The 56602-nt window shown below is 63.7% G+C and carries 54 protein-coding genes and 1 tRNA gene (2 of these 55 only partly in view); 30 read left to right on the top strand and 25 right to left on the bottom strand.

Annotated elements, in window-relative coordinates; all coding sequences use genetic code 11:
• The 3 genes from ligA to F8R15_RS21920 all read left to right on the top strand — a co-directional run.
• Positions 1-1978, top strand: the 3' portion of a protein-coding gene (ligA, locus tag F8R15_RS08650; protein WP_152844305.1) for an NAD-dependent DNA ligase LigA. 146 nt of this gene lie to the left of the window's left edge; 1978 of the gene's 2124 nt are visible here — the last part of the coding sequence; its start codon lies beyond the left edge, outside the window; its stop codon occupies positions 1976-1978.
• Complete coding sequence (gene recG, locus F8R15_RS08645; protein WP_152844304.1) at positions 1975-4065, top strand: ATP-dependent DNA helicase RecG; 2091 nt, start codon at positions 1975-1977, stop codon at positions 4063-4065. Before ligA ends, recG begins: the two co-directional genes overlap by 4 nt.
• A gap of 112 nt (positions 4066-4177) precedes the next feature.
• Positions 4178-4300: a hypothetical protein gene (locus F8R15_RS21920; RefSeq protein WP_255266459.1), complete on the top strand. Its 123-nt coding sequence runs from the start codon at positions 4178-4180 to the stop codon at positions 4298-4300.
• 165 nt (positions 4301-4465) lie between these two features.
• Here the strand turns inward: F8R15_RS21920 and F8R15_RS08640 are convergent, their stop codons facing one another.
• Complete coding sequence (locus tag F8R15_RS08640) at positions 4466-4894, bottom strand: iron-sulfur cluster assembly scaffold protein (protein WP_078571040.1); 429 nt, start codon at positions 4892-4894, stop codon at positions 4466-4468.
• A gap of 61 nt (positions 4895-4955) precedes the next feature.
• On the opposite strand from F8R15_RS08640, the gene hisI reads away from it, so the two are divergent.
• Positions 4956-5318, top strand: a complete 363-nt coding sequence (gene hisI / locus F8R15_RS08635) for a phosphoribosyl-AMP cyclohydrolase (protein ID WP_152844303.1) — start codon at positions 4956-4958, stop codon at positions 5316-5318.
• Positions 5319-5346: 28 nt separating this feature from the next.
• Here hisI and gluQRS read toward each other — a convergent pair whose 3' ends face one another.
• From gluQRS to F8R15_RS08585, 10 genes are all read right to left on the bottom strand, one after another.
• On the bottom strand, positions 5347-6195 hold the full coding sequence (gene gluQRS, locus F8R15_RS08630; protein ID WP_152844302.1) for a tRNA glutamyl-Q(34) synthetase GluQRS: 849 nt from the start codon (positions 6193-6195) through the stop codon (positions 5347-5349).
• A 21-nt stretch (positions 6196-6216) separates the two neighbouring features.
• A complete protein-coding gene (locus F8R15_RS08625) occupies positions 6217-6411 on the bottom strand; it encodes a hypothetical protein (protein WP_078540846.1) in 195 nt (64 codons plus the stop codon).
• Entirely contained in the window at positions 6408-7757 is a 1350-nt protein-coding gene (trmFO, locus tag F8R15_RS08620; protein WP_152844301.1) for a methylenetetrahydrofolate--tRNA-(uracil(54)-C(5))-methyltransferase (FADH(2)-oxidizing) TrmFO, read from the bottom strand. The genes F8R15_RS08625 and trmFO overlap by 4 nt, the downstream gene beginning before the upstream one ends.
• A gap of 52 nt (positions 7758-7809) precedes the next feature.
• Positions 7810-8586, bottom strand: a complete 777-nt coding sequence (locus F8R15_RS08615; RefSeq protein WP_152844300.1) for a hypothetical protein — start codon at positions 8584-8586, stop codon at positions 7810-7812.
• A 197-nt stretch (positions 8587-8783) separates the two neighbouring features.
• The gene (locus F8R15_RS08610) at positions 8784-10394 is read right to left on the bottom strand and encodes a BCCT family transporter (RefSeq protein ID WP_152844299.1); all 1611 of its coding nucleotides are present in this window, start codon (positions 10392-10394) and stop codon (positions 8784-8786) included.
• A gap of 323 nt (positions 10395-10717) precedes the next feature.
• Positions 10718-13534, bottom strand: a complete 2817-nt coding sequence (gyrA, locus tag F8R15_RS08605) for a DNA gyrase subunit A (RefSeq protein ID WP_368731022.1) — start codon at positions 13532-13534, stop codon at positions 10718-10720.
• Positions 13535-13682: 148 nt separating this feature from the next.
• A complete protein-coding gene (gene typA / locus F8R15_RS08600; RefSeq protein WP_078540857.1) occupies positions 13683-15500 on the bottom strand; it encodes a translational GTPase TypA in 1818 nt (605 codons plus the stop codon).
• A gap of 98 nt (positions 15501-15598) precedes the next feature.
• Complete coding sequence (locus F8R15_RS08595) at positions 15599-15934, bottom strand: multidrug efflux SMR transporter (protein WP_152844298.1); 336 nt, start codon at positions 15932-15934, stop codon at positions 15599-15601.
• Positions 15935-15952: 18 nt separating this feature from the next.
• A complete protein-coding gene (locus F8R15_RS08590; RefSeq protein WP_253732495.1) occupies positions 15953-16618 on the bottom strand; it encodes a YitT family protein in 666 nt (221 codons plus the stop codon).
• Between the two features lie 101 nt (positions 16619-16719).
• Positions 16720-17337: a YitT family protein gene (locus F8R15_RS08585; RefSeq protein ID WP_152844297.1), complete on the bottom strand. Its 618-nt coding sequence runs from the start codon at positions 17335-17337 to the stop codon at positions 16720-16722.
• A gap of 425 nt (positions 17338-17762) precedes the next feature.
• Between F8R15_RS08585 and F8R15_RS08580 the strand changes: the two genes are divergently transcribed.
• Positions 17763-17984, top strand: coding sequence for a hypothetical protein (locus F8R15_RS08580; protein WP_152844296.1), 222 nt, complete (start codon positions 17763-17765; stop codon positions 17982-17984).
• 173 nt (positions 17985-18157) lie between these two features.
• Here the strand turns inward: F8R15_RS08580 and F8R15_RS08575 are convergent, their stop codons facing one another.
• From F8R15_RS08575 to F8R15_RS08550, 6 genes are all read right to left on the bottom strand, one after another.
• Positions 18158-19372 (bottom strand): NADP-dependent isocitrate dehydrogenase, encoded by a 1215-nt coding sequence (locus F8R15_RS08575; protein WP_152844295.1) that lies wholly within the window; start codon positions 19370-19372, stop codon positions 18158-18160.
• A gap of 91 nt (positions 19373-19463) precedes the next feature.
• Positions 19464-21668, bottom strand: coding sequence for an NADP-dependent isocitrate dehydrogenase (locus F8R15_RS08570; protein WP_078605439.1), 2205 nt, complete (start codon positions 21666-21668; stop codon positions 19464-19466).
• 146 nt (positions 21669-21814) lie between these two features.
• Positions 21815-22405: an HD family hydrolase gene (locus F8R15_RS08565; RefSeq protein ID WP_078550295.1), complete on the bottom strand. Its 591-nt coding sequence runs from the start codon at positions 22403-22405 to the stop codon at positions 21815-21817.
• Positions 22402-22839, bottom strand: a complete 438-nt coding sequence (locus F8R15_RS08560; protein WP_078571051.1) for a hypothetical protein — start codon at positions 22837-22839, stop codon at positions 22402-22404. Before F8R15_RS08560 ends, F8R15_RS08565 begins: the two co-directional genes overlap by 4 nt.
• Positions 22836-23099, bottom strand: a complete 264-nt coding sequence (locus F8R15_RS08555; protein ID WP_198453180.1) for a hypothetical protein — start codon at positions 23097-23099, stop codon at positions 22836-22838. Before F8R15_RS08555 ends, F8R15_RS08560 begins: the two co-directional genes overlap by 4 nt.
• On the bottom strand, positions 23099-23776 hold the full coding sequence (locus tag F8R15_RS08550) for an alpha/beta hydrolase (RefSeq protein ID WP_078550297.1): 678 nt from the start codon (positions 23774-23776) through the stop codon (positions 23099-23101). Before F8R15_RS08550 ends, F8R15_RS08555 begins: the two co-directional genes overlap by 1 nt.
• A 255-nt stretch (positions 23777-24031) precedes the next feature.
• On the opposite strand from F8R15_RS08550, the gene F8R15_RS08545 reads away from it, so the two are divergent.
• The 11 genes from F8R15_RS08545 (at position 24032) to F8R15_RS08495 (ending at position 33723) form a co-directional block, all read left to right on the top strand.
• Entirely contained in the window at positions 24032-24490 is a 459-nt protein-coding gene (locus tag F8R15_RS08545; RefSeq protein WP_078520720.1) for an Rrf2 family transcriptional regulator, read from the top strand.
• A 143-nt stretch (positions 24491-24633) separates the two neighbouring features.
• A complete protein-coding gene (locus tag F8R15_RS08540; protein WP_152844294.1) occupies positions 24634-25677 on the top strand; it encodes a cysteine desulfurase family protein in 1044 nt (347 codons plus the stop codon).
• 18 nt (positions 25678-25695) lie between these two features.
• Positions 25696-27216, top strand: coding sequence for a Fe-S cluster assembly protein SufB (gene sufB, locus F8R15_RS08535; RefSeq protein WP_078605433.1), 1521 nt, complete (start codon positions 25696-25698; stop codon positions 27214-27216).
• 99 nt (positions 27217-27315) lie between these two features.
• On the top strand, positions 27316-27849 hold the full coding sequence (locus tag F8R15_RS08530; protein WP_152844293.1) for a hypothetical protein: 534 nt from the start codon (positions 27316-27318) through the stop codon (positions 27847-27849).
• Between the two features lie 52 nt (positions 27850-27901).
• Positions 27902-28216, top strand: a complete 315-nt coding sequence (locus F8R15_RS08525; RefSeq protein ID WP_075774851.1) for a heavy metal-binding domain-containing protein — start codon at positions 27902-27904, stop codon at positions 28214-28216.
• Between the two features lie 9 nt (positions 28217-28225).
• Positions 28226-28999 carry a Fe-S cluster assembly ATPase SufC gene (gene sufC / locus F8R15_RS08520; RefSeq protein WP_075774850.1) on the top strand — a complete coding sequence of 258 codons (774 nt, stop codon included), beginning with the start codon at positions 28226-28228 and terminating at the stop codon, positions 28997-28999.
• Complete coding sequence (gene sufD, locus F8R15_RS08515) at positions 28999-30276, top strand: Fe-S cluster assembly protein SufD (RefSeq protein WP_152844292.1); 1278 nt, start codon at positions 28999-29001, stop codon at positions 30274-30276. Before sufC ends, sufD begins: the two co-directional genes overlap by 1 nt.
• A 9-nt stretch (positions 30277-30285) precedes the next feature.
• Entirely contained in the window at positions 30286-30777 is a 492-nt protein-coding gene (locus tag F8R15_RS08510) for a Yip1 family protein (RefSeq protein ID WP_078520714.1), read from the top strand.
• On the top strand, positions 30777-31370 hold the full coding sequence (locus tag F8R15_RS08505; RefSeq protein WP_172976191.1) for a YIP1 family protein: 594 nt from the start codon (positions 30777-30779) through the stop codon (positions 31368-31370). The genes F8R15_RS08510 and F8R15_RS08505 overlap by 1 nt, the downstream gene beginning before the upstream one ends.
• An 8-nt stretch (positions 31371-31378) precedes the next feature.
• The gene (locus F8R15_RS08500) at positions 31379-32599 is read left to right on the top strand and encodes a cysteine desulfurase (protein WP_078550311.1); all 1221 of its coding nucleotides are present in this window, start codon (positions 31379-31381) and stop codon (positions 32597-32599) included.
• An 86-nt stretch (positions 32600-32685) separates the two neighbouring features.
• Positions 32686-33723, top strand: a complete 1038-nt coding sequence (locus F8R15_RS08495; protein ID WP_152844290.1) for a patatin-like phospholipase family protein — start codon at positions 32686-32688, stop codon at positions 33721-33723.
• Here the strand turns inward: F8R15_RS08495 and F8R15_RS08490 are convergent.
• The 5 genes from F8R15_RS08490 to F8R15_RS08470 form a co-directional block, all read right to left on the bottom strand.
• Positions 33705-34406, bottom strand: coding sequence for a DUF502 domain-containing protein (locus F8R15_RS08490; RefSeq protein ID WP_078540889.1), 702 nt, complete (start codon positions 34404-34406; stop codon positions 33705-33707). The genes F8R15_RS08495 and F8R15_RS08490 overlap by 19 nt on opposite strands.
• A gap of 78 nt (positions 34407-34484) precedes the next feature.
• On the bottom strand, positions 34485-35405 hold the full coding sequence (locus tag F8R15_RS08485; protein ID WP_152844289.1) for a pseudouridine-5'-phosphate glycosidase: 921 nt from the start codon (positions 35403-35405) through the stop codon (positions 34485-34487).
• A complete protein-coding gene (locus tag F8R15_RS08480) occupies positions 35402-36304 on the bottom strand; it encodes a PfkB family carbohydrate kinase (RefSeq protein ID WP_152844288.1) in 903 nt (300 codons plus the stop codon). Before F8R15_RS08480 ends, F8R15_RS08485 begins: the two co-directional genes overlap by 4 nt.
• Before the next feature lie 51 nt (positions 36305-36355).
• Entirely contained in the window at positions 36356-36850 is a 495-nt protein-coding gene (locus tag F8R15_RS08475; protein WP_253732493.1) for a disulfide bond formation protein B, read from the bottom strand.
• A gap of 8 nt (positions 36851-36858) precedes the next feature.
• On the bottom strand, positions 36859-37437 hold the full coding sequence (locus tag F8R15_RS08470; protein WP_078520707.1) for a YqaA family protein: 579 nt from the start codon (positions 37435-37437) through the stop codon (positions 36859-36861).
• A 135-nt stretch (positions 37438-37572) separates the two neighbouring features.
• Between F8R15_RS08470 and F8R15_RS08465 the strand changes: the two genes are divergently transcribed.
• The 4 genes from F8R15_RS08465 (at position 37573) to F8R15_RS08450 (ending at position 42663) form a co-directional block, all read left to right on the top strand.
• Positions 37573-38439: a neutral zinc metallopeptidase gene (locus tag F8R15_RS08465; protein ID WP_152844287.1), complete on the top strand. Its 867-nt coding sequence runs from the start codon at positions 37573-37575 to the stop codon at positions 38437-38439.
• 46 nt (positions 38440-38485) lie between these two features.
• Positions 38486-38569, top strand: a tRNA-Leu gene (locus F8R15_RS08460).
• 870 nt (positions 38570-39439) lie between these two features.
• Positions 39440-41716 (top strand): Hint domain-containing protein, encoded by a 2277-nt coding sequence (locus F8R15_RS22020; protein WP_172976190.1) that lies wholly within the window; start codon positions 39440-39442, stop codon positions 41714-41716.
• Between the two features lie 209 nt (positions 41717-41925).
• Positions 41926-42663 carry a Hint domain-containing protein gene (locus F8R15_RS08450; RefSeq protein WP_152844286.1) on the top strand — a complete coding sequence of 246 codons (738 nt, stop codon included), beginning with the start codon at positions 41926-41928 and terminating at the stop codon, positions 42661-42663.
• 87 nt (positions 42664-42750) lie between these two features.
• On the opposite strand, the gene F8R15_RS08445 is transcribed toward F8R15_RS08450, so the two are convergent.
• The gene (locus F8R15_RS08445) at positions 42751-42996 is read right to left on the bottom strand and encodes a DUF1127 domain-containing protein (RefSeq protein ID WP_253732491.1); all 246 of its coding nucleotides are present in this window, start codon (positions 42994-42996) and stop codon (positions 42751-42753) included.
• A 30-nt stretch (positions 42997-43026) separates the two neighbouring features.
• Here F8R15_RS08445 and F8R15_RS08440 point away from each other — a divergent pair, with 30 nt between their 5' ends.
• The 10 genes from F8R15_RS08440 to tsf all read left to right on the top strand — a co-directional run bounded on the left by F8R15_RS08440 (position 43027) and on the right by tsf (position 54306).
• Entirely contained in the window at positions 43027-44445 is a 1419-nt protein-coding gene (locus F8R15_RS08440; protein WP_078571067.1) for a PLP-dependent aminotransferase family protein, read from the top strand.
• Positions 44446-44608: 163 nt separating this feature from the next.
• The gene (locus F8R15_RS08435) at positions 44609-45505 is read left to right on the top strand and encodes an ABC transporter permease (RefSeq protein ID WP_078520701.1); all 897 of its coding nucleotides are present in this window, start codon (positions 44609-44611) and stop codon (positions 45503-45505) included.
• A 7-nt stretch (positions 45506-45512) separates the two neighbouring features.
• Complete coding sequence (locus tag F8R15_RS08430; RefSeq protein ID WP_078540909.1) at positions 45513-46322, top strand: ABC transporter permease; 810 nt, start codon at positions 45513-45515, stop codon at positions 46320-46322.
• 11 nt (positions 46323-46333) lie between these two features.
• Positions 46334-47410 carry an ABC transporter ATP-binding protein gene (locus tag F8R15_RS08425; protein ID WP_152844467.1) on the top strand — a complete coding sequence of 359 codons (1077 nt, stop codon included), beginning with the start codon at positions 46334-46336 and terminating at the stop codon, positions 47408-47410.
• A 218-nt stretch (positions 47411-47628) separates the two neighbouring features.
• Positions 47629-49005 carry a Trk system potassium transporter TrkA gene (gene trkA / locus F8R15_RS08420; RefSeq protein ID WP_078520699.1) on the top strand — a complete coding sequence of 459 codons (1377 nt, stop codon included), beginning with the start codon at positions 47629-47631 and terminating at the stop codon, positions 49003-49005.
• 12 nt (positions 49006-49017) lie between these two features.
• On the top strand, positions 49018-50541 hold the full coding sequence (locus F8R15_RS08415) for a TrkH family potassium uptake protein (RefSeq protein WP_078520698.1): 1524 nt from the start codon (positions 49018-49020) through the stop codon (positions 50539-50541).
• A gap of 149 nt (positions 50542-50690) precedes the next feature.
• Positions 50691-50924: an RNA chaperone Hfq gene (hfq, locus tag F8R15_RS08410; RefSeq protein WP_078521029.1), complete on the top strand. Its 234-nt coding sequence runs from the start codon at positions 50691-50693 to the stop codon at positions 50922-50924.
• 33 nt (positions 50925-50957) lie between these two features.
• Positions 50958-52244: a GTPase HflX gene (gene hflX, locus F8R15_RS08405; RefSeq protein ID WP_152844285.1), complete on the top strand. Its 1287-nt coding sequence runs from the start codon at positions 50958-50960 to the stop codon at positions 52242-52244.
• 339 nt (positions 52245-52583) lie between these two features.
• Positions 52584-53351 (top strand): 30S ribosomal protein S2, encoded by a 768-nt coding sequence (rpsB, locus tag F8R15_RS08400; protein WP_078540912.1) that lies wholly within the window; start codon positions 52584-52586, stop codon positions 53349-53351.
• Positions 53352-53424: 73 nt separating this feature from the next.
• Positions 53425-54306 (top strand): translation elongation factor Ts, encoded by an 882-nt coding sequence (tsf, locus tag F8R15_RS08395; RefSeq protein WP_078520695.1) that lies wholly within the window; start codon positions 53425-53427, stop codon positions 54304-54306.
• An 86-nt stretch (positions 54307-54392) separates the two neighbouring features.
• Here the strand turns inward: tsf and F8R15_RS08390 are convergent, their stop codons facing one another.
• On the bottom strand, positions 54393-55160 hold the full coding sequence (locus tag F8R15_RS08390) for a LuxR family transcriptional regulator (protein ID WP_152844284.1): 768 nt from the start codon (positions 55158-55160) through the stop codon (positions 54393-54395).
• A 149-nt stretch (positions 55161-55309) separates the two neighbouring features.
• Positions 55310-56602 carry the 3' portion of a SulP family inorganic anion transporter gene (locus F8R15_RS08385; protein WP_078550334.1) on the bottom strand. Its footprint extends 459 nt past the window's final position, so only the last 1293 of its 1752 coding nucleotides appear in the window; the start codon falls outside the window, past its right edge — the gene reads right to left on this strand; the stop codon is at positions 55310-55312.

Raw genomic sequence — 56602 nt, 5'->3', positions numbered from 1 at the left:
CGCGCTCAAGCAGCGGCTCGCGGCGATTGAGGCGAAATTCCCCGCGCTGAAATCGGAGCAGTCGCCCAGCGAACAGGTTGGCGGGCAGCTGGCTGAAGGCTTCGGCAAGATCACCCATGCGATCCGCATGATGAGCCTCGCCAACGCGTTCTCCGACGAGGACGTGACCGAATTCGACGAAAGCATCCGCAGCTTCCTCGGCCTGAAATCCGACGCGCCGCTCAACTACACGGCCGAACCGAAGATCGACGGTCTCTCGCTGTCGATCCGCTACGAGAAGGGGAAACTGATCCATGCCGCAACGCGCGGCGATGGTCAGGTCGGTGAAAACGTCACCGAGAATGCCCGCACCATCGACGATATTCCAACGTCCATCGCGGACGCGCCCGACGTGCTGGAAGTCCGCGGCGAGGTCTATATGAGCCACGCCGATTTCGAGGCGCTCAATACCCGAAACGAGGCCGCGGGCGAAAAGCGTTTCGCCAATCCGCGCAACGCCGCCGCCGGATCGCTCCGCCAGCTCGACCCGAAAGTCACCGCGTCGCGCCCGCTGAAATTCTTCGCCTATGCCTGGGGCGAGCTGTCCGCGCCGCTGGCCGAGACGCAGATCGACGCCATCGCGCGGCTGCAATCGCTCGGCTTCCAGACCAACCCGATGACCGAGCTGTGCGACGGCCCCGCCGATATGCTTAGCCATTACCGCGAAATCGAGGCCAAGCGCGCCACGCTCGGCTACGATATCGACGGCGTCGTCTACAAGGTGAACGACCTCGCGCTGCAGCGCCGCCTCGGCTTCCGCTCGACCACGCCGCGTTGGGCGATCGCGCATAAATTCCCCGCCGAGCTTGCCTGGACGCAGCTCGAAGGGATCGACATTCAGGTCGGTCGCACCGGGGCGCTCTCGCCGGTCGCGCGGCTGACGCCGGTAACCGTGGGCGGCGTCGTCGTCTCGAACGCGACGCTGCATAACGAGGATTACATCGCCGGGCACGATTCCAAGGGCGCCGAGATCCGCGGCGGCAAGGATATCCGCATCGGCGACTGGGTTCAGGTCTATCGCGCGGGCGACGTGATCCCGAAGATCGCCGATGTCGACCTCACGCGCCGTCCCGACGATGCGGTGCCCTACGACTTCCCGACCCATTGCCCTCGCTGCGGATCCGAGGCGATCCGCGAAGAGGGCGATGCGGTGCGCCGCTGCACGGGCGGTCTGATCTGCCCCGCGCAAGCCGTGGAAAAGCTAAAACATTTCGTCTCCCGCGCGGCTTTCGATATCGAAGGGCTCGGCGCGAAACAGGTCGAGCAATTCTATGAGGATGGCTGGATCAAGGAGCCCGCCGACATCTTCACGCTGGAAGAGCGCTACGGTCAGGGCCTCCAGCAGCTCAAGAACCGCGAGGGCTGGGGCGAGAAATCCGCGCGCAATCTCTTCGCCGCCATCGCAGAAAAACGCACGATCCCGCTGCAACGCCTGATCTTCGCGCTCGGCATTCGCCATGTCGGCGAGACTAGCGCCGGGATGCTCGCCACGCATTACGGCACATGGGAGGCGTTCGAGACCGCGATGACGCAGGCAGACTGCGGGCAGGGCCCGGAATGGGACGATCTGATCTCGATCGACGGGGTCGGCGAGACGCTCGCGACCTCGGTCGTGACGACCTTCCAGCAAGAGGCCGAGCGCGCTTCGATCGACCGCCTCACCGCGCATCTGAGTGTCGAGGAGGCCGAGAAGCCGAAATCCGACAGCCCTGTTTCGGGCCTCACCGTCGTCTTCACCGGCACGCTGGAGAAGATGACCCGGGCCGAGGCGAAGGCGCGCGCCGAGGCGCTTGGCGCCAAGGTCTCGGGCTCGGTCAGCGCCAAGACCGACCTGCTCGTGGCTGGCCCCGGCGCGGGTTCGAAAGCTAAGAAAGCGGCCGAGTTGAACATCCGTGTCATCGACGAGGATGAATGGATCGCGCTCGCGGGGGGCGCATGAGCACGCGGCCCGCAGAGCTTTTCGAGCTTTTTGCCGAGCTCGACAGTCTTGCGGGCGTCGGCCCGAAAACGGCCAAGCATTTCGAAGGGTTGGGGATCACCCGCCCGCGCGATGTGCTGTTCACCTTGCCCTATTCCGTGATCGATCGCCGCCCCGTCGCGACCGTGCAGGGTGTGCCTGCAGGCACCACCGTCACCGTCGAAGTGACCATCGGCGCTCATAGCCCCGCGCGCAAACAAGGCGCGCCCGATCGGGTTCTGTGCCATGACGCGCAGGGCGATATCACGCTGGTCTTCTTCCGCGCGCGCGGCGACTGGCTCGCGAAACAGATGCCCAACGGGGCGCGGCGGATCATTTCGGGCAAGCTCGAGATATATGACGGGCAGGCGCAGATCGTGCATCCCGATTACATTCTGCCGCCCGAGAATGCGGGTGAGATGCCGCGGTTCGAGCCGGTCTATCCGCTCACCGCGGGCGTCACGCAAAAGCTGATGGCGAAGGCGGCGGAGGGGGCCTTGGCGCGCGCGCCCGACCTGCCGGAATGGATCGACGATGCGCTCAAGCGCCGCGAGGGCTGGCCCGACTGGCAGGATGCGGTGAAAACGGCGCATCACCCTGAAAAGATTGACGATCTTTCGGCCACTGCGCCGGCACGCGCGCGTCTCGCCTATGACGAGCTTTTCGCCCACCAGATGACGCTCGCGCTCGCGCGGCGTCAGTCGCGGCGCAAGAAGGGCCGGGTGACGCGTGGCACGGGCAAGCTCTCGGCGCAGGTGCTGGCGAGCCTGCCTTACAAGCCGACCGGCGCTCAGACCCGCGCGATTGCCGAGATCGCGGGCGATCTGGGCTCCGAGCGGCGGATGAACCGGCTGCTGCAGGGCGATGTCGGCGCGGGCAAGACGCTGGTCGCCTTCATGGCGCTGCTGACGGCGGTCGAGGCTGGCGGGCAGGGCGTGATGATGGCGCCCACGGAAATCCTCGCGCGCCAGCATCTCGAAGGTCTGGCGCCGCTTGCCGAGGCGGCGGGCGTCCGGCTGGATATCCTGACCGGGCGCGACAAGGGGGCGGAGCGGGCGCGCAAGCTCGCCGATCTGGCCTCGGGCGCGATCGGCATCCTCGTGGGCACCCATGCGGTTTTTCAGAAAGACGTGGAATTTCAGGATTTGCGGCTTTCCGTGATCGACGAACAGCATCGCTTCGGCGTGGCGCAGCGGATGGAGCTGGGCGCCAAGGGGCAGGCGGTCGACGTGCTGGTGATGACCGCGACGCCGATCCCGCGCTCGCTCGCTCTGGCGCAATATGGCGACATGGATGTCAGCCTTCTCGACGAGAAGCCGCCGGGCCGGACGCCGGTGAAGACCGCGCTCGTCGCGATGGAGCGGATGGGCGAAGTGGTTGAGCATCTGCGAAAGGCGGTGGCCGAGGGGCGGCAGGCCTATTGGGTCTGCCCGCTGGTCGAGGAAAGCGAGCGTGTCGATCTGAGCTCTGCGACCGACCGTTTTCTGGCGCTGCGCGCGGCGCTTGGCGACGATGTCGTGGGGCTGGTTCACGGCCAGATGCCGTCGGCCGAGAAAGATGCCGCCATGGCGGCCTTCGTGAAGGGGCAGACCCGTGTGCTGGTCGCGACGACGGTGATCGAGGTGGGCGTGAACGTGCCCAACGCCTCGATCATGGTGATCGAGCGGGCCGAGAGTTTCGGTCTTGCGCAGCTTCATCAGTTGCGCGGGCGGGTCGGGCGCGGCGCTGCGGCCTCGACCTGCCTGATGATCTACCAGACTCCCCTGAGCGAGACGGCCGAACGGCGCCTGTCGATCCTGCGCGAAAGCGAGGACGGGTTCCGCATCGCCGAGGAAGACCTCGCCATGCGCGGTGCGGGCGATGTGATCGGCACGGCGCAATCGGGCCTGCCGCGCTTTCGCGTGGCTGACCTCGAACGCCAGGCCGGTCTGATGGCGGTCGCGCAGTCGGATGCGCGCAAGCTCCTGTCCGACGATCCCGAGTTGAGCGGCCCGCGCGGACAGGCGGCGCGGGTGCTGCTGTGGCTGATGGAACAGGACCGCGCGATCCGTCTGATCGGCATCGGCTGAGCCCCGTTCGACCCACGTTCTCCCCCAGTGTTCTCAAATGTTCCTAAAAAGTTCTTTACACGCGACGTCAATTGTGAGAACAAAGAGGCAACAGAGGGAATGGAGGTGCCAGATGGCCAAGGAAATCAAGGAACTTCTCGACCGCAATCACAGCACGTTGCTGGCCGACGCCGTGGGGGGCATCGCGCTTTGCGCAAGCTTCATCATGGCGCTTTGGCTGCCGGGGCTCCTCTAAGCCCGACCTGTCTCATCGTTACTGCCTCGCGCTTTTTGGCTGCCGCACCTGTCCCAAACCTGCGGCTTCGCCTGTCCCCCAGGCCCGCCTGTCCGTAAAGCGCAACTTCAGCCGCCGCTCTTTCGAGTGGCGGCTTTTTTATCGCGAGGGAGAGAGGTTAGCGGCTCAGCACTGCTCGAGCGCTTCGAGCGTCGCCTCGGGGGCGAGCAGGATTGAGCCATGCCGATTGGGGTAGTCGCGCGCGGCTTGCAGCACCTCGTATTCGCCGAAAGGCGCATCGGGGACGGGGCCGCCCTTGAGCATCTCGGCCAGCTGATCGCGCAGCTTCGCGACCTCGTCGCGCGTGCGGCCCACCACCTGCGCCCCGAAGATCGCAGCCGAGGCCTGACCCAGCGCGCATGCATGCACGGTCTGGCTATAGCCCGTGACGCGGCCATCCGTGCAGGTCAGCGAGACCTCGACCGTGGAGCCGCACAGCGGCGCGCGCTTGCGTACGGTCACATCAGGCGCGGGGAGCGGATCGGTGCCCGGCATATCGGCGGCGAGCGCCAGAATACGCTGCGAATAGAGCTTGATCAGATCGGTGTCGCTCATCTCTTTCCCCTTCGGCCCGTCCGGCGTAGATAGGACCTGAGCCACAGGAAGGAAAGAGCCGATGCCATTCGATCCCGCCAGCTTGACCTATGACGCCAACGGTTTGATCCCCGCGATCGCACAGGATGCGCTCTCGGGCGATATCCTGATGATGGCATGGATGAACGCGGAAAGCGTAGCGAAGACACTTGAAACAGGGCGCGTAACCTATTGGTCGCGCTCGCGGAAATCGTTCTGGGTGAAGGGCGAGACCTCGGGCCATGTGCAGCGCCTGCGCGAGATGCGGGTGGATTGCGACCGCGACGCACTTTTGGTGCTGGTCGAGCAGGAAGGCCCGGCTTGCCACACCAATCGCAGGTCGTGCTTCTATACCGCGATCCGCGATGGCGAGGAGATTGAAATCCTCACGCCGATGGAAGACTGAGAGCGACCCTTCGGGGAGGATATTTCCGTCAAGAGGAAGCGGGCAGCCCGACCATGCGGCGAATGTCGTCCGGGGTGGCCCCGTCCTCGCGGTATTTCGCGATGGCGCGGGCGTCGTCGCGCTTGGCGAGGCGCTTGCCATTCTCGTCACGGATTAGGTCGTGATGACAATAGGTTGGCGTGGGAAGTTCAAGCAGATATTGAAGCAGCACATGGATCTGCGTGGCGTCGAACAGGTCGGCGCCGCGGGTGACATGGGTGATGCCTTGCGCGGTATCGTCGAGCACGACGGCGAGGTGGTAGGACGTGCCCATCTCGCGCCGCGCGAGTACGACATCGCCCACCTTGTCGATCAGATCGGCGCGGGAGACGTTATGTGTGCCTTTGTGCAGCGCGCAGATTTCCTCGAAACGGATATCGCGGGCGGCACGGATCATGTTCAGGCGTAGTGCGCTGTCCGGTAGTGGCGTCCCGGGTTTTCGCGCGCCGCGCTCGCGGCAGGTGCCCGGGTAGATCAGACCGTCGGGCCCGTATTGCACGCCTTCCTGCGGTGCGGAGGCTGCCGCCTCGATATCGCGCCGCGTGCAGGTGCAGGCAAAGAGAAGGTCGCTTTCCCAAAGCCTTTCAAGGGCTTCGCGATAGACGTTCAAGCGGTCCGACTGGCGCAGAACCGGCCCGTCCCAGCTCAGCCCAAGCCAGCGCAGATCGTCGTAGATTTGCTCTTCCCAATGCGGTCGCGCGCGGCTTTGGTCGATATCTTCAATCCGCAGCAAGAACTGGCCGCCCGCCTTGCGCGCCATGTCATGCGCGAAGATCGCACTATAGGCGTGGCCCAGATGCAGCGGGCCCGTTGGCGAGGGGGCGAAGCGTGTGATCATCGACGCGCGCACCCCGCCAAATCAACCGCCCGCGCGGCGATCCGCATGCGCCTGATAGATCAGGATCCAGGCGAGGGCGATGAACATCGGATGCGTCAGCCCGCCCGAGAAGATGATCGCCGGAATCCAGATCACGAAGACGAGGATCGCAAGGAAGATGCGCCCGATGAGCACGATAGAAAGCGGTGGCAAAAACAGGGCCAGAACGTAATTCATACAGTCTCTCCTTGCCGCGCCAGCCAGTCGCCGAAGACCGTCTTGGCGCGATCGGTATAGGCCTTGTAGCGGTCTTTGCGGCCACGCCGCCCGCCCTTGGCGTCGATCGGCGGGAAGAGCCCGAAATTGACGTTCATCGGTTGGAATGTCTTCGCCTCGGCCCCGCCGGTGATGTGGGTGATCAACGCCCCCATCGCGGTTTCGGGTCCCGGCGGCGGCAGTTCTCGGCCTTGAAGCTCGGCGGCGGCCATACGACCCGCCAGCAGCCCCATCGCGGCGCTCTCGACATAGCCCTCGACTCCGGTGATTTGGCCCGCGAAGCGCAGGTTCGGGTGCGATTTCAGCCGCATCTGCGCATCGAGCAGCGTCGGCGAGTTGATGAAGGTGTTGCGGTGGATGCCGCCGAGACGCGCGAACTTGGCATCCTGAAGTCCCGGAATCATCCGGAAAACATCGGCTTGCGCGCCGTACTTCATCTTGGTCTGGAAGCCCACGATATTGTAGAGCGTGCCAAGCGCGTTGTCGCGGCGCAGTTGCACCACGGCCCAGGCCTTGGTTTGCGGATCGTGTTCATTGGTCAGCCCGACCGGTTTCATCGGCCCGTGACGCAGGGTTTCACGGCCGCGTTCGGCCATCACCTCGATCGGCAGGCAGCCGTCGAAATAGCCCGCGGTTTCGCCCTCGTGGAACTCGGTCTTGTCGGCCGCGAGAAGCGCGTCGATGAAGGCTTCGTATTCGTCCTTCGTCATCGGGCAGTTGATATAGGCCGTGCGCTCTTCCTCGGTCTCGCCCTTGTCGTAACGCGACTGACGCCACGCGACGGACATGTCGATCGTGTCGGCATAGACGATGGGGGCAATGGCGTCGAAGAAGGCCAGACGCTCTTCGCCGGTCGCTTGCAGGATCGCTTTGCCCAAGGATTCCGAGGTTAGCGGGCCGGTCGCGAAGATCCATTTGCCGCTTGAAGGAAGCTCGGTAACTTCTTCCTCCGTAAAGGAAATATTCTCATGGGCGCGCAGTGCCTCGGTCACGGATTGCGAAAACGCCTCGCGGTCCACGGCCAGCGCACCGCCTGCGGGCAGACGATGCTTGCGCGCCGTGTCCATGATCAGCCCGTTCGCAGCGCCCATCTCCCAATGGAGCTGACCCACGGCGTTGCGCTCGTGATCGTCCGAGCGGAACGAGTTCGAGCAGACCATCTCGGCATAGTTGCCGGTCTGGTGCGCAAAGGTTTCGACCTTGGGCCGCATTTCGTGCAGCACCACGCGGATGCCGGCATTCGCCGCTTGCCAGGCCGCTTCCGAGCCCGCCATGCCACCGCCGACGATATGGAGTTCTTCTGTCATGGCCGCTCATGTAGTGGTCAAAGCGGAAAAAGGGAAGGCCGATCGCAGATGCTCAGTCCAGGGCGAAGGTGCCGCGCGCAAAGAGGCCGTCGAGCGGGCGGATCGGCGCGAAGCTCTGGTTGCGCACGCCGTGGCCGCGCGGGCCAAAGCGCAAAGTGAGGCCGAAGGCGAGACGGGTCTCGTCGCGGCTGTCGGGGCGACCGGTGAAATGGGTGCGCTCGATGCGGGTGAAAAGCGTCGCGGGGCCGTCGCCCAGCCGGTGACGCAACCCGAGCGCGGCGGTGGTCTCGCGGGCGCTGAAGGCGAGTTCGGAGATGTCCACGACGGAAAGGTCTGCGGTCAGCGTCGTGCGCGGGCTGATGTCCCACCGTCCGCCGAGGCCCGCGAAGACGTAATCGTTGCTGCCGGGTTTGACGGTGCCGAGCCCAGCGCGTGCCGAGACGCTGCCGCGCGCGCCGACAGCCCAGATCCCTTCGGCGCCCGCCGCATAGGCCGTCTGGCTGGCGTGGCTGGTGTCGGAGACGGCGGCGAAGAGCCCGTATTTCGCACGCTCCGTGGGCGCCATGTAGAGATGCGCCGCCAGATCGCCGCGCCAGCGCGGCCCGGCATCATTTGCGCCGAGGTCGAGTTGCAGCCCATGCGCTGAGGTCAGGGCGAAATCGGCGCTCAGATCGGCGCGGGCGGCTCCGAAGTCGCCGGTGCTGTTCTCGATCGTCAGCTCGGCCCCGGTGAAGCCGAGCGCGCTTTGGGCGAGCGCGGGGGCAGCGCTGACGGCTGCGGCGAGACAGAAAACGACGCCCCGCAGGGCAGAGACAGGAGCGTGGCGCATGATCGGACCTCGTGACGCGGTAACTGAACAAGGCCGATCTTCGCCGGCTGCGCCTCGGACCCATGCTCCGCTGCGGCTTCGATCTCTTGTGGCAGGCGGGCAGGTCTTAAGGAAGGGTTAAACTTTCTAATGGGTTAACGGCCCGGAGCGTTTCCACTCCGGGCCGTTCGATTGGGTCTGACCTCGGAATCGCGCGATCAGAAATCGTCCAGCTTGGGCCGCTTGCCGATCGAGACGTGGTCGATATCTTCCAGCGCGAAGCCCTTTATGATCGAGGGGATCATCATCGAAACCAGTATGAAGATCGGCAGCCCCACGACCGTGATGACCTGCTGCAGCGCGGTCAGTCCCGCATCGCCCGCCAGCACGATCAGCATCGCCGCGACCAGCCCCTCGGCCGCGCCCCAGAAGACGCGCTGATGGACCGGGCCGGGGGTCGACGAGCCGGTGCAGAGCATATCGACCACGAGGGACGCCGAGTCCGACGAGGTTGCAAAGAAGATCGCGACCACGATCACCGCGATGCCTTGGACGATATGGACGAAGGGGAAATGTTCGAAGAAGGCGAACATCGCGAGCGGCACGCTGTCCGAGACCGCCTGAGACAATTGCCCCGCCTGATCGCCCATCGCATCGCGGGCGGCTTGGCCGATGCCGTCGAACTCCATCGCCTGCCAGCCGAAGATCGCGAACCAGATCAGGGTGAAAAGCGACGGTGCCAGAAGCACGCCGAAGACGAATTCGCGCACCGTGCGCCCGCGCGAGATACGGGCCACGAACAACCCGATGAAGGGCGACCAAGTCACCGTCCACGCCCAGTAGAACACGGTCCACGAGCCCTGCCAGCCCCAGCCGGGCGTGTCGGGGTTCTCGTTGGCCAGCATGTCGTTCCAGAAGGCCAGATGCGGCAGGTTGGTGAGATAGAGACCGACGGTCTGGACGATCCCACGCAGCAGGAACAGGGTCGAGCCGAAGATCAGCACGAAGACCATCAGGCCCACGGCCATGCCGATATTGATGTTCGACAGCAGCTTCACGCCCTTGTCGAGCCCCGCCACGATGGAGGTGATCGCAACGGCGGTCAGCACTGTCAGGATCGCGATCTTGACGAAGGTCCCGTCGCCCGTGCCCAGAAGCGCATCCAGACCGGCGGCGATCTGGCTGGAGCCGAGGCCGAGCGAGACGGCCACGCCGAACAGCGTGCCAAGGATCGAGGCGATGTCGATCGCTTTGCCGATTGGCCCGTTGATACCCTCTTTCAGCAGCGGATAGAACACCGATGACACCCGCACCGGCAGGTCATAGCGGTTGATGAAATAGGCGAAGCCAAGCCCCGGCAGCGTGAAGATCGTCCAAGTATGCAGGCCGAGGTGATAGACCGCGATGGAGATCGCGTCTTTCGCGGCCTCGTCGGAATAGGGCGCGACGCCCGGCAGCGGCGGCTTGGAGAAATGGCTGATCGGCTCGGCCACGCCCCAAAACATCAGCACCGTACCGATGCCGCCCGCGAAGAGCATCGTGAACCATGACAGGTTGCCATATTCCGGGCGGCTGTCCTTAGGCCCGAGCCGGATATGGCCGTGGCGCGAGAGTGCGGCCCAGATCAGAAACCCGAGCCAGATGTTGACGCCGAGAATGAAGAACCAGCCGAGATTGGCGACGATCCAAGAACGGCCCGTGGCGAACGCATCGCCAATCGGGCCGGGAAAGATGACAAGTGCGAGCACGAAGAGGATCGTGAAGCCTGCCGATACGAAGAAAATGGTCGGGTCGGTTCTCAGACCGAGCCTGTCTGCAAAGGCTTTCATGAAACTCTCCCTGTTTCTAATAGTGCAACCGCAACGGGTGGCTTCAGGGGTGGTTCCGCGCAGATGGGACATTGGAGTAAAGAAAAAATGGAAACGGCCCGGCGCGTGGCCGGGCCGCAACATCGGAATGCATCTGCAATCAGAAGCTGGGGCGGGAGCGGAACAGCTTCTTGTTCCAGCCTTTGCAGAGCGCCACGCGCCCGCCGAAGTTCCAGACGTCGACCCCGTGCTGTAACAAGAAAAAGCCCCCGACCTTGCGGAGCGGGGGCTTGATTTTATTGCTTTGTGCGAAGCCGTTCCGAATTGGGAACAGCCTCGGCGGTTCAGCTTTCGCTATCCGGCGTGCTGCCGCCCTCCGAGGTGTCCGGCGCGTCCGGCGCATCGGTCGACCCTTCGGCGTCGGGGTCCAGATCGTCGTCATCGCCCTGATCGGCGATCCGCGCGACCGAGACCACGACCTCGCCCTTGGCGGTGTTGAACACACGCACGCCACCGGCGGAACGCGAGCGGAAGGAGATGTCTTCCACCGGGCAACGGATCGACTGACCCGTCGAGGTGGCGAGCATGATCTGATCGCTCATCTCGACCGGGAAGGAGGCCACCAGCGGGCCGCCCCGCATCGCCTTGTCGATCGCCGTCACGCCCTGACCGCCACGACCGCGGGTCGGGTAGTCATGGCTCGACGAGATCTTGCCCGAGCCTTTCGAGGTGATCGTCAGGATCAGATCCTCGGCGGCGGACATCTCGGCGTAGCGTTCGGTCGAAAGCTGACCTTCGGCCACGGCTTCCTCGTCCTCGTCAGGCTCGATCTCTTCCTCGGTGACGCCCGCCATCAGGCGACGCTGCTTGAGATAGGCCACGCGTTCTTCCGAAGTGGCCTCGAAGTGGCGGATGACCGACATCGAGACGACCTCGTCATCGCCCTTCAGCTTGATGCCGCGGACACCGACCGAGTTGCGCGAGTTGAACACGCGCACTTCCGGCACGGGGAAGCGGATCGCGCGACCGCTGGCCGTGACCAGCATCACGTCGTCGTCCTCGGAACAGATGCGCGCATTGATCAGGCGCATGCCTTCGTTCTCGTCCTCGAATTTCATCGCGATCTTGCCGTTGCGCATGACGTTGGTGAAATCCGACAGGCGGTTGCGGCGCACGGTGCCCTTGGAGGTCGCGAAGACCATCTGCAGGTCGTCCCATTCCGCTTCGTCGCGATCGACTGGCGTGATCGCCGCGATTGAGACGCCGGTGGGGATCGGCAGGATGTTGACGATCGCCTTGCCCTTGGACTGGCGCGAGCCGAGCGGCAGCTGCCAGCACTTCATCTTGTAGACCATGCCGCCGGTCGTGAAGAACAGAAGCTGCGTGTGGGTGTTGGCGACGAACAGCGTGGTGACCGTGTCGTCATCCTTCAGCGCGCCACCCGACAGCCCCTTGCCGCCGCGCTTCTGCGAACGGAAATCGGCCAGCGGCGTGCGCTTGATGTAGCCGCCCTGCGTGACGGTCACGACCATGTCTTCGCGCTCGATCAGGTCTTCGTCGGCCATGTCGCCGGCCCAGTCGATGATCTCGGTGCGGCGCGGCACGGCAAACAGCTCGCGCACTTCGCGCAGCTCGTCGGCGATGATCGCCATGATCCGCTCGCGCGAGGCGAGGATGGCGAGGTATTCGCGGATCTTCTCGGCCAGTTGGGCGAGCTCATCCGTGACTTCCTTCACGCCGATCTGGGTCAGACGCTGCAGGCGCAGATCGAGGATCGCGCGGGCCTGCGTTTCCGACAGGTTGTAGGTGCCGTCATCGTTGACCGGATGCAGCGGATCGTCGATCAGCTTGAGATATTCGACGATGTCATGCGCGGGCCAGCGGCGCTCCATCAAGCGGGCGCGGGCCTCTGCCGCATCGGCCGAGGAGCGGATGGTGGCCACAACCTCGTCCACGTTCGACACAGCGACGGCCAGACCGCACAGCACATGGCTGCGCTCGCGCGCTTTGCGCAGCTCGAACGCGGTGCGGCGGGCCACAACTTCCTCGCGGAAGCTGATGAAATAGCTGAGGAATTGGCGCAGCGTCAGCTGCTCGGGGCGGCCGCCGTTCAGCGCCAGCATGTTGCAGCCGAAGGAGGTCTGCATCTGCGTGAAGCGGAAAAGCTGGTTGAGCACCACATCCGGAGTCGCGTCGCGCTTCAGCTCGATCACGACGCGGACGCCGACGCGGTCGGATTCGTCGGCGATGTTCGAGATGCCTTCGAGCTTCTTCTCGCGCACCAGATCGGCGATCTTTTCGATCATCGCCGCCTTGTTCACCTGATAGGGAATCTCGTCCAACACGATCGCGAAGCGGTCCTTGCGGATCTCTTCTACGCGGGTCTTCGCCCGGATGATGACCGAGCCACGACCCTCGAGGTAAGCCTTGCGCGCGCCACCACGGCCCATGATCAGGCCGCCGGTGGGGAAGTCGGGAGCGGGGACGATCTCCATGATCGCCTCGTCCGACATGTCGGGGTTGTCGATCAGCGCCAGCGTCGCGTCGCAGACCTCGCCGAGGTTATGCGGCGGAATGTTGGTCGCCATGCCGACCGCGATACCGCCCGCGCCATTGACCAGCATGTTCGGGAAGCGTGCGGGCAGAACCGTCGGTTCTTCCTGCTTGCCGTCGTAGTTGTCCTGGAAGTCGACCGTGTCTTTCTCGATATCGGCGAGAATGTAATTGGCCGGTTTCGCCATGCGCACTTCGGTGTAGCGCATCGCAGCCGCGTTATCGCCATCCATCGAGCCGAAGTTGCCCTGACCGTCCAGAAGCGGCAGCGACATCGAGAAGGGCTGCGCCATCCGCACCAACGCGTCGTAGATCGCGGCGTCGCCATGCGGGTGATACTGACCCATGACGTCGCCGACCGGACGTGCCGATTTGCGATAGGGCTTGTCGAAGGTGTTCCCGGTCTCGTGCATCGCGAAGAGAATGCGCCGGTGAACGGGCTTCAGACCATCGCGCAGATCGGGGATCGCGCGGCTCACGATCACGCTCATCGCGTAATCGAGATAGGCGGTTTTCATCTCGTCCGCGATGGACACAGTGGGGCCGAGATAAGCGGGCCGCCCGGGGCCTTCTTCTTCGGTTTCCGGCGGTTCAGGAGTGTCGGTCACGCGCGCCTCGATATTCTAGATATTGTTGTGGAACCTTATAAAGGCCGCAAGCGGCGGGTGCAATCATGGAGAAGGCCCCGGCGGGTGCGCGGGGCCTTCTTCGTGACGTCAGCTTGCGGTGTTCCGGTGCGGCGCGGGCCGCAACCGATCACGCTTCGCGCGCGGCGCGCTTACGCTCGTGCGGATCGAGGTGCAGTTTGCGCAGGCGGATCGACTTCGGCGTGACCTCGACGAGTTCGTCATCGTTGATATAGGCGATGGCTTCTTCGAGCGACATCCGCGTCGGCGGGGTCAGGCGAACCGCTTCATCCGTGCCCGAGGCGCGGACGTTGGTCAGCTTCTTGCCCTTGAGCGGGTTCACTTCGAGATCGTTCTCGCGCGAATGCTCGCCGATGATCATGCCCGTGTAGACCTGCTCCTGCGCGCCGATGAACAGCTTGCCGCGTTCTTCGAGGTTCCACAGCGCGTAGGCGACCGATACGCCATTCTCCATCGAGATCAGCACGCCCTGACGGCGGCCGTCGATCGGGCCCTTGTAAGGGGTCCAGCCGTGGAACAGGCGGTTGAGCACGCCCGAGCCGCGCGTGTCGGTCAGGAACTCGCCCTGATAGCCGATCATGCCGCGCGAGGGGACATGGGCCACGATGCGGGTCTTGCCACCCTCAGCGGGGCGCATCTCGGCCAGCTCGCCCTTGCGGTAGCCGGTCAGCTTCTCGATCACGACGCCGGAATATTCCTCATCCACGTCGATGATGACTTCCTCGATCGGCTCCATGCGCTGGCCGTCTTCCTCGCGGAAGATCACCTTCGGGCGCGAGATCGACAGCTCGAACCCTTCGCGGCGCATGTTCTCGATCAGAACGCCCATCTGAAGTTCGCCACGGCCCGAGACCACGAAGGCGTCGCCGCCAGGGGTGTCCTCGACGCGGATCGCGACGTTGGTTTCGGCCTCTTTCATCAGTCGGTCGCGAATGATGCGCGACTGGACCTTCGAGCCGTCTTTACCGGCGAGCGGCGAGTCGTTGATGCCGAAGGTCACCGAGATCGTCGGCGGATCGATCGGCTGCGCGTCGATCGGGGTGTCGACTTCGGGCGCGCAGAGCGTGTCGGCCACGGTCGCCTTGGTCATGCCCGCGACGGTGACGATGTCGCCGGCGACGGCTTCGTCGATCGGCTGCTGCGACAGACCACGGAAAGCGAGGATCTTGGTGCAGCGGAAGGCTTCGATGCGGTCGCCCTTGCGCGACAGCGCCTTGAGCTGATCGCCGACTTTCAGCGTGCCCGCCTCGATGCGGCCCGTGAGGATACGCCCGATGAACGGGTCGGCCGAGAGCGTGGTGGCCAGCATCTGGAAGGGCTCGTCGGCGCGGAATTCCTGCTTCGGCGGCTCGACATGCTTCAGGATCAGGTCGAACAGCGCGTCGAGGTTCTCGCGCGGGCCGTCGAGCTCTTCGTCGCACCAGCCACCGATGCCGGAAGCATAAAGGTGCGGGAAGTCGAGCTGTTCTTCATCGGCGTCGAGGTTCGCGAAGAGGTCGAACACCTCGTCGAGCGCGCGATCGGGCTCGGCTGCGGGCTTGTCGACCTTGTTGAGCACGACGATCGGCTTCAGGCCGAGCGCGAGCGCTTTCGAGGTCACGAATTTGGTCTGCGGCATCGGGCCTTCGGCCGCGTCCACCAGCAGCACAACACCGTCCACCATCGACAGGATACGCTCCACCTCGCCGCCGAAATCGGCGTGGCCGGGAGTGTCGACGATGTTGATGCGGGTGCCTTTCCACTCGACCGAGGTGGCCTTGGCGAGAATGGTGATGCCGCGTTCGCGTTCGATGTCGTTGCTGTCCATCGCGCGTTCCGCGACAGCTTGGTTTTCACGGAAAGCGCCCGATTGGCGCAGAAGCTGGTCCACGAGCGTCGTCTTGCCGTGGTCCACGTGAGCGATGATCGCAATGTTGCGAAGGTCCATGGGAGGTCGTCCTGTTCTTGAGTTGCCCCGCCCATAAAGGAAAGATCGCCTCTCGGCTAGCCCCCAGCGCGGCAATCGCGCCGCGATGCGGCATCACGTCAGTGGAAATGCGATTTCGAGAACAGGTTGATCACGAGGATCCCGATCAGAATCAGCGCGATCCCGATCAGGGCGGGCAAATCCAGCCGCTGATTGAACATCAGCCAGCCCACGCCCGCGATGAGAACCATGCCGATCCCGGACCACAGCGCATAGGTGATCCCGAGCGGCAGTACCTTCAGCACCAGCGTGAAGAAATAGAGCCCGCCGATGAAGCCCACCGCCACGCCCACCGTTGGCCAGAACCGCGAGAATTGCTGGCTCGCCTGCAGGCAGGCCGAGCCGAAGGTCTCGAAGGCGACCGCGATGAGCAGGAAGAGGTAGGTGTTGAACATGCCCGGCAGTCTGCCGGATCACTCGGCGATATACCAGTCGCGTCGATGGTTCATTGCGACGATAAAGTTCAGCACCAGCGCGCCCAGAAGCGAGTAGAGCACCAGCGGAGGCGCGAGGATGAAGCTCGCGATGACAAACAGGCACAGGTCATGGATCAGCTGGGTCCAGCCCGCGCGGAAGCCGAACTTGTCTTGCAGGATCACGGCGACGATGGAGACGCCGCCGAGGCTGCCCTTGTGGCGGAAGAGCCCGAGAAGGCCGACGCCAGCCGAGATGCCGAACAGCACGGCGGCCACGGCGGGGTGGATTTCCGCGACATGCAGCACGGGTTTGAGCGCCTCGGCCATCATCGAGACGAGCGTCACGGTCACGAGACTTTTCAGCGCGAAACCTGCGCCGCGCGCGTAGTAGGCGAAGGCGTAGAAGGGGATGTTGATCACGAAGAACACGATCCCGAAGCTGAACCCGGTGATATAGGACAGGATCAGCGCGGCACCTGCGGTGCCCCCGGTCACGAGGCCCGCGGCGCGCAGCAGGTGAATCCCCAGCGCGGCTTGAGCGGCGGCCACGACAAGGCCCTGCAGATCCTCGAGCTTCGAGTAATGCGGACGGGTCGCCTCTTTGGCTGCGATCTGTTCGGCGGTGATATGTGCGTCAGTGGTCATGACCCAATAATAGGGCATAATAGCTGACCTACCAAATCGCTGGGCGCAGGTCGGCTTTGCATCGCGCGAAAGGGTCGGAGCAGGGTGCGCGGACCCGTTGCCCGCAGATCACGCCCGGATCAGGTGGCGATATAGCGATCGCGGCGGTGATTGATCAGGATGATGACGTTGAGAACCATCCCGCCCAGCAGCGACCACAGCACCTTGTCGAGCGGCAGCACGAAGAGCGCGAAGAGGAACACGCCGCAATCGAACAGGATCTGCGTGCGGCCCGCTTTGAAACCGGTCCTGTCCTGCAGATAAAGCGCCACGATCCCCACGCCGCCAAGGCTCGCGCCGTGGCGGAACAGCGCCAGAAGGCCCGCGCCTGCGGTCACGCCTGCCAGCACGGCGGCCGCGCCGGGGTGGAGGATGGCGAAGCTCAGAAGATGCGGGAATATTTCGGTAAATCCGGACAGGAGCGCGACCGAGAGCACCGTCTTCACCGTGAAGCGCGCGCCCATGCGGCGGAAGGCCAGCCAGTAGAAGGGCAGGTTGAGCGTGAAGAAGATCGCGCCGAAGCTCCAGCCGGTGACGTAAGACAGCACCAGCGACAGGCCCGCGATCTGCCCGGTGAACAGCCCCGCGCCATGCAACAGCGACACCGACAGCGCCACCAGTAAGGTGCCGGTGAGAAGCCCTTGGGTGTCCTCGGGCAGAGTATGGCGGTGCGGGTCTTGGATACGGGTGTCGCTCATGGCGCTCAGATGCCACGCGGCAACGCCAAGCGCAAGAACTGAGGCGCATCGGCAACAGAGGTGTCCAAATACCTGCGGGTCACAGTCGCGTGAGTTGCCGCCGCTTTCGGGATCGGGCCAATTGGCGCCATTCGCAATGCCCAAGACAAGAGGAGGGCTGCCATGATGTCATATCGCCAAGCCCTCGCATCGCAGTGCGAAACCCGTATCGGTTTTTCGGGCACCACTCGCGTCGCACGACGCCAGGACTGACCTTCCCGATACGCCCCGGAGCCTAGGCTCCACTCCCGCAAACTGACCCGATTTCCGCGTCCCGATCCTGTCGTGACGCATCCTGGCCGCATTCTCGCGGTCCCCGTCGGGTCTTCTTTCACATCAGTAGAAGAAAGGCCGGTTGCGGGCGGAGTCCCGCGCCGGGACATGAGATGATCCAGACTCTCGAGCGTCCGAACGACGCGTTCACCATCGAAGCCGCCATCGCCAAGTTCGGCGCAGGCAAAGTTCTCCGCGCAGCGCTGTTCGCGCTGATCGCGCGTGGCGGCAAACCGCGCCCGCTCGATGCGGGGCAACTCAGCGACCACTTGCGCAGAGATATCGGGCTCGGGCCCGCCGAGCCTCCGCCAGAGCCGTGGAGCATGATGCGGTAAGCGAAAGGGCCGGGCCTGTGATGCGCCCGGCCCGACAAAGGAGATGAGGGACACGCCCGACCTCGGGTGGGCGCGGCCTGGGGCTGGTCGCCCCGTGCCAGTCAGGAGCCAACCGCCTCGCCAAATGAAAAAGGCGGGGAGAGCCCCGCCTTCCTCAACCCGTTTCGCGCGCTTTACAGCGACAGCGACTTGTTCAGGTATTCGTCGATCTTCTCGAGGAAGCCCATCGTGGTCAGCCACTTCTGATCGGGGCCGACGAGCAGCGCGAGGTCCTTGGTCATGTGACCGTCTTCGACCGCCTGCACGCAGACCTTCTCGAGGGTCTCCGCGAAAGTCTGGAGCTGTGCGTTGTCGTCCAGCTTGGCGCGGTGCTTCAGGCCACCGGTCCAAGCGAAGATAGAGGCGATGGAGTTCGTCGAAGTCTCCTTGCCCTGCTGATGCTGGCGATAGTGACGCGTCACCGTGCCGTGGGCGGCCTCGGCTTCCACCGTCTGGCCATCGGGCGTCATCAGGATCGAGGTCATCAGGCCCAGCGAGCCGAAGCCCTGCGCGACCGTATCCGACTGCACGTCGCCGTCGTAGTTCTTGCAGGCCCAGACATAGCCGCCCGACCATTTCAGCGAGCTCGCCACCATGTCGTCGATCAGGCGGTGCTCGTACCAGATGCCCGCTTCCTTGAACTTCTCGGCGAATTCCTCCTCGAAGACCTGCTGGAACAGATCCTTGAAGCGCCCGTCATAGGCTTTGAGGATCGTGTTCTTGGTCGAGAGATACACCGGCCAGCCCTTCAGCAGACCGTAGTTCAGCGAGGCCCGCGCGAAATCGATGATCGATTTGTCGAGGTTGTACATGCCCATCACGACGCCCGCGTCGGGGGCCTTGAACACTTCCTTCTCGATCACCTCGCCATCGTCGCCCACGAATTTCAGCGTGATCGTGCCCTTGCCGGGGAAGCGGAAATCGGTGGCCTTGTACTGGTCGCCATAGGCGTGACGGCCGACGACGATCGGCTTGGTCCAGCCGGGAACGAGGCGCGGGACGTTTTTGCAGATGATCGGCTCGCGGAAGATGACGCCGCCGAGGATGTTGCGGATCGTGCCGTTGGGCGAGCGATACATGCGTTTGAGGTTGAATTCCTCCATGCGCGCCTCGTCGGGCGTGATCGTCGCGCATTTGACGCCGACGCCGTATTGCTTGATCGCCTCGGCCGCATCGACGGTGATCTGGTCGTCGGTCGCGTCGCGGCTCTCGATGCCGAGGTCGTAATATTTCAGGTCGATATCGAGATAGGGCAGGATCAGCTTCTGCTTGATGAAGTCCCAGATGATGCGGGTCATCTCGTCGCCGTCGAGTTCGACGACGGGGTTGTCTACCTTGATCTTGGTCATGCGCGTTCCTTCCAAAATTCACGGGTTTGTGTTCCGGGGAGGCCGGGAATCGAAAGGGGCGGCCCGCGCCGCCCCCTCTGTCTCAGTGCTCTCAGCCGATGATGGCGTTGAGCGTTTCGCTCGGGCGCATCACCGCCGAGAGCTTTTTCGGATCGGCGTGGTAGTAGCCGCCGATATCGGCGGGCTTGCCCTGAACCTCTGCCAGTTCGGCCACGATCTTCGCTTCGCCATCGGCCAGCGCCTTGGCGATCGGGGCGAATTCGGCGGCCAGCTCGGCATCGCTCGATTGTGCTGCGAGCGCGTCGGCCCAGTAACGGGCGAACCAGTAGTGGCTGGCGCGGTTGTCGGGCTCGCCGACCTTGCGCGAGGGCGAGCGATCATTGTCGAGAATGCCCTGCGTCGCGGTCTCGACAGTTTCACCCAGCACGCGCGCTTTGGCGTTGTCGGTCTGGTCGGCGAAGAACTTGAAGCTCTCGCCCAAGGCGCAGAATTCGCCCAGCGAGTCCCAACGCAGGTGGTTTTCTTCCACCAGCTGCTGGACGTGCTTGGGGGCCGAGCCGCCAGCGCCCGTCTCGAACAGACCGCCGCCCTGCATCAGCTTCACGATCGAGAGCATCTTGGCCGAGGTGGCGAGTTCGAGGATCGGGAACAGGTCGGTCAGGTAGTCGCGCAGCACGTTGCCGGTGATCGCGATCGTGTTCTCGCCCTTGGTGATGGTCTCGAGCGAGGCGATGGTCGCCTCACGCGGGGCCATGATCTCGAACTTGTCGGCCACGCCTTTGGCTTCGAGGATCGGCTTCACGAAGGAGATCAGCTCCGCATCGTGGGCGCGGGTCTCGTCGAGCCAGAAGATTGCGCGGTAGCCGGTCGCTTTCTGACGGTCGATGGCGAGGTTTACCCAGTCTTCGATCGGAGCCTTGCGGGCCGAAGCCGAACGCCAGATATCGCCCTTCTTCACGTCATGCGAATGCAGAACCGTGCCGTCGTCGAGAACCATCTTCACGGTGCCGTCGGTCGGGATTTCGAAGGTGGTCGGGTGCGAGCCGTATTCCTCGGCTTTCTGCGCCATCAGGCCGATGTTCTGAACGGTGCCCGCGGTGGCGGGGTTCAGTTTGCCGTTGGCTTTGAAATACTCGATCGTCGCATCGTAGACCGGCGCGTAGGAGCTGTCCGGGATCACGCAGACGCAGTCGTGTTCCTTGTTGTCCGGGCCCCAGCCTTTTCCGCCGGCGCGGATCAGCGCGGGCATCGAGGCGTCGATGATGACGTCGGAGGGCACGTGCAGGTTGGTGATGCCCTTGTCCGAGTTCACCATATACATCGGCGGACGCTGGTCGCGGACTTCCTCGATCGCGGCGAGAATTTCCGGCTCGCCTTTGACGCGCTCCAGCAGATCGCCCATGCCCGAAGCCGGATCGACGCCGAGCGACTTCATCTTGTCGCCGTATTTCTCGAAGACCGGCTTGAGCCATTCCTTCACCGCATGACCGAAGATGATCGGGTCGGAGACCTTCATCATCGTCGCTTTCATATGCAGCGAGAACAGGACGCCTTCGTCCTTGGTCTTCTTGATTTCCTCGGCGAGGAACGCGTCGAGCTTGTCAGCGGACATGTAGGTCGCGTCGACCACGGTGCCTTCGGGGTAGCTCACGCCGTCCTTCAGAACGGTCTCGCCATCGGCACCTTCCAGAACGATCTTCGCGGTGGACGCTTTCGGCAGGGTGGCCGAGAGTTCGTTCGAGAAGAAATCGCCCTCCGACATGGTGGCCACGCGGGTCTTGCTGTCGGCGGTCCACTCGCCCATGCGGTGCGGGTTGTTCTGCGCGAATTTCTTCACGGCGGCGGCAGCGCGGCGGTCGGAGTTGCCCTCGCGCAGCACCGGGTTCACGGCCGAGCCCTTGATCGAGTCGTATTTCGCGCGGACGGCTTTTTCCTCATCCGTCTTCGGCTCTTCGGGGTAGTCGGGCAGGGCGTAGCCCTGACCCTGCAGTTCGCGCACGGCGGCGACGAGCTGCGGCACCGAGGCCGAGATGTTCGGCAGCTTGATGACGTTGGCCTGCGGCGTCTTTACGTAATCGCCGAGCCATGCCAGATCGTCCGACTGGCGCTGCTCTTCGGTAAGCGCTTCGGGGAAGGTGGCGAGGATACGGCCCGCGAGCGAGATATCCTTGGTGCCGACCGAAATCCCGGCCGCTTGCGCGAATTTGCGCACGATCGGCAGCAGCGATGCGCTCGCCAGTTCCGGGGCCTCGTCGACCTTGGTGTAAATGATGTCAGGAGTGTTCTTGTCGCTCATGGCACAGCCCTCTTCGGTTGAAGCCTCGGTTTGCTGCCTCTTACCCGATTCAGATGCGCTTGGCTAGACGGTATGCGATTGTATACGGAGGTTCCACGAAATCCCGGAGGAACGCCTCGGAATAGGGGGCAAGGGCCGAGTGTGGCTTAGCTGCGTGCGGCGAACCAGCCTTCGACCCGATCCCGTACCCAGTCCCACACCGCAGGCGCGCCGCGGGCGATCTTGGTGCCGATGCGCTCTTCGAGTTGGGTGAAGCTGACATCGTAATCGATCCACGAGCCACCGCCCGACTGGTGGTTGAGCAGCACAGGCTGCACCCGGTCGAGCGATTTCGCGAAGATCGCGTCGGGGGTCTCGTTGGCCTCGAATTCCTGCCAGAGCGCCAGCATCTGCGCTCCCTGATCCCCGGGCAACAACCCGAAGATACGTTCGGCGGCGGCGGCTTCTGCTTTCAGGATGTCTTCCGCGCCATGCGCCGTGCCGCCCTTGGAATGGATCGGCACATCGCCCACGTCGATCTCGACCAGATCGTGCAGCAGGAGCATGCGGATCACCCGGTCGATCGAGACGCCTTCGGGTGCCTGTTCGGCCAGCGTCAGCGCATAGAGCGCGAGCGACCAGCTATGCTCGCCCGAGTTTTCGGGGCGCGAGGCGTCGTGGATCGGCGTCGCACGGGTCACCGATTTCAGTTTCTCGGCCTCGGCGAGGAAGGTGAATTGCTGATCGAGCCGGGTCATGTACGTCTCCAGAGCCGGGGCAGAAGCAGAAGCAGCGCCACGAAGGCGAAGAGACCGCCGGCGCGCCAGCTCATCGCGCGGTCGGTATAGCCGGAACAGTCGAGGTTCGGCGCCGCGAAGGCGTAGAACAGAACCGTGGCGAGGATCGAGAAGACGACGATGCCCATCCCCAGAACCGGCGGGATCGCGCGGTTCGCGGCCGCGAGCAACAACCCGGTCCAACCCAGCCAGAGCGGGGCTACAACGAGGATCAGATGCATCGGGTTCGCGAGGAGTTCGCCGAGGCCCATGACCAGCGCCGCGCCGCGCGACGACGCGCCGCTCCACTCTCCATCGCAAATCATGTGGCTTGCATGAAAGGCTGTCGCGATGATCAGCGACAGGGCGAGGGAGAGGGCTGCCGCGAAAACGACGCGCGCGGCCCCCGGGCTCATGACCCGGTCCCGGAATCCGGTGTCTTCGCCGCAGCCTGCGCCCGCTTTTCCAATTCCACCAGCTTGCGCTCGAAGAATTCGCGGCCGCGCTGCTCGGCCATATGCAGGCGACAGGCCGTGATATAGGCCTCCTGCAGCGAGGGCGACGACGTGCCGATATAGTTGCTCACCTCCATGAAGAGGCGTTCGTCGTCATATTTGCGCATCGCCTCCATCGTGTCGGTGGCGAGCTTTTCAGCAAGTTCGTCGATCAGCGCCATCAGCGCGTGCCCTCCGTCAGGCGGCGGCGGACATAGGTCTGAACCGTGTCGATCATCGGCTGCATATGGGCTTCTTCGTTCTTGAAAAAGTGATCCGCGCCTTCGATGACCTCATGGGTGATCGTGATGCCCTTCTGCTCCTGCAGCTTGGAGACCAGTTGCTCGGTTTCCTTGGGCTGCGCGATCCGGTCGTTCGTGCCGTTGATGATCAGGCCCGAGGACGGGCAGGGCGCGAGGAAGGAATAGTCGTAATTGCCGGGGCCGGGCGAGGAGGGGCCGGGCGGGGCAACGGAGATGAAGCCGGTGATCTCGGGACGACGCATGAGAAGCTGCATGCCGATCCACGCGCCGAAGGAATGGCCCGCGACCCAGCAATGCTTCGAGTTGGGGTTCATCGTCTGCAGGTAGTCCAGCGCCGAGGCGGCATCGGACAATTCGCCCACGCCCTGATCGTATTCGCCTTGGCTGCGGCCTACGCCCCGGAAGTTGAAGCGCAGAACGGTGAAGCCCATTTTGTAGAAGGCGTAATGCAGGTTGTAGACGACGCGGTTGTTCATCGTGCCGCCGAACTGCGGATCGGGGTGCAGAATGATCGCGATCGGCGCGTCGGGTGCGGGCTGCGGGTGGTAGCGCCCCTCGAGGCGACCTTCGGGACCGGGAAAAATGACTTCGGGCATCGTCTCTCGTTTTTATTGCGCCAGCTCTGGGTTCCTTGGGCGCCTGCGCTCCTGCCTTTCTTGACGGGTCGGCGCGGCTGGCCTAGGAGAAAGCCTCCCCCGGCGCCATGCCGGGAGATCGGGCATTGGTGGAGGTAATCGGCCCTCGCGCTTGCGTCAATGCTTTAGCAATGATTCACTCCTGCGCGGGCGGTGTTTTCGGGCCGATTTTCGGCTAAATACGGGTTTGGATGGGCCTCGGGCCGAGGAGGGTGCATGAAACTGTCGACGAAAGGCCGTTACGCGATGGTCGCGCTGGTTGATCTGGCGCTGGCGGGCGAAGGCAGCCGGACCTCTCTGGCGGCGCTGTCGGAGCGTCAGGATATCTCGCTGCCCTATCTGGAGCAGCTCTTCGTGCGGCTGCGCCGGGCGGGGCTGGTGAATTCGGTGCGCGGCCCGGGTGGCGGTTACCGGTTGGCGCGTTGCCCGTCGGAGATCCGCATCTCGGAGATTTTCGAGGCCGTGGACGAGACCGTCTCGGCGATGCATGTAGGCGCTGGCGCCTCGGGGGCAATCTCGGGCTCGCGGGCGCAGTCGATGGCGAACCGGTTGTGGGAGAGCCTGTCGGCGCAGGTCTTCGTCTTCCTGCATCAGACGACGCTGGACGATGTGGTGAAGAACCGCATGAAACCCTGTCCGGCCGTGCCGAGCCTGTTTTCGGTCGTCGACGAATAATCTTAACCGTCGGGGCGTGATGGCCTCTCGCGGACGCTCCGCGGGGGATATTTTTGCCAAGTCGAAGGCACGCCCTTTCTTCTGGGGCGCGGCTGCCCTATCCCCACCGCAGCTATCCGACACCCAACCAAGCGGAGCGTAACATGGCGCGCAGCTATCTCGATTGGAACGCGACAACGCCGCTGAGGGCAGAGGCCCGTCAGGCGATGATCGAGGCGATGGATGTGGTCGGCAACCCGTCCTCGGTGCATTCCGAGGGGCGCGCGGCGAAGGCGCTGATGGAGCGCGCGCGCGCTCAGGTCGCCGCCGCGTTGGGGGCCGAGGGGCAGGATGTGATCTTCACCTCCGGCGCCACGGAAGCCGCGGCGCTGGCGCTGAGCGGGCGCGAGGTGCATTGCGCGGGCGTCGAGCATGACGCGATCCGCAGCTGGTGCGTCGAAGATCTGCCCGTCGATCGGGCAGGGCGGATCACCGTCTCCGATCCCGCAAATTCGGCCCTGCAGCTGGCCAATTCCGAGACCGGCGTAGTGCAGGAACTGCCCGAGGGGCTGTATCTGAGCGATCTCACCCAAGGCTTCGGCAAGATCCCCTTTGCGTTCAACTGGCTCGGCACCACCTGCGGCATCGTCTCGGCGCATAAGCTGGGCGGGCCGAAGGGCATCGGCGCGTTGATCGTCAAGCGCGGCACGGATATCGCAGCGCAGCTCAAAGGTGGCGGTCAGGAGATGGGTCGGCGGGCCGGCACGGAGAACCTGATCGGCATTGCAGGCTTCGGTGCGGCAGCCGAAGCCGCCTCGCGTGATCTTGAGGGCGGAATCTGGCGCGAGATCGAAAAACTTAGAAACATTCTAGAAAACGCCATTGCGGATCGGGCAAGCGAGACTATTTTTGTCGGGAATGAATCGCACAGGCTTCCGAACACCTCCTGCTTCATCACGCCCGGCTGGAAGGGCGAGACGCAGGTGATGCAGATGGACCTGGGCGGGTTCGCGGTTTCCGCAGGCTCCGCCTGTTCGAGCGGGAAGGTCAAAAGCTCTGCTGCGCTGGTCGCGATGGGCTTTTCGGAAACCGAGGCGGGATCGGCCTTGCGGGTCTCGCTGGGGCCGCAGAGCCGCGAAGAAGATGTCATGCGTTTCGCCGAACACTGGCTGAAATGCGAAGCGAAACACCGCGCACGGCGCGGGTAAGAGATGGGAGAGCCGGATATGGCGGGCGTTGATCAGGTGGAAGTACGTGAAGGCGTCGATCGCGAGACGGTCGAGACCGTCCAGAACATGGGCACCTACAAATACGGCTGGGACACCGATATCGAGATGGAATACGCGCCGAAAGGCGTGAACACGGATATCGTCCGCCTCATCTCGGACAAGAACAAAGAGCCCGAGTGGATGACCGAATGGCGTCTGCAGGCCTTCTCGCGCTGGGAAGATATGCCCAAGCCGAACTGGGCGCTGCTGAAGGTTCCGGAAATCGATTTTCAGGACCAGTATTACTACGCGCGCCCGAAAAGCATGGTCGAGAAGCCCAAGTCGCTCGACGAGGTCGATCCCAAGCTGCTCGCGACCTATGAGAAGCTCGGCATTCCGCTGAAGGAACAGATGATCCTCGCGGGCGTCGAAGGCGCGGAAGACATCAACCTCGACGATCGCCAGATCGCCGTCGACGCGGTGTTCGATAGCGTCTCCGTCGGCACCACCTTCAAGGACAAGCTCGCCGAGGCGGGCGTGATCTTCTGCTCGATCTCGGAAGCGATCCAGGAACACCCGGAGCTGGTGAAGAAATATCTCGGCTCGGTCGTGCCGCAGGCGGATAACTTCTACGCAGCGCTGAACTCGGCCGTGTTCTCGGACGGCTCCTTCGTCTACGTGCCGCCGGGCGTGCGCTGCCCGATGGAACTGTCGACCTATTTCCGCATCAACGCGGAAAACACGGGACAGTTCGAGCGCACCCTGATCATCGCCGACAAGGGCTCGTATGTGTCCTATCTCGAAGGCTGCACCGCACCCAAGCGCGACACCGCGCAGCTGCACGCGGCCGTGGTCGAGATCATCGTCGAGGAAGATGCCGAGGTGAAATATTCCACGGTGCAGAACTGGTTCCCGGGCGATGAAGACGGCAAGGGCGGCATCTACAACTTCGTCACCAAACGCGCCGATTGCCGCGGCGACCGCGCCAAGGTGATGTGGACGCAGGTCGAGACCGGCTCCGCGATCACGTGGAAATACCCGTCCTGCATCCTGCGCGGCAATGAGAGCCAGGGCGAGTTCTACTCGATCGCCATCGCGAATAACTGGCAGCAGGCCGATACCGGCACCAAGATGATCCATCTTGGCAAGGACACCCGCTCGCGGATCGTGTCGAAAGGCATCTCGGCCGGTCAGGCGCAGAACACCTATCGCGGTCTCGTCTCGATGCACCCGAAAGCGACCGACTCGCGCAACTACACGCAATGTGACTCGCTGCTGATCGGCGACAAATGCGGCGCGCACACGGTTCCCTATATCGAGGTGAAGAACAACTCGAGCCGGGTCGAGCACGAGGCCACGACCTCGAAGGTCGATGACGACCAGCTGTTCTATTGCCGCGCCCGCGGGATGGACGAGGAAGAGGCAGTGGCCCTTGTGGTCAACGGGTTCTGCCGCGAAGTCCTTCAGGCGCTGCCGATGGAATTCGCGATGGAAGCTCAAAGCCTTGTGGCGATCTCGCTGGAGGGGAGCGTCGGGTGATCTTCACGCGCGCAAATATCGAAATTGCCGAGGATCTGCCCCATTTCGGGCATAATCCTTATGCATGTCTTAACCTGTCCAAAGGGATAGGTGAGGGCCATGACGGTATCGAGCGCCAGCTTCAACGATCGCCTCGCGCGGATCGAGAAAACGCGGAAATCGGCGAAGGGCCGGATTCAGCTGCATATCGGGGATCAGGAAGCCTGGGTGGCCAACGATTCCGCGATGCTGCGTCAGGTCATCGCCAAGCCGCGTCACTCGCGGCTGGCCGTGTTCAAGGTCCTGCCCGCGCTGATGGTCGGTGCGATCGGGATGATGGTCGTCACCGCGCTGAAAATGCGTTTTCTGACGCCGGAACTGGCCGAGAAAGTCGGCTCCAATCCGGATCTGGTCCTCGTGGTTGCGGCGGTGCTGACCGCCTTCGGGCTGGGCATGATGCTGCGGCTCTCCTCGGTGAAACTGATGGCGGTGCAGCTGCTGGGCGTCGCGCTGGCCTTCGTGGGGCTGCACAATATCGCCTTCTGGCAACCGGACATGGCGGCGCTGGCCTTCACGCCCGACTGGGTGGAGCAGCAGACCGCGCAATTCGAGCCGCGCACCCTGCGCTACGCCGAGACCACCATCCGCTTCTGACCCTTCGCGCGCCCGCCGCGGCCCGCATGGGTCGCCAAACGGGAGGGCGCGCATGATCGTCACCACCACCCCCACCATCGAGGGTCGCCCGATCGCGACCTATCATGGCATCGTCGTGGGCGAAGCCATCATGGGCGCCAATGTCGTCCGCGATATCTTCGCGCAGGTCACCGACATCATCGGCGGCCGCTCCGGCGCTTACGAATCCAAATTGCAAGACGCGCGCGCCACGGCGCTCGGCGAGCTTGAAGACCGCGCCCGCGAGCTGGGCGCGAATGCCGTTGTCGGCGTCGATCTCGACTACGAGGTCGTCGGCCAATCCATGCTTATGGTGTCGGCCTCCGGCACCGCTGTAACCGTATCCTGAGGAAGAACCATGCTTGATATCAAGAACCTGCACGTCAAACTGGAAGAAGAGGACAAGCAGATCCTCAAGGGCGTCAACCTGAGCGTCGAGTCCGGGAAGGTCCATGCGATCATGGGGCCGAACGGCTCGGGTAAGTCCACGCTGTCCTATGTGCTCTCGGGTCGCGATGGCTATGAGGTCACCGAAGGCGAAGCGCATCTCAACGACACCGACCTGCTGGATTCCGAGCCCGAAGAGCGCGCCGCCGCAGGCCTGTTCCTCGCGTTCCAATACCCGGTGGAAATCCCCGGCGTCGGCAACATGACCTTCCTGCGCACCGCGCTCAACGCACAGCGCAAGGCGCGCGGCGAGGAGGAAATCTCCGCTGGCGACTTCCTGAAACTGGTGCGCGGCAAGGCGAAATCGCTCAAGATCGACGCGGACATGCTCAAGCGTCCGGTCAATGTCGGCTTCTCGGGCGGTGAGAAAAAGCGTAACGAAATCCTGCAGATGGCGATCCTCGAGCCGAAGATGTGCATCCTCGACGAGACCGATTCCGGTCTCGACGTCGACGCGATGCGTCTGGTGGCCGAAGGCGTGAACGCGCTGCGTGACGAGGGCCGTTCCTTCCTCGTGATCACCCACTACCAGCGCCTGCTCGACCACATCAAACCCGATGTCGTCCACATTATGGCGGATGGCCGCATCATCGAGACCGGCGGGCCGGAACTGGCCCTCGAAGTCGAGAAGAACGGCTATGCCGACCTGCTCGCAAAACACGGGATCTCGGAGGTGATGGCGTAATGTCGGCAGTCGAGAAAATGACCAACGCCGAGACGCGGCTGGCGCGCGTTTCTCTGCCCGACGGGTTCGGGCCGCAACGCCGCGCCGCGCTGGACCGTCTGAACGCGATGGGCCTGCCGGGCCGTCGCGACGAATACTGGCGCTGGACCAACCCGACCGATTTCATCGCGCCCGACCCGGTGCCCGCAGCGCCGTTCAGCGATGACGAGCCGGAGATTTTCGGCGAGATCGATCGTCTGAAGATCGTGTTCCGCGATGGCGTGTTCGATGCCGAGGCCTCCGACGATCTGTCGATGTCCGGCGTCGAGATCCTGCGTCTGGCCGATGCGCCCGACGTGAGCTGGGCCAGCAGCCTGTACGGCACGCTGGAAGCCAACGGTCAGGACCCGGTGAAGCGTCCCTTCGCGGCGCTCAACACGGCGTCCGCCACTGATGGCGTGCTGATCCGCGTGACTGGCGTCGCCGAGAAACCTGTGAGCCTGATTTACACCCATGAATCAGAGACTTCCGACCCGATCCTGCATCACCTCGTGAAGCTCGAAGAGGGCGCGGAAATCACGGTCCTGGAGAACGGCCCGGCGGGCGCGCGCTTCAACAAGCTGATGGAAGTGGACGTCGCCAAGGGCGCGAAATTCCACCACATCCGCGTGCAGGGCCGCGATCACGAGCGTCGCGCCGTGACCTCGATCTTCACCCGCGTCGCGGAAGAAGGCCTGTTCAAGAGCTTCACGCTGACCTCGAACGGGGTGCTGACGCGCAATGAATGCGTGATCGACATCGTGGGCGACGACGCGAATGCGCATGTCGCGGGCGCGGCTCTTGGCGATGGCAAAACCGGCAAATTCCACCACGACGACACCGTCTTCATCACCCACGGGGCCGAGCGCGGCGAGAGCCGTCAGGTCTTCAAGAAGGTGCTGAAGAACGGCGCCGAGGGCATCTTCCAGGGCAAGATCCTCGTGAAGCCGGGCGCGCAGAAGACCGATGGCTACCAGATCAGCCAGTCGCTGCTGCTCGACGAGAACAGCCAGTTCCTCGCCAAGCCGGAGCTAGAGATCTACGCCGATGACGTGCAGTGTTCGCACGGCTCGACCACCGGCGCGATCGATGAGACCGCGCTCTTCTACCTGCGTTCGCGCGGCGTGCCGGAAGAGGAAGCCACCGCGCTTCTGGTTCTGAGCTTTGTGGCCGATGCCATTGAAGAGATTGAGGAAGAGCGGTTCCGCGATGCGATCCTGACCCGTTTGGAAGGGTGGCTCGCACGCCATCGCGGCTGAGGCGCAGCGATGTCCGCGACAGACGATATCCGGCGCAGCTACCGGCGTCCGCGCGTGGTGATGCGCGAGCATCTCGCGCGCCCGGCCTCCGAGCCGCGCGCGCTGGTCTTCCTGCTTGCGGCGCTGACCGTGATCTTCATCGCGCAATGGCCAAGGCTGTCGCGGATCGCCCATGAGATGCCCGACCAGCCGATGGTCGGGCTGATGATGGGCACGGTGCTGGCGCTGCTCGCGACCGTGCCCGTCTTCTACGCGATTGCGGCACTGAGCCACCTTGTGCTGAGGCTCCTCGGCGGGCAGGGAAGCTGGTATGGAGCGCGGGTCGCGCTGTTCTGGTCGCTTCTGGCGGTCTCGCCGCTGATGCTGCTGCAAGGGCTCGTGGCGGGATTCATCGGGCGCGGCGCGGAACTTTCGCTCGTTTCCGCGCTTGTGACCGTAGCCTTCGTCCTGCTATGGGGCGCAGCGTTGCGCGTGGTAGAATTCGAAGGAAAAACAAACTGATGCAGCCCGATCTTAAAGAATGGCTTATCCGTAGCTTCACCGATCCGAAATCGGTTGCGCGCGATTTGATCGGGCTGGATTTGAACGCCAATGCGCGGTTCATGGCGATGGTTCTGGTGGTCGTGATGACCGCGATCCTCGGCACGCTCGCGCAGCTGGTGTTCTCCTTCATCACCAAGGTGGATATCGGCACGGTGACGCCGCCGCTTACCGTTGTGGGGCTGCAGGGCGCGCTTCTGGTCTATGGCGCTTTCGCCATGTCTTTCGTCGGCCAACGCTTTGGCGGGCATGGGAAATTCCCGGATGCGCTGCTGCTTCTGACCTGGATCGAATTCGTTCTGATGATCGGTCAGATGATCCAGGTCGTGCTGATGGTCTTCTTCCCGATCTCGGCCACGCTGATGTCGGTGCTGCTGGTGGCGCTGATGTTCTACTTGCTGGTGCAGTTCACAATGGTTCTGCACGGGTTCGAAAACCCCGTGGCGACCGGCTTCGGGGTTATCCTGACCTTTCTGGGCTCGGCGATGATCGCGGGGATCGTGCTGGTGTCGACCGGCCTCGTGCAAATGCCCGCAGACCCCGCGTCACTCTGAGGTGCTCCATGTATGATATCGAAAAAATCCGCGCGGATTTCCCGATCCTGACGCGAGAAGTGAACGGCAAGCCCTTGGTTTACCTCGATAACGGGGCCTCGGCGCAAAAGCCGCGCGTCGTGATCGACGCGATGACCCGTATGTATGAGCACGACTATTCCAACGTGCATCGCGGGTTGCATACGCTGTCCAATATCGCGACCGAGAAATACGAGAGCGTGCGCGGGATCGTCGCGCGCTTCCTGCATGTCGCCGATGAAGAGCAGATCGTGTTCACCACCGGCTCGACCGAGGGGATCAACCTCGTCAGCTACGCCTGGGGCGCGCCGAACCTCGAGCCGGGCGACGAGATCATCCTGTCGGTGATGGAGCACCACGCCAATATCGTGCCGTGGCATTTCCTGCGCGAACGGCAGGGCGTGAAGCTGGTCTGGGTGGAGCCCGAGGCCGATGGCTCGCTGCCGCCCGAAAAGGTGCTGGAGGCGATCACGCCGCGCACCAAGCTGATCGCGATCACCCATATGTCGAACGTGCTGGGCACGCGGGTCGATGTGAAACCGATCGCGCAGGCTGCACGGACGCGCGGGATCGCGACACTGGTCGACGGCTCGCAGGCGGCGGTGCATGGCCCCGTCGACGTCGACGATCTGGGCTGCGATTTCTACGTCATCACCGGACATAAGCTATACGGACCAAGCGGTTCCGGGGCACTCTTCATCCGTCGCGACCGGATGCTGGAGATGCGTCCCTTCCTTGGTGGCGGCGATATGATCGACACCGTGACCCGCAACACGGTGATCTACAACACGCCGCCGATGAAGTTCGAGGCGGGGACGCCCGGCATCGTACAGCAGATCGGCATGGGGGTCGCGCTCGATTACCTGATGGGGATCGGGATGGAGAACATCGCCGAGCACGAGCGCGATCTGCGTGACTACACTGCCGAGAAACTGAACGGGCTGAACTGGCTCAACCAGCAGGGCACCGCCGCCGATAAGGGCGCGATCTTCTCGCTCACGCTGAATGGTCCGGCCCATCCGCATGACATCTCGACCATCCTCGACAAGCGGGGCGTGGCGGTGCGTGCAGGGCAGCATTGCACCGGTCCGTTGATGGAATGGCTTGGCGTTACGGCCACGGCGCGCGCGTCTTTCGGGATGTACAACACCCGTGAAGAGGCCGATGCGCTGATTTCCGCGCTCGAATTGTGCCACGATCTGCTAGGCTAAGGGCGCCGCTCGGCGAGGGGACTTGCTTTTGCTGCGATGCAGCATAACTCTGCGGCAGGGAGGCAGGCAGCGAAAGGGCCGAGCCGATGAACCGCAAGAGCATTAACCTCGCATTGCAAGGTGGGGGCGCGCATGGCGCGTTCACCTGGGGCGTTCTCGACCGTTTTCTGGATGAAGAGTGGCTGGACTATGCGGCGATCTCGGGCACCTCTGCCGGGGCGCTGAACGGGGCTGCGTTCAAGGCAGGCTATGCCCGTGGCGGTCGCCAAGGGGCGCGCGCGTCCCTGGATGAGCTTTGGAGCCAGGTCGCCGAAAGCGTCGATCTGCGGCTCGAGCGGCTGATGCCTGCGCAACTGCCCGGCACCGAGGCGCTGACGCGCTGGTTCGACGCCTTCACGCCGGCGGCCTTCATCGACGGCATGTCGCGGGTCTTCTCGCCCTATGACGCGGGGCCGTTCTACGTCAATCCGCTGAGTTCGGTGGTCGAGCGGTTTCGCTATCGCGATGTCTGTGCGAGCGAGGGGCCGCGGCTGCATGTCTCGGCCACCAATGTGCGCACCGGCAAGATCCGCGTCTTCACCGGCGACGAGATCACCGCGGATGCGATCCTCGCCTCGGCCTGTCTGCCGGAGATTTTTCAGGCGGTCGAGATCGAGGACCCGAAAACAGGCCGCACCGAGGCCTATTGGGATGGCGGCTATACCGGCAATCCGCCGCTTTTCCCGCTGTTCGAACCGGCCTATCCGCGCGACGTGGTGGTCATTTCGATCAACCCGCTCTGGCGCGACGAGATCCCGAAAACGCCCGCGCAGATCGACGAGCGGGTCAACGAGATCAGCTTCAACTCCTCGCTGTTGCGCGAATTGCGAGCGATCAATTTCGTACATCGGCTGATCCGCGAAGACCGGCTCCCCGAAGGGGCGATGAAGGATGTGCTGATCCATATGATCGCCGATGACGACGTCATGGGCGAGCTGAGCGCAAAGTCGAAGATCCTGCCCGAATGGGGGATGCTCGCGAAGCTGAAACTGGCGGGCCGGGCGGCGGCGGATCGCTGGCTCGACGCCCATGCCGACAAGATCGGCAAAGAGGCGTCGACCGATCTTCAGGCCTTGTTCGACTGAAGTTTCACCTTGGTTTTCTTCGCGGGTTTCGCCTCTTTCGGCTGCGGGTAAACCAGACCGGCGGAGATGATCAGCTTCGCCGCATCCTCGACCGACATGTCGAGATAGGTCACCTGCGATTGCGGGACAAACAGCAGAAAGCCCGAGGTCGGGTTCGGCGTCGTCGGCAGGAAGACCGAGATCAGCGGGTCGTCGTCTTCGGCCTTGGCCGCGATTTCGCCCTTCGCGGTGGACGAGACGAAGGCGACCGCTTTCAGCCCCTCGCGCGGATATTCGATCATGCAGGCGCGGTCGAACTTGCCTTCGGACTGGCTCAGCACCGTTTCCGCGATCTGCTTGAGTCCGCTATAGACCGTGCGCACGAAGGGCAGGCGGTCGACGATGCTCTCGCCGAAGCGCAGCATCGTGCGCCCGAAGAAGCCCTTGGCGAGCCAGCCGACGATGACCGTGAAGACAAGGAAGATGATGACGCCGAGCCCGCGCACATTGATGCCGATATAGCGTTCGGGGCGTAGCTCTGGCGGCACCAGCGGCAGCACCCAGCCATCGACCCAGCCGGCCATCGTCCACATGAGCCAGATCGTCAGACCGATCGGCGCGACGACGATCAACCCGGTGAAGAAGGAGGCACGCAGCGCGGCGAAACGCGAGCGGCGGCGCGGATGGGGGTCGTCTTTGGTCATGATCTGGATGCGCCCTCTCGTGGCGATGCGTTGCCTGCTATCTAGGCAGCGCCGCCACGATGGGCAATGGGCCGTGCATCAGGCGCCGCGAGCTGTGATGATTTCGCCCGCGATTGCGGCAGCCAGACGGGCGTTGTTCAGAACAAGGGCGATATTGGCCTCGAGCGAGCGGCCTTCGGTCAGCTCGAAAATGCGCGACAGCAGGAAGGGCGTGACCGCCTTCGCTGCGATGCCCTGCGCCTCGGCCTCTTGCAGCGCCTGTTCGATGACCGGAACGATTTCCTCGCGGGCGATCTTGGCCTCTTCGGGGATCGGGTTCGCGATCAGCTGGCCGCCCGGCAGACCGAGGGCTGCGCGTGCGAGCTGCGATTTGGCGATCTCGGCGGCGCTGTCTGCGCGCAACGGCGCAGGCAGGCCGGAATTGCGCGACCAGAAGGCGGGGAAGGCGTCTTGCCCGTAAGCGATGACCGGCACGCCATGGGTCTCCAGCACTTCGAGCGTCTTCGGCAGATCGAGGATCGCCTTGGCACCCGCCGCGACCACGCTGACCGGGGTCTGCGCCAATTCGAGCAGATCGGCTGAGATGTCGAAGCTGTCTTCCGCGCCGCGATGGACGCCGCCGATCCCGCCGGTGGCGAAGACGTCGATGCCCGCGAGGTTCGCGCAGATCATGGTCGCGGCGACGGTAGTCGCGCCGGTCGCGCCCTTCGCAAGGCAGACCGCAAGATCGGCGCGGCTGACCTTCATCGCGTCCTTGGTTTGCGCAAGCGCCTCCAGCTCCTCGGGTTCCAGCCCGATATGGATCTTGCCGCCCATCACCGCGATCGTGGCCGGCACCGCGCCCGCCTTGCGGATCTCGGCCTCGACCGCCTGCGCGGTCTCGAGGTTCTGCGGATAGGGCATCCCGTGCGTGATGATCGTCGATTCCAGCGCGACGATGGGACGGTTTTCGGCTTTTGCGTCAGCGACTTCAGCGGCGAAAGTGAGGGGGGCGCTCATGTGGCGAGTTCTCCGGAAACATAGCGCGCGGCGGCGGTCAGGGCGCTCTCGAGCGCCTCCATGCGACCCGCGCCGCGCTGTTCGGCCACGAGATGCGCGGCCATGAAAGTATCGCCCGCGCCGGTCACGCGGGTCACGAGGACAGGGGGCGGGGCGGAGGAAATCACGTTGCCTGCCACAGCGCTGCCGTCAGCGGCCGCCTTGCCGCCATCGGTCACCAGCACGCGTTGCGCGCCGCGTTCCAGCAGGGTTTCAGCGGCGTGTTCAGCGCTGTCGAAGCTGCCCTGACACAGGATGCCCGCCTCTTCGAGATTGACGTAAAGCGTCGCCGCCGGATGGGCCAGAAGCGGCGTCAGCCGTTCCGCCTTGCCGGGGCTCGCAGGGGCCACGCGCAGATCGGCCTTGGCGAAAAGCGAGGAATGCGCGATCTGACTGAGCAGCGCCTCGGTGAGATTTCCGTCGAGCGCGATGGCGCCGGTCCACGGTTCGTTTTCCGTGCCGAGCCGTCCATCCGCGAGCGGCGCGAGGATCTTCTCGCCCGCAGCCTCCAGCGAATGCGCATCCGCGATGGCCGCAATCAGCCCGTTCGCGCCCTCGATCGCCATATAGCGGTCGGTCGGCAGATCGTCCGAGCGATACAGATAGTTGCAATCGACGCCCAGCACCTCGGCGGACTGGATCAGATCGTTGCCCTGACTGTCGCGCCCCAGCGCGGTCAGAACCGCAGGCTTGAGCCCATAGCGGCGCAGAGTCATCGCGATATTCATCGCGACCCCACCGGGCAGCCGTTCGATCCGCCCCGGCACGTCGGAGCCTTCATGCATGTGCACGGAGGCGCGGCCGATGATGTCCCACAGGACCGAACCGATGCACAGAATATCAGGTCTGGATTCGCTCATGCGCGGTTCTTGGCGCGGTTTCCCGGGCGGAGCAAGGGGCTTTGCCCCCGCTCAGGCGCGGCGAGATTTCAGGAAAGCCCAGAGCCAGATGCCAGCCAGCACGAGCGAGCCGACCGCGTTGAGGTTCGCCATGGTGATGCCGAAGATGTCCCACGGAATCTCGTCGCAGCGCACCAGCGGGGCCTCGTTGATCTGCTTGAGCAGGTCGGCGGCGGAGACGGTCGTGTCCACGGCGCTCGAGGTGCAATCGGTGGGGCCCTCGAAGATCTTCCGCTCGACGCCCGAGTGATAGAAGCCGATGACCGAGGTGGTCAGCGCGGCCAACATCCCCAGAAGGGCAGTCCATCCGGGCAGGCGGAAGGTGAGGATCACGATCCCGATGATCGCGGCGGCCAGATGCGGCCAGCGTTGCAGCAGGCACAGATGGCAGGGCGCGTAGCCGAACGCCTGAAAGACGAAGGCCCCGGCGAGCACGAAGGCGGAGCCCGCGGCGGCAAGGCCTACGAGGCTGCGGAAGGAAGTCAGGTTTTGCATGCGATCTTGCATCGGGGGCCTCAGAGATATTTCAGAAGATAGAACCCGCCGATCAGCAGGATGACGAAGATGGTGAAGAGTGGGCCGAGCCAGCGCTCGATGAAGGTTTTGATCGGTTCGCCGAATTTCCACAATAGCCCCGCCACCACGAAGAAGCGTAGCGCCCGGGCGACAAAGGAGACGCCGAGGAAGAGCACCGGGCTCAGGTTCGTGGCGCCGGCGAAGATCGTGATTACCTTATAGGGGAAGGGCGTGACACCCGCGATCAGCACGGCCCATCCGCCCATCTCGTTGAACCGGGCGGCGAGCGAGTTGAAGTCGTCGGCCTTGCCGTAGAAATCCAGCACCGGCTTGCCGATCGCATCCATGAAGCCATAGCCGATCAGGTAGCCAAGGCAACCGCCCGCGACCGACGACAGGGTCGCCACCAGTGCGATGCGCCATGCCGCCCAGGGCCGCGCGAGGATCATCGGGATCATCAGCACGTCGGGCGGGATCGGGAAGACCGAGGCTTCGATAAAGGCGACAGCGGCGAGATACCACATCGCATGCGGGTGGCTCGCGCGGGCCATCGTCCAGTCGTAGATGCGGCGGATCATGGCGGCATCCTTTTCCTTGCTGCTCGGTTCGCTTCATCTCCCGCGCGGGCCGCAAGGTCAAGTCACGCGCGTTGCACCTTTGCTTTTCCCGGCCTCACGCTAGACTTCACATAAAAGCGAGGGAGGCATTCGCGAATGCAATGGCGAGGACGGCGCGGCAGCCGCAATATCGAGGACCGGCGCGGCCAGCGCAGGGCAGGGGGCGGCGCGATCCGTCTGGGTGGCGGTGGCCTGGGCGTCGTCGCGATCGTCGTGGTGGCCTATTTCCTCGGGATCGATCTGACGCCGCTTCTGAATGGCGGGTCGGGTGGCTCGGGGCAGGTGGTCACCCAATCGGGTGAGTTGAGCGATCGCGAGAAGGCGATGGGCGATTTCGTCTCGGTGACGCTGGCCGATACTGAAGAGGTCTGGCAGGACGTGTTCCAATCCGATCTCGGGCGGCAATACGATCCGGCGGTGCTGGTACTCTATAGTGGGGTCACGCAATCGCCCTGCGGCAATGCGAGCGGCGCGACGGGGCCGTTCTACTGTCCGGGCGATCAGAAGGTCTATCTCGATACGGCGTTTTTCGACACGCTGAGCCAGCAGCTCGGTGCGCGGGGCGATTTCGCCGCCGCCTATGTTGTCGCGCATGAGGTGGCCCATCATGTGCAGGATGAACTGGGGATTCTCGGTAAGGTTAATGAAGTGCGCGCGCAAAGCTCCGAGGCTCAGTCCAATGCGCTTTCGGTGCGGATCGAGTTGCAGGCAGACTGCTTCTCGGGAATCTGGGCGCGCCGGGCCGAGGATCAGATTGGCGCGATCGAGCCGGGCGACGTCTCCGAGGCGATGAACGCCGCCGCGCAAATCGGCGACGATACGCTGCAGCGCGAGGCGGGCAGGGTGCCGATGCCCGACAGCTTCACCCATGGCAGTTCCGCCCAGCGGCAGCGCTGGTTCGAGCGGGGCTATCTCAGCGGCGATCTCAAGCAATGCGACACGTTTTCAACGCGTAACCTCTAAGCGTACTTGCCTCGGGCGCGGCTGCGCGCTAGAGGACTCGAACTGGGCCCGAGTGGCGGAATGGTAGACGCAGCGGATTCAAAATCCGCCGCAGCAATGCGTGTCGGTTCGAATCCGACCTCGGGCACCAGACCTTCCGAAAATGACAGATCCGCGCGCCGTCGGTGATCCGACCGGCGCGTTTTGCGCATGTCCTGCGCGGGTGTTTTCCGTGTCCGGGGCCCCTCTGTCCAAATCGGGCGAAATTGGGGCAGAACCCGGCATCGTGAAACGTGGTTATCAAAAGATGATTCGGAGAAATCTCGTTTCGTTCTCAGAACAAACGGGCATCAGATGCCGGATTGCGGCAATGTTGAGGACAATTGGGACATATTCGCGGCAGAAATATGGTCGCGATTTGGGCCGCTCCGGGAAACAAATCGATCAAGGTATTGTCGCTAAATTGAAGACAGTTTTTCGCCTTTTAAGACAGACCCTACAATCGCCGCACAACCCTTAGTTTAAATGTGGCAAAACTTTGGCAAGTTTTCCGACAAAAAGATAGGTCGATCTTTTGCAAAATAGAAACGTCGTTTGAAAACAGGTACTTCGCGATTCGGATTATTGGTGCTCGTTTTTCAAGCAATCCCCCGAAATGAGGCAAGAAAGCGGCAAATTCCCCTTTTCTTTGTGGCGATCAGAAGGGCAAATTGAGGCCAAGCCCTGCTGGGGGGCTTTTGGCCATGGGGGTGGCCGAAGAGAAGAGTTGTCGAAAGAGAGCTCGCCCGGCGCTGCCAAGGGGACCGATCCATAACGGCCTCGACCTTTAGGGTAAAGGAGACGCGGAGCGATCTGCGGCGACTTTGCTGGCAGCGCCCGCGCGCGCTGACGCTGGCCAATTCTTCTCGACATTCACGTTCGGACTTCGGGTCCGGCCACGTCATGGCGCTGCCGCTTTGCGCCAAAGGGAAGACACGGCGCGGGGCCATGGAGCCAAGCGGACGGTAAAGGAGAGTTGGGGATGACTTATTATTACTATCATCACGACGACGATGATTGCGACAAGAACTCCGATCCGAACGCTGTCAACGACAGCGCGAACGTGAAGTACAACACCGCGCAGACGATCGCCGTGCTCTCGAATGACAGCGATCCCGACAGCGATCCGCTCAAGGTGACCTGGGCGAGCGATCCGGCGCATGGCTCGGTCACGGTGAATGCCGATGGCACGATCACCTACACGCCCGATCCCAACTATTCCGGCACCGACAGCTTCACCTACCAGATCTATGACGGGCAGGGCGGCTACGACACCGCGACCGTCACGATCGACGTGAGCGCGCCCGACGGCATCGTCGAAGGCACCTCCGGCGGCGATCTGATCGATGACGACTATACCGGCGATCCCGAAGGCGACATGGTCGACAATAACGACGCGATCCTGCCGGGCGCCGCGCCGAATGACGACTACATCATCGCGGGCGACGGCAATGACACGGTCTATGCCGGTCAGGGCAACGACTCCGTCGAGGGCGGCAATGGCAACGACCTGATCTTTGGCGAAGGCGGCAACGACACGCTCGAAGGCGATGCTGGCAACGACACGATCTATGGCGACAACGATCCCGCGGGCGGCCCGGCGGCCGATCCGGTTTCGGAGACTGTGGACTGGAGCCATTTCCAGACCGATTGCGGCGAGGTGAAGGATCAGACCGTCGATCTGGGCGAGACCAAGGTCCATTTCGACTTCCAGTCGCAGGATTACGGGGCGAAGGCGACGCTGACCACCGCCGCGCAATATACCGAAGCGGGAGAGAACTTCGACAGCTGCTCGGCGCTGCAACTCTACGGTGCGGGCGGCGATTGCGGGGATGGCGTCTCGCCGACCTCGACGACCGTTCTGACCTTCTCGTCGGACAACAGCGACTATACCGGCGAGGTTCAGGGGCTGAGCTTCCGGATCAACGATCTCGACCGCTCGGACAGCAATGACGATCACGTTGATATCGTGACGCTTTCCGCGGTCGATGCCGATGGTAACCCGGTCGACATCACGATCGATCCCGAGGGCAACCAGACCGTCACCGACAACGGAGACGGCACCTATACGATCACCGGCGGCGATCAGGACACCGGCCATCTCGATCAGGACGACAAGATCGGTTCGGTCAAGGTTACGATCAACGACCCGACCGCGAAGCTGACCATCGCCTACTCGAACGGTGGCGATACGGATCAGGCGATCTCGATCACCGACATGACCTATGACACCTGCCCGGTGGAAGACGATCCGGGCGAGCCCGGCGATGACAGCATCATGGGCGGTCTGGGCGATGACGTGCTCTACGGTCAGCAGGGCGAGGATACGCTGGAAGGCGGCGCGGGGTCGGACAGCCTCGACGGCGGCGAAGGCAACGATACGCTTGATGGCGGCGCGGATGCCGACACCGTCTATGGCGGTGACGATCGCGACCTGTTCATCGTCGGCTCGTCCGAGGACGGCATCGGCGACACGCTGGACGGCGGCGAGGGCGGCGACGATTACGACACGCTCGACCTGCAGGGCGCGGGCCCGCTGCGCGTCCATTCGACGGTCACCGATTACGATCCGGTCTCGGGTGTCAGCACCTATGCCGGGACGGTCGATTTCCTCGATGGCAGCGGCAATGTCACCGGCACGCTCGAATTCTCCAACATGGAGGATGTCATTCCCTGCTTCACGCCGGGCACGCTGATCGCGACCCCGCGCGGCGAGGTTCCGGCCGAGACGCTGCGCGAAGGCGACAAGGTTCTGACCCGCGATAACGGCATTCAGGTCGTTCGCTGGGCGGGTCGCGCCGAGATGAGCCGCGAGCGTCTGATGCACGCGCCGCATCTCAAGCCGGTGCTGATCCGCAAAGGCTCGCTGGGCAACGATCTGCCCGAGCGCGACATGATGGTCTCGCCGAACCACCGAATGCTCGTCGCAAACGACAAGACCGCGCTCTATTTCGAAGAGCATGAGGTTCTCGTCGCGGCCAAGCATCTCGTCGCCAATCAGGGCGTGGATACGGTGGAGACGCTGGGCGCCAGCTACCTGCACTTCATGTTCGACCGCCACGAAGTGCTGCTCGCCAACGGTTCCTGGACCGAAAGCTTCCAGCCCGGCGATCAGACTCTGGGCGGCATGGGCAATTCTCAGCGTCAGGAGATCTTCGAGATCTTCCCCGATCTGCAGACCGCGAAGGGCCGCGATGCCTATCATGCGGCGCGCAAGACGCTGAAGAAGCACGAAGCGAACGTGCTGCTGATGAGCTAAGTCGCGCGCCCTATCGGGGCCGCGCCAGAGCGAAAATAGCGACCGCGTCCGGGGTTTCCCAGGGCGCGGCGCTTTCGTGTTGTTTCCGCGGCTCGAACACTTCGTTTCCGCTACTCCACACGTAGAAGTGGTAAAACACGTTTTCGCCTTAGAGTTTTGTCGCTATCGTGTCATTCTGGATCTCGACTGTTGGGAGGCAGGAGGATCGGATGACGCGGAGCATGCGCGCAACGGATATCGCGGAGATTTTGGCGCAATCGCCGGCTCAGGGCCTGCGCTGCACCGCGATGGCGCGCACCGAGGCGCTGCGTCTCGAATTCGACAGCCATGACGAGACCGACGGCCATATCAGCGGCTATGACGCGGCGGGCGAGACGGTGTTTTCCGGCTCCATCGCGGCGTTTCGCGCGGCCATTCCCTGCGTAACCCCCGAGACGCGTGTGGCGACCGAGGCCGGTGGCGTCGCGGCGGGCGATTTGCGGCCCGGCGCCCGGCTCGTGACCCGGGAGTCCGGAGTTCAGGTGCTGCGCTGGATCGGATCGCGGGTCTTCACCGAGACCGATCTCGCGCTCAATCCGCTGTTGCGCCCGGTGTGCATTCGCGCTGGCGCGCTTGGCGAGGGGCATCCGGCGCAGGATCTGCGCGTCTCGCCCAATCACCGCTTGCTCGCGCCACTGCGCGGAAATGTCGTAATGGCACAAGAGCTTGTCGGGTTGGACGGGGTCGAGGTCGATCACGCGGAGGGCGGCGTGCGCTATCTGCAGTTGCTGCTCGACGCGCCGGAGATGCTGCTTTGCGAAGAGCTGTGGGTCGAGAGTTTCCGCCCCGAAACCGCCATGCTGGCAGGTTTCGATGCGGCACAGCGGGCGGAGCTCCTGTCGCTGCGCCCCGATCTGTCACGGCACGATGCGGGGGCCGCACCTGCCGAGATGCAGTCCAGCGACTGAGCTTCCACTAAACGGCAAAAAAAGAGCCGGGCGCGAGGCCCGGCTAAAATACGATTCCGGTCAGGGGAATTGACCGGATCGTTCGCGTCACAGGAAGCGGCGCCCTTCTTGCCGGGCAATCTCCCGGCTGATTCCGATATCTTCGAGCAGATGGTCATCGAGTTTCCCCAGCGCCATCCGCGAACGGCGCGCTTCGAGGACGCGCGCAACGCGCGCGATCAGGCTCAGACGGCCATGACGGGCGGGAACGGGACGGGTCCGCGACAGGGTAAACATTGTGATGCCTTTCTGTATTGATACAATGTGATCTTTGTTGCTATAGAAGGGATACAATGACTCCTTTTAGGCAACCAGAGAAATATTGTGACTGATACAAGCTGGTCTCCCGAACTCGCCCATATCTCCGGCCCGAAATATCTCGCGCTGGTCCGCGCGTTGCGCGAAGGCATCCGCCGCGGTGATCTCAAGCCGGGAACTAAACTCCCTACTGTCAGGGACTTGGCATGGTCTTTGGGGGTCACGCCGGGCACCGTGGCGCGGGGGTATCAGATCGCCACGCAGGAGGGACTGCTGGAGGCCAAGGTGGGGCGTGGCACCTTTGTATCGACACAAACGCAGCGACTCGGTCCTCGTGAACCCCTTTATCGCCATACCGGAGAGGATATCGACGCCACCCCGGACGATCTGGTCAATCTCAGATCGCCACAATTGCCCGATGTCGGCCAGACAAAAGCGCTACAATGGGCGATGACCGAAGCCGCCCGCGACATCGGCAAGACTTATCTGCAATATCCGGGCCTGCGCCGCGACGCCTATTGCCGCGAGGCGGTGATGGACTGGTTTCCGAAGGATTGCTCGCTCGCGTCGGAGCTCAATGCCGACGACCTCGTGCTGACCCATGGCGGGCAGAACGGGATCAACCTCGTGATGCAGACCTGCCTGCGCGGCGACCGTCCCGGCGTCTATATCGAGGAGCTGGCCTATCCCGGCTTCCGGCACGCGGCGCGGCTCAACCGGGCCGAGGTGCATCCGGTCGCGATCGACGCGCAGGGCATGATCCCCGATGCGCTCGACGCGGCCTGTCGCAAACATGGCGGCCAGATCGTCTGCATCACGCCCGATGCACAGAACCCCACGGCGGGCCGGATGGACGCCGCGCGCCGCGAAGCGCTGGCCGAGGTCGCGCGCCGCCACGATCTGCAGATCATCGAGGACGATTGCTACACCGCGCCGGTCACCGGCCTGCCGAGCTTCCGCGTGATCGCGCCGGAGCGCAGCTGGCATGTCACCTCGCTGTCGAAGACGATCTCGGCGGGTATGCGGTTCGGCATCGTCGCAGCGCCCGAGGGCATGGGCGAGGTGGGGCGGTTGGCCGCCCAGCACAGTTTCTTCGGCCTCGCGCGTCCGATCACCGACATGGTGGCGCTGCTGTTCGAGAGCGGCGAGGCGATGCGCCTGCGTTACGCCGCGCAGGAGGAGATGGGGCGGCGGCTGCAGATGACGGTGCAATCGCTGGCGGGTCAGGATTTCAACTGGCTGCCGGGGCTGAGCTTCCTCTGGCTGAAACTCCCGATGGGCTGGCGCGGCTCCACCTTCGCGCGCATGGCGGAAATGGAAGGCGTGCTGCTGCGCTCGGCCGACGAATATGTCGTGCAGGACGGGCAGGCGCCCAACGCGGTGCGCATCGCGATGGCGGGCTCGGTGCCGGAGGAGCGTTTCCGCTCGGCTCTGCGCACGCTGACGGGGCTGCTGGAGCGGATGCCCGACGATCTGCCGGTCTGAGGGCCGAAGCCTCACGCATCGCCGCCGAAGCGTGCTGCACAAATTTACGGCACCTGCCTTGCCCTTACGCGAGTAGGGGCGCTTGCCCTCTTTTCACGCCCGCGCCCTTGTGCTTTCGTGACATCCAACGACGCCCGAGACGGGTGCAAATCGGGAGAGATGGATGGCGGGTAAAGGGGAGAGCTGGCTGCGCAGCGAGTCCGCGCAGGGCTATGCGTTGATCTCGCCGCCCTTCCTCTATGCCGTTCTTTTGCTGGCCGCGCCGCTGGTCACGATCCTTGCCTATTCCTTCTTCCAGGACGGCTATCTGACGGTGGTGCATGAATTCACCCTGCAGAATTACATCGCGACATGGACCGATCCGATCTTTCGCGTGATTCTGGTCCGCTCTCTTTTCGTTGCGGGGCTGGTGACACTGATCACGGTCGCGCTGGCCTTCCCGATTGCCTATTATCTGAGCTTCGGTCTCGCACCGAACCAGAAGGCGCGGTGGATCTTCCTGATCACCATCCCGTTCTGGACCTCCTATCTGATCCGCGTGTTCCTGTGGAAGGTGATCCTTGGCTATAACGGCGTGATCAACTCGGCTCTGGAAAGTATCGGGATCATCGGGCCGAACGGGCTGATCGCGGACCCGCTGCAGATGCTGAACTCCGTGGGGGCGATCGCGCTGACTCTGGCCCATGCCTATGCGCCCTTCGCAATCCTGCCGATCTTCGTGAGCCTCGAGAAGATCGACCGGTCGCTCCTGGAGGCGGGGCAGGATCTGGGCGAGAGCCGCTGGCGCACCTTCCTGCGTGTGACGCTGCCCTTGGCGATGCCGGGCGTGGTGGCTGCGACCCTGATCGTCTTCATTCCGACGGTCGGCGATTACGTCACGCCCGAGCTGATCGGGGGCGGCAAGATGCCGATGGTCGCGAACCTCATTCAGGCGCAGATGCTGCCGCTGGACAACCGGCCCATGGGTTCGGCCATCGCGGTCAGCTCGCTTCTGGTGGTCGCTGCGCTGTCGCTGGTGTTCCTGTGGCTCAACCGCCGCTTCCTGAAGGTTGGAAAGTGAGCCGCGCATGAAAATCCCGTCCCTCAAGATTTACGCGATCGCCTACCTGATCTTCCTCTATGCGCCGATCTTCCTGCTGCCGCTGTTTGCCTTCAATGACGGCACGATCATCGCTTTCCCGCTGAAGGGCTTCACGACCGACTGGTTCGCGAAGATGGCCGAGAACGACACGCTGCGCCACGCACTGTCGAATTCGCTGATCATCGCGCTGACCTCCTCGGCGGGGGCCACGATCCTTGCGATTTTCGCCGCCCGCGCCTCGACGCGCTACCGCTTCAAAGGCAAGGGCGGGATCATGGGGCTGATCCTGCTGCCGATGGTCCTGCCCGATATCCTGATGGGTATGTCGCTGCTTCTGGTGATGCTCGAAGTGTTGAAGGTGAACCTGTCGATCGCGACGGTGATCTTGGGCCATGTCATTATCTCGCTGCCCTATGCGATCGCGGTGCTGCAAACGGCTTTCGCGACGCTGGATCAGTCGCTGGAAGAGGCAGCGGTCGATCTGGGCGAAACCCGCATGTCCACCTTCCGGCTGATCGTTCTGCCGCTGGTGATGCCGGGCATCATCTCGGCCTTCCTGATCTCTTTCACGATCTCGCTCGACGAGTTCATCGTGGCCTTCTTCCTCGCGGGCAACCAGCCCACGCTGCCCACCTATATCTTTTCCCAGCTGCGTTTCCCCTCGGCGATCCCGGTCATCATGGCGCTTGGCACCTGCCTCGTCGCGGCCTCGATCCTGCTTCTGAGCGTGGCCGAATTCTTCCGCCGGCGCGGGGTCAAACGGACTGGCGCCAAGGATACCGGAGGTTTCCTGTGACCGATAAACCGATGATCGCCTTTCAGGACGTTCATAAATATTACGGCGATTATCACGCGCTGCGCGGCATCACCGCCGAGATACGCGCGGGCGAGTTCTTCTCGCTGCTCGGTCCGTCGGGCTGTGGCAAGACCACGCTTCTGCGCACCATCGCGGGGTTCGAGGAGATTTCCTCAGGCGCGGTGCTGATCGACGGCAAGACGATGGTGGGCGTGCCGCCGAACAAGCGGCCCACCAATATGGTGTTCCAGTCCTACGCGATCTTCCCGCATCTGAGCGTGGCCGAGAATGTGGGTTTCGGCCTGCGCCGCGATCCGCGCTCGAAATCGGAGAAGGCCAAGCTGGTCGAGGAAGCGCTCGAGATGGTCGGGCTTTCCGGCTATGGCACTCGTGCGGCCCATGCGCTCTCGGGCGGCCAGCGCCAGCGCGTGGCGTTGGCCCGTGCGCTGATCCTTAAGCCTAAGGTTTTGCTGCTCGATGAGCCGCTTTCCGCGCTCGACCGCAAGATCCGCGAGCAGATGCAGGTCGAGCTGATCAAGCTGCAGCGCGAGGTCGGGATCACCTTCGTTCTGGTGACCCACGATCAGGAAGAGGCGCTGGTCATGTCGGACCGGATCGCGGTGATGTTCGAGGGCGAGATCGCCCAGCTCGCCGATCCGGAAGTGCTTTATGGTCGCCCGAATTCGCGCCGTGTGGCCGATTTCATCGGGGTGATGAATTTTCTGCCCGCCTCGGTGACGGACGGGCCGGGCGATGCGGTGACGGCCGAGGTCGCAGGACTCGGTCGGCTCGAAGTCGCGCCGAGCCAGATTTCGAGCGCGCCCGCTGGCGACGGCGCGGCGGTGGGCTTCCGGCCGGAAACCCTAACGCTCCTTTACGAAGGTCAACAGGCCTCGGACCGCGAAGCGCCCGGCACGATCGACGAGGTCGTCTATTATGGCGACATGACCTATTACGACGTGCGCCTCGACGGCACCGAAAAACCGGTCCGCATTTCGATGCGCAACGTCTTCGGGCGGCCCGTGCTGGAGGTCGGCACCCGCACCCGCGTCGCATGGTCGCCCGGGGCGCTGGTTCTGTTCCGGTGAACCGGGCAGGGGGCGCTGCCCCCGTTGCCGTAGGGCGACAGTCGATCAACAAAGAGGGGGCGCTGCCCCCGCTCCCTGTGGGAGCCCCCCGGGATATTTTCATCAAGGAGAAGGGGCTTAGGTTTCTGGGCACGACGTGCGCCTTGCACGTTTGCCATTTGACCACCCCCGGCAACGCGGCCTAGATAGGGGCCAAGTGAGGCGCGGAGGCATTTGCCATGAAGGTCATCATCTGCGGTGCGGGACAGGTCGGTTGGCAGATCGCGCGCCATCTGGCGGGCGAACGCAACGACGTCACGGTGGTCGATTCCAACCCCGAACTGGTGCGGCGCGCGGCCGATACGCTCGACGTTCAGGGTGTGGTGGGGTTCGCCTCGCATCCGGATATTCTCGAGCAGGCCGGGGCGCGCGACTGCGATCTGATGATCGCCGCGACCCATTCCGACGAGGTCAATATGGTGACCTGTCAGGTCGCGATGTCGGTCTTCGGGATCACGCGCAAGATCGCGCGCATCCGGGCGCAAAGCTATCTGCAGCCGCAGTATTCCGATCTCTACCGCCGCGACCACCTGCCGATCGACGTGATCATCTCGCCCGAGCGCGAGGTGGCCGAGGCCGCGCTGCGCCGTTTGGCGGCGCCCTCGACCTTCGACACGGAGAGCTTCCTCGACGAGCAGCTGCAGCTTCTGGGGATCGAGCTGGACGCCGATTGTCCGGTGCTCGACACGCCGCTGCGGCAGCTGACCGACCTGTTCTCGACGCTGCGCGCGGTCGTGGTGGGCATTCGCCGCGAGGGGCGGCTGTTTGCGCCCGAGCCGGGCGATCAGCTTTTCGCGGGCGACCAGATCTATGTCTTCGCCCATGTCGAGGACGTGAACCGGACGCTCGATATCTTCGGCAAATCCACCCAGAAGCAGGAACGCATCGTCATCATTGGCGGCGGGAATGTGGGTCTCAGCGTGGCCAAGGCGCTCGAAGCGCGGACCGAGCGGGTGCGCGCCAAGATCATCGAACGCTCGCGCGCGCAGGCTGAAAAGGCTGCCGATGCGTTGGACCGGACCATCGTGCTCAATGGCGACGGGATGAGTTCGGAACTGCTGGAGGAGGCGAATATCGCCACCGCCGATGCGGTTCTTGCGATTACCGATGACGACAAGACCAACATCCTCGTCTCGGTGCGCGCCAAGCAGGCGGGCTGCCGCATGGCGATCTGTCTGATCAACGACCCGACGCTGGCGCCTTTGCTGTCGGCGCTCGATATCGACGCCTATATCAACCCGCGCGCGACGACCGTGTCGTCGATCCTGCGCCATATCCGGCATGGCCGGGTGCGCGCGATCTACTCGATCGGGGATGCCGAGGGCGAGGCGATCGAGGCGCAGGTGATGGGCACCTCGCCGATGTCGGGCAAGGCGGTACGCGATGTCGATTTCCCCGAAGGCGTGCTGATCGGTGCGATCCGCAAGGGCGACAAGATCGTCAAACCCACCGGTAATACCCGCATCGAAGAAGGCGATATCGTGGTCCTGTTCGCGCTGACCTCCGATGTGCCCGAAGTGGAGCGCCTGTTGCAGGTCTCCATCGACTTCTTCTAAGGTCAGTCCCGGATGGAACGCATGATCAAGGCCTTGCCGCTGCCGATCCTCCTGATGGGAGTTTCGGCGCTGGCGATGTATGTGCCCGCGATCCATGCGCTTTTGACTCACCATCACCACACGGCGCGGTCCTTCTTCTATTCGGCCACGCTGTTTCTCTTCGCGACCGCGCTGATCGGCCTGGCCAACGGATCGAACCCGCGGCCTGCGCGCGCAGGGCGGGCGAGCCTTCTGATCATGCTTGCCGCCTTCACGGTGCTGCCGCTGATGCTGGCGGTGCCGTTCTATGTCGCGGTGCGCGACACGTCCTTCTTCAACAGCTGGTGGGAGATGGTCTCGGCCTTCACGACCACGGGCGGCACGCTCTACGAGCCCACCCGGCTGGTCGGGTCGGTTCATCTGTGGCGCGGGCTGGTCGCGTGGATGGGCGGCTTCTTCATCCTCGTGATGGCGATCGCGGTACTGGCGCCGATGCGGCTGGGTGGGTTCGAGGTGTTTTTCTCGGGCGGTCCTTCCGGCGCCCCGGCCGCTGCGGCCCCGGCGGCCGATGGCGGGGCGGAGATGTCCGAGCGCATCGCCCATTACGCAGTGTCGCTCGCGCCGATCTATACCGGGCTGACGGTGCTCTTATGGGTCTGCCTGCTGATGGCGGGGGATCGGTCGCTGACGGCGCTGATCCATGCGATGTCGACGCTGTCGACCTCGGGGATCTCGCCGGTGGGCGGGATGGCCAATGCGCGCTCCGGCATGGCGGGCGAGATGGTGATCTTCGTGTTCTTTCTGCCCGCGCTGTCGCGCAGGCTCTGGCCGGGCGGGGGCGAGCTGCGCGCCTCGCCGAAACTGATCGACGATCCCGAGCTGCGTCTGGCTGCGGCGCTGGTGATCCTCGTGCCGCTGTTTCTCTTCATCCGCCACTGGATCGCGGCGCTGGAAGTGCGCACGCCGGGCGATTTCGGCGCGATCTTCAAATCGATCTGGGGGTCGCTGTTCACCTCGCTGTCCTTCCTGACCACGACCGGCTTCGAATCGTCGGCGTGGCATGACGCGCGCGACTGGTCGGGGCTGGGCACTCCAGGCCTGATCCTCGCGGGGCTTGCGATCATCGGCGGCGGGGTCGCGACGACGGCGGGCGGCGTGCGGCTGCTGCGCGTCTATGCACTGCTGCGCCACGGCGAGCGCGAACTCGACAAGTTGATCTACCCGAACTCCATCGCGGGCGGCGGCATGATGGCGCGCAGGTTGCGCCGGGAGGGCGCCTATATCAGCTGGATCGTGTTCATGCTTTTCGCGATTTCGATCGGCGGGGTGATGATGGCGGTCTCGCTGTTCGGCCTGTCTTTCGAACCGGCGACGATTCTGACGATCGCGGCGCTGTCGAATACCGGTCCGCTGGCAGGGATCGCGGCGGATGTGCCGCTGAGCTGGGCCCATCTGAGCGAGCCCATCAAGGCTATATTCGCCTTCGCCATGGTGCTTGGGCGGCTTGAGACGCTGGCCATCATCGCGCTCTTCAACCCCGAGTTCTGGCGCTCCTGAATCCCGGATTTGATACGCAAATTCTGGCTCAGGGCCTAACAAACTGTTTTTTGGGCTGGAATCTCCCGCTCTGCACTGCATACTTGAATCAAATGGGTGTCTTTGACGCAGGCGCCCGGACGCGAGACACGAACAAGGGCAAGAACAATATGGCTGGCGATAGACAGAACCTGCAGGACGCATTCCTCAATCACGTTCGCAAAACGAAGGTTCCGGTCACGATATTCCTGATCAACGGGGTGAAGCTGCAAGGTGTCATCACCTGGTTTGACAATTTCTGCGTGCTTCTGCGCCGCGATGGGCAATCTCAGCTTGTCTACAAGCATGCGATCTCGACGATCATGCCGGGACAGCCTATTTCGCTTTACGAAGGCGACGACTAAGCGTCGCGGCACGCGGCTTTAGCGATACATATCTTGAGCGAAACGACCTCTACCGAGACGCCCGACACGCGGGCCTACGTGATCCATCCCGACATTCCGTCGCGAGAGGGCCAACGCCACTTGCCCCAATTCGCGCTGTCCGAAGCGGTCTCGCTGGCCGCGGCCCTGCCGCATCTGCAGGTCATCGGCGAGGAGATCGTGAAACTGCGCAAGCCCGAGCCGGGCAAGCTGTTCGGCCAGGGCAAGCTCGCCGAGATCAAGGAGCGGCTGGAAGCGAACGAGATCGATCTCGTCTTCATCGACGGGCCGGTGACGCCGGTGCAGCAGCGTAACCTCGAGAAGGAATGGGGGGTGAAGCTCCTCGACCGGACCGGGTTGATCCTCGAAATCTTCGCCGACCGTGCGCGCACCCGTGAAGGTGTGTTGCAGGTGGAGCTGGCCGCGCTGAGCTATCAGCGCACGCGGCTGGTGCGTGCCTGGACCCACCTCGAGCGTCAGCGGGGCGGGCTCGGCTTCGTCGGCGGCCCCGGCGAGACCCAGATCGAGGCCGACCGCCGCGCCATTGACGAGCAGATCGTGCGCCTGCGCCGTCAGCTTGCGAAGGTCGTGAAGACCCGTGAGCTGCACCGGGCCGCGCGCCGTAAGGTGCCGTTCCCGATCGTGGCGCTGGTGGGCTACACCAATGCCGGGAAATCCACGCTGTTCAACCGCGTGACCGGGGCGGAAGTTCTGGCGAAGGATATGCTCTTCGCTACGCTCGACCCGACGATGCGCGGGCTGGAACTGCCCACGGGCCGCAAGGTGATCCTGTCCGACACGGTGGGCTTCATCTCGGACCTGCCGACCCAGCTTGTGGCGGCCTTCCGCGCGACGCTGGAAGAGGTTCTCGAAGCCGATCTGATCCTGCATGTGCGTGATATCTCGCATCCCGAGACCGAGGAGCAGGCGGAGGATGTGAACGACATTCTCGCCAAGCTGGGCGTCGCCAAGGAAGTGCCGCTGATCGAGGTCTGGAACAAGATGGATGCCGTCCCGCCCGATCAGCGCCGCGCGCTGATGGTGCAGGAGGCCCGCGAGCCCGATCTGCAGGCGATCTCTGCGCTGACCGGGGACGGGCTCGACGCGCTTCTGACGGCGATCGACGAGAAGCTATCCGAAGAACGCTACCAAGAGGAAATCACGCTGCGTTTCGCGGATGGGCGCAAGCGCGCCTGGCTGCACGAGCAGAACGTGATCCGCGGCGAGACCCAGACCGAAGAGGGCTGGACCTTCGAGGTCGAATGGACCGGCAGCCAGCGCAACCGGTTCCGGGCGCTGTAGGCTCGGTCGACCGGGGCAGGGGCGCTGCCCCTCTTCGCTGACTTCGCCGGCCCACTGCTTACGCTTCGGGCGTTCGGCGGGCGTCCTTCCACAGGAAGGCCGCTAAACCCGCCTCACCCCCGGGATATTTTCGCCAAGCCGAAGCGGGCGCGCCCGCCATGGTTTTTCCCGGGGACGCCCATTACCGGTAGGGGTTGCCAAGCCTGCGCGATGGGTCTATATCGCGCGCACTTCACAGGCGGAGGCGGGCCAATGAGGGAGACATCCTCAAAGGTCCACCGGTTGGGGCATCAGCCCTGAGACCCTCCGCTCAGGCGCAAACCGGAAAAGGAATTGGACATGGCGCTTCCTGAATTCTCCCTGCGTCAGCTCTTGGAAGCTGGCGTTCACTTTGGCCACCAGACGCAGCGTTGGAACCCCCGTATGGGTCAGTACATCTATGGCGAGCGTAACGGCATCCACATCATCGATCTGACCCAGACCGTTCCGATGCTCGACCAGGCTCTGCAGGTCATCCGCGACACCGTTGCGAAAAACGGCCGCGTTCTCTTCGTCGGCACCAAGCGTCAGGCTGCTCGCCCGATCGCTGAAGCCGCTGAGAAATGCGCACAGTATTACATGAACCACCGCTGGCTCGGCGGCACGCTGACCAACTGGAAGACCGTCTCCCAGTCGATCAAACGTCTCAACGAGATCGACGAGAAGCTCGCGGAAGGCGCTGAAGGCCTGACCAAGAAAGAGCGTCTCGGCATGGAGCGTGACCAGGCCAAGCTGCAGGCGTCGCTCGGCGGGATCCGCGAAATGGGCGGTCTGCCGGACCTCCTGTTCGTGATCGACGTGAACAAGGAAGACCTCGCCATCGCCGAAGCCAAGAAGCTTGGTATCCCGGTCGTGGCCGTGGTCGACACCAACTGCCCGCCGAACGGCGTGGATTACGTGATCCCGGGCAACGATGACGCGGCGCGCGCCATCGCTCTCTATTGCGACCTCGCTTCGCGCGCGGCTCTCGACGGCATGTCCGCCCAGATGGGCGCCGCAGGCGTGGACGTCGGTGCCCTGACCGAGACCCCGGTCGAAGAGGCGCTGACCGAGGCTGAGGCTCAGTAAGCCACGACCGTCACCCAGATGACATGAGGGCGGGGTATCCCGCCCTCGCAGAGTTCTTGAAGGAGATCCGACCATGGCGATTACCGCCGCTCAGGTGAAGGAACTGCGCGAAGCAACCGGCGCAGGCATGATGGACGCGAAAAAAGCGCTGACCGAGACCGATGGCGACATGGACGCCGCCGTTGACTGGCTGCGCACCAAGGGCCTCGCGAAAGCCGCGAAGAAATCCGGCCGCGTCGCGGCTGAAGGTCTCGTCGCCGTCGCCGTGAACAACGGCAAGGGCGTTGCGATCGAGATGAACTCGGAAACCGACTTCGTCGCGAAGAACGCCGATTTCCAGAAGCTCGTCTCGGACATCGCGGAAGTCGCGCTGGAAACCGGTGAAGATGTCGAGGTCGTCAAGGCCGCCCATCTCAACGGCAAGAAGGTCGAAGACGTGATCACCGACGCCATCGCGCGTATCGGCGAGAACATGAACCTGCGCCGCATGCACATCCTCGAAGGCGACACGCTGGTGCATTACGTGCACAACGCTGCCGCCGACGGCATGGGCAAGATCGGTGTGCTCGTCGCGCTGAACGGCGCCGACAACGGCATCGGCAAGCAGATCGCGATGCACATCGCTGCGACCAACCCGGCCGCGCTGTCGGAAGCCGATCTCGACCCCGCGGTCCTCGAGAAAGAAAAGCAGGTTCAGATCGACATCGCACGTGAATCGGGCAAGCCCGAGCAGGTGATCGAGAAGATGATCGAAGGCCGCATGAAGAAATTCACCGCAGAAGTCACGCTGCTGAACCAGCAATTCGTCGTCAACCCCGACCTTACCGTTGGTCAGGCTGCGAAAGAAGCTGGCGTCGAAATCACCGGCTTCGTCCGGATGGAAGTCGGTGAAGGCATCGAGAAAAAAGAAGAAGATTTCGCTGCCGAAGTGGCGAAGACCGCAGCTGGCAACTAAGCCCGCGCCTCTTCTTTGAAATCGGAAAACGCCGCCCTGATCGGGGCGGCGTTTTTCGTATTATAGCAGAGTGTTGCGCGGCGATCCTAACGCGCGGCTGCCGCATGCGAGGCATTGAGGAAGATCTGCTTTTGCACAGACGCTTTCATCACCGCCTGCGCGGTGGTGTCGACATCGAGCGCTTCGCGCGCCAGCCTCAGGTGTTTCTCCACCGTGGATGGCGTCAGCCCCATGATGATCGCGATATCGGCGGTCGTCTTGCCCTCGGCCACCCATTCGAGCACTTCACGTTGCCGATCCGTCAGCGGGCGGCGTCCGGTGGAATAGGGCATGGTGGAGATGCGCAGATGCACGAGGCTGTTCATCACCATCAACTCGCGCTCGTTGTCGCGCCAGATCCGGTCGATCTCGTCCTGGCTCAACCCCGGCCGACCGACGAGGCCGATCGCACCACGCGCATAGGAGAGCGGATCGGAAAAGCCGATCGAGTAGCCCGTACGGATTCCGAAGCGGTGGTTGATTTCGATGACTTCGATCTCGCCCGGAGTGAGCTCGCCCCGCATCGCACGGTCTGCCACCACGCGCCATGAACAGGGGCCGTCGTTCTGCGCCGCCCACTGAACCATCGGGGCGTTGCGGTATTTTCCCTCCCCGACAAAAATATCGAGATATTCCTTCGGGTGGTTCGATAGGATCAACAAATCGTCTTCGTGGCCGAAATTGTTGCCCTTTCGGAAACTTGTGAAGCCATAGATCAAACGATGGAACCCGTAGCGTTCCATTTCTTGGCAGTGACGTGACCAGATCTCCTGCACCGATTTCGCGCGTAAGACTGCCTCGCAAAAGGATAACATCGCGTTTCACCTCACAATTAGGTAGGTCGCGTAGCTCGTTACTACTATTCCAGCGCGCGAATTCTCCGCTCCGGAAGATATATCCGAATGTCCTATTTTCTGGGCGTTATGGCAACCCGCATGGGCGCCGATCTAGGTGGTGAAACGCTTTAGCGATGGGTCTCGATGCGGCTCTCGTGCGCGCAACCTTGGGTGGTCTCGGGGGCAAGGGTCGCCAGCGCGTCATAATGGGTGAGGTAGATCTGCCCGGTCAGATGCGTGATCAGGTCCGAGCGCGTGAGCCGGTCCATCACCGGACCCTTCACTTCGGACAGGTGCAGCCGCACGCCCGCATCGTTGAGCTGGTCGTTCACCTCTTCCAACGCCTCGAGCGCGGACATGTCGATATGGTTGATCGCGGGGCAGTTCAGCACGACATGCTTGATCGACTCGTCACTGGCGATGCGGTCGTAGATCATCTCCTCGACGAAGCGGGCATTCGGGAACCACAGGCTCTCGTCGATGCGCAGGCTGAGGATGCCCGGCGCGCAGCTCACGCGGTGGCGTTGGACATTGCGGAAATGCTCGGTGCCGGGGACCTGACCCAGCTCTGCCACATGCGGGCGCGAGCTGGCCCACAGCCGCAGCGCGATCGAGAGGATGACGCCGAAGGCGATGCCGTCCTCGACGCCCCAGATCAGCGTGACCAGCACGGTCAGCGCCATGCCGATGCCTTCGCGCGGTGCGTATTTGAAGGTGCGCTTGAGAGCTTTGGTATCGACCAGCGTCAGCACCGACACGAAGATCGTAGCCGCGAGCGTCGCTTGCGGCAGGTAATAGAGGGCCGGGGTCAGGGTGAAGGTCGCGAGCGCCACGCCGATCGCGGTGAAGGCCCCGGCGGCGGGTGTTGTGGCCCCGGCTTCGAAGCTGACGACGGAGCGCGCGAACCCGCCCGTGATCGGGAAGGACCCCGAGATCGCGGAGCCGATGGAGGCGCCGCCAAGGGCGATGAATTCCTGATCCGGATCGATGCGTTGGCGCTTCTTCGCGGCCAGTGTCTGGGCGACGGAGATCGTCTCGACATAGCCGATGATCGCGATCAACAGCGCCGGGACGAAGAGCTCCTTCCAGAGCGCGAGATCGGCGGGCGGAAGGCTCGGCGTCGGGAAGCCGAGCGGCACGGTGCCGACGACGCGAACGCCGCGCCCCTCCAGCCCGAAGAGCCAGGTGATCAGGATGGTCGCGGCCACGGCATAGACGGGGGCCGCGCGGGTCAGGATCGCCGCCAGCCGCTCGGACAGCCCCGCTTTCAGCAGGCGCGGTTTCAACCCACGCCGCGCCCAGAACAGGAAGACCAGCGACAGGATCGAGATGACGACCGTGTAGCCGTTGGTCTGGCCGAGATGCGCCCAGAGCCCGCCGAGAATGTCGAAAATGCCGCCGCTTTCGCCCTGAATGCCGAA

The sequence above is a fragment of the Thioclava sp. JE_KL1 genome (assembly GCF_009296265.1).
GTDB lineage: Bacteria > Pseudomonadota > Alphaproteobacteria > Rhodobacterales > Rhodobacteraceae > Thioclava.
This window is presented reverse-complemented; position numbering and strand designations above follow the sequence as displayed.

Excerpts from the sequence above, each read along its gene's own strand:
- trmFO (WP_152844301.1), bottom strand. The coding sequence starts at position 7,757 with ATGACAGAAGAACTCCATATCGTCGGCGGTGGCATGGCGGGCTCGGAA.
- F8R15_RS08615 (WP_152844300.1), bottom strand. The coding sequence starts at position 8,586 with ATGCGCCACGCTCCTGTCTCTGCCCTGCGGGGCGTCGTTTTCTGTCTC.
- sufC (WP_075774850.1), top strand. The coding sequence starts at position 28,226 with ATGCTTGATATCAAGAACCTGCACGTCAAACTGGAAGAAGAGGACAAG.
- F8R15_RS08475 (WP_253732493.1), bottom strand. The coding sequence starts at position 36,850 with ATGCAAGATCGCATGCAAAACCTGACTTCCTTCCGCAGCCTCGTAGGC.
- F8R15_RS08580 (WP_152844296.1), top strand. The coding sequence starts at position 17,763 with ATGATCCAGACTCTCGAGCGTCCGAACGACGCGTTCACCATCGAAGCC.
- F8R15_RS08640 (WP_078571040.1), bottom strand. The coding sequence starts at position 4,894 with ATGAGCGACACCGATCTGATCAAGCTCTATTCGCAGCGTATTCTGGCG.
- F8R15_RS08540 (WP_152844294.1), top strand. The coding sequence starts at position 24,634 with ATGGCGCGCAGCTATCTCGATTGGAACGCGACAACGCCGCTGAGGGCA.
- F8R15_RS08415 (WP_078520698.1), top strand. The coding sequence starts at position 49,018 with ATGGAACGCATGATCAAGGCCTTGCCGCTGCCGATCCTCCTGATGGGA.
- F8R15_RS08590 (WP_253732495.1), bottom strand. The coding sequence starts at position 16,618 with ATGCCCTATTATTGGGTCATGACCACTGACGCACATATCACCGCCGAA.
- F8R15_RS08465 (WP_152844287.1), top strand. The coding sequence starts at position 37,573 with ATGCAATGGCGAGGACGGCGCGGCAGCCGCAATATCGAGGACCGGCGC.
- hisI (WP_152844303.1), top strand. The coding sequence starts at position 4,956 with ATGCCATTCGATCCCGCCAGCTTGACCTATGACGCCAACGGTTTGATC.
- F8R15_RS08490 (WP_078540889.1), bottom strand. The coding sequence starts at position 34,406 with ATGACCAAAGACGACCCCCATCCGCGCCGCCGCTCGCGTTTCGCCGCG.
- F8R15_RS08430 (WP_078540909.1), top strand. The coding sequence starts at position 45,513 with ATGAAAATCCCGTCCCTCAAGATTTACGCGATCGCCTACCTGATCTTC.
- F8R15_RS08495 (WP_152844290.1), top strand. The coding sequence starts at position 32,686 with ATGAACCGCAAGAGCATTAACCTCGCATTGCAAGGTGGGGGCGCGCAT.
- F8R15_RS08390 (WP_152844284.1), bottom strand. The coding sequence starts at position 55,160 with ATGTTATCCTTTTGCGAGGCAGTCTTACGCGCGAAATCGGTGCAGGAG.
- F8R15_RS08485 (WP_152844289.1), bottom strand. The coding sequence starts at position 35,405 with ATGAGCGCCCCCCTCACTTTCGCCGCTGAAGTCGCTGACGCAAAAGCC.
- F8R15_RS08510 (WP_078520714.1), top strand. The coding sequence starts at position 30,286 with ATGTCCGCGACAGACGATATCCGGCGCAGCTACCGGCGTCCGCGCGTG.
- F8R15_RS08525 (WP_075774851.1), top strand. The coding sequence starts at position 27,902 with ATGATCGTCACCACCACCCCCACCATCGAGGGTCGCCCGATCGCGACC.
- F8R15_RS08565 (WP_078550295.1), bottom strand. The coding sequence starts at position 22,405 with ATGACCCGGCTCGATCAGCAATTCACCTTCCTCGCCGAGGCCGAGAAA.
- F8R15_RS08560 (WP_078571051.1), bottom strand. The coding sequence starts at position 22,839 with ATGAGCCCGGGGGCCGCGCGCGTCGTTTTCGCGGCAGCCCTCTCCCTC.
- F8R15_RS08470 (WP_078520707.1), bottom strand. The coding sequence starts at position 37,437 with ATGATCCGCCGCATCTACGACTGGACGATGGCCCGCGCGAGCCACCCG.
- tsf (WP_078520695.1), top strand. The coding sequence starts at position 53,425 with ATGGCGATTACCGCCGCTCAGGTGAAGGAACTGCGCGAAGCAACCGGC.
- typA (WP_078540857.1), bottom strand. The coding sequence starts at position 15,500 with ATGGACCTTCGCAACATTGCGATCATCGCTCACGTGGACCACGGCAAG.
- sufB (WP_078605433.1), top strand. The coding sequence starts at position 25,696 with ATGGCGGGCGTTGATCAGGTGGAAGTACGTGAAGGCGTCGATCGCGAG.
- F8R15_RS08575 (WP_152844295.1), bottom strand. The coding sequence starts at position 19,372 with ATGACCAAGATCAAGGTAGACAACCCCGTCGTCGAACTCGACGGCGAC.
- hfq (WP_078521029.1), top strand. The coding sequence starts at position 50,691 with ATGGCTGGCGATAGACAGAACCTGCAGGACGCATTCCTCAATCACGTT.
- F8R15_RS08435 (WP_078520701.1), top strand. The coding sequence starts at position 44,609 with ATGGCGGGTAAAGGGGAGAGCTGGCTGCGCAGCGAGTCCGCGCAGGGC.
- F8R15_RS08530 (WP_152844293.1), top strand. The coding sequence starts at position 27,316 with ATGACGGTATCGAGCGCCAGCTTCAACGATCGCCTCGCGCGGATCGAG.
- F8R15_RS21920 (WP_255266459.1), top strand. The coding sequence starts at position 4,178 with ATGGCCAAGGAAATCAAGGAACTTCTCGACCGCAATCACAGCACGTTG.
- F8R15_RS08550 (WP_078550297.1), bottom strand. The coding sequence starts at position 23,776 with ATGCCCGAAGTCATTTTTCCCGGTCCCGAAGGTCGCCTCGAGGGGCGC.
- F8R15_RS08585 (WP_152844297.1), bottom strand. The coding sequence starts at position 17,337 with ATGAGCGACACCCGTATCCAAGACCCGCACCGCCATACTCTGCCCGAG.
- F8R15_RS08555 (WP_198453180.1), bottom strand. The coding sequence starts at position 23,099 with ATGGCGCTGATCGACGAACTTGCTGAAAAGCTCGCCACCGACACGATG.
- F8R15_RS08480 (WP_152844288.1), bottom strand. The coding sequence starts at position 36,304 with ATGAGCGAATCCAGACCTGATATTCTGTGCATCGGTTCGGTCCTGTGG.
- F8R15_RS08500 (WP_078550311.1), top strand. The coding sequence starts at position 31,379 with ATGTATGATATCGAAAAAATCCGCGCGGATTTCCCGATCCTGACGCGA.
- F8R15_RS08610 (WP_152844299.1), bottom strand. The coding sequence starts at position 10,394 with ATGAAAGCCTTTGCAGACAGGCTCGGTCTGAGAACCGACCCGACCATT.
- F8R15_RS08595 (WP_152844298.1), bottom strand. The coding sequence starts at position 15,934 with ATGTTCAACACCTACCTCTTCCTGCTCATCGCGGTCGCCTTCGAGACC.
- gluQRS (WP_152844302.1), bottom strand. The coding sequence starts at position 6,195 with ATGATCACACGCTTCGCCCCCTCGCCAACGGGCCCGCTGCATCTGGGC.
- F8R15_RS08425 (WP_152844467.1), top strand. The coding sequence starts at position 46,334 with ATGATCGCCTTTCAGGACGTTCATAAATATTACGGCGATTATCACGCG.
- F8R15_RS08505 (WP_172976191.1), top strand. The coding sequence starts at position 30,777 with ATGCAGCCCGATCTTAAAGAATGGCTTATCCGTAGCTTCACCGATCCG.
- recG (WP_152844304.1), top strand. The coding sequence starts at position 1,975 with ATGAGCACGCGGCCCGCAGAGCTTTTCGAGCTTTTTGCCGAGCTCGAC.
- F8R15_RS22020 (WP_172976190.1), top strand. The coding sequence starts at position 39,440 with ATGACTTATTATTACTATCATCACGACGACGATGATTGCGACAAGAAC.
- trkA (WP_078520699.1), top strand. The coding sequence starts at position 47,629 with ATGAAGGTCATCATCTGCGGTGCGGGACAGGTCGGTTGGCAGATCGCG.
- rpsB (WP_078540912.1), top strand. The coding sequence starts at position 52,584 with ATGGCGCTTCCTGAATTCTCCCTGCGTCAGCTCTTGGAAGCTGGCGTT.
- F8R15_RS08625 (WP_078540846.1), bottom strand. The coding sequence starts at position 6,411 with ATGAATTACGTTCTGGCCCTGTTTTTGCCACCGCTTTCTATCGTGCTC.
- F8R15_RS08570 (WP_078605439.1), bottom strand. The coding sequence starts at position 21,668 with ATGAGCGACAAGAACACTCCTGACATCATTTACACCAAGGTCGACGAG.
- F8R15_RS08450 (WP_152844286.1), top strand. The coding sequence starts at position 41,926 with ATGACGCGGAGCATGCGCGCAACGGATATCGCGGAGATTTTGGCGCAA.
- sufD (WP_152844292.1), top strand. The coding sequence starts at position 28,999 with ATGTCGGCAGTCGAGAAAATGACCAACGCCGAGACGCGGCTGGCGCGC.
- F8R15_RS08545 (WP_078520720.1), top strand. The coding sequence starts at position 24,032 with ATGAAACTGTCGACGAAAGGCCGTTACGCGATGGTCGCGCTGGTTGAT.